The sequence below is a fragment of the Geobacillus sp. FSL K6-3411 genome (assembly GCF_037965715.1).
Classification (GTDB): Bacteria; Bacillota; Bacilli; order Bacillales; family Anoxybacillaceae; genus Geobacillus; species Geobacillus thermodenitrificans.
Genome location: NZ_CP150187.1, coordinates 2,877,204 through 2,932,324 on the forward strand (window position 1 = coordinate 2,877,204; position 55,121 = coordinate 2,932,324).

Sequence of the window (55,121 nt, forward strand, 5' to 3'; positions counted from 1 at the left end):
GAGCATGCACGCATCTTGAGTTGTCGCTTTTATGCCCCAAACCGCTGCGATATTCACACCTCTTCTCCACGATGCGCATCAGACGCTAGGCAATAGCCCCTCCCCTAACGCTGCCCCCCTTCACCGCCACACAGCAGACGATAAAAATCCCCTTCGGCCGAAACCAAAGGGGAGGCTGATTTACGCTTGAACAAACTGGCGTTGGAAAGCGCGAACTTCTTCCATGAATTCGTTGAATTGGGCAATATCCATTTGTTGAGCGGAGTCGGACAAAGCGACGGCCGGATCCGGATGCACTTCGGCCATGACGCCGTCAGCGCCGATCGCCAACGCCGCTTTGGCGCACGGAATGAGAAGATCACGACGCCCGGTCGAATGGGTGACATCGACAAACACCGGCAAGTGCGTTTCTTTCTTTAAGATCGGCACCGCTGAAATGTCGAGCGTATTGCGCGTCGCCCGTTCATACGTGCGGATGCCGCGCTCACACAAAATGATTTGCCCATTGCCTTGCGACATAATGTATTCAGCAGCGTTAATGAATTCTTCAATCGTCGCTGCTAAACCGCGCTTCAGCAAAACTGGCTTATTCACTTGACCAGCCGCTTTCAGCAGCTCAAAGTTTTGCATGTTGCGCGCACCAATTTGAATCACATCAATATAATCCAAGGCGGTCTCAATATCCGCCGGAGTGACGATTTCGCTAATGACCGCCAAATCAAATTCATCGGCGATCCGTTTCAAAATTTTCAGTCCTTCGACGCCAAGCCCTTGGAAGTCATATGGCGAAGTACGCGGTTTGTACGCGCCGCCACGCAGCAACTTCACGCCTTGTTTTTTCACCGCTTCGGCGACCGCAGCCACCTGTTCGTAGCTTTCTACCGCACAAGGTCCCATGACGAAATATTGATTGCCGTCGCCGATCCGTTCGCCTTTCACTTCGACGATCGTGTTTTCCGGATGTTTTTTCCGTGAGACGAGCAGCGCTTTCCGGTGATCATCTTCTTGCAGCTCAAGCGCCGCTTTAAAAATTTCCTTGAAAATATGCTGCAGCGTCGACGTTTCAAACGGTCCATCGTTATGCTCGGAAATCAAATCAAGCATTTTCCGCTCGCGCACCGGGTCGTAGCGATGCGTTCCTTGCGCTTCTTTAATTTTCCCGATCTCTTGGACGAGCCGTCCCCGTTCATTGATCAGTTTCAACAGTTGCAAGTTGATTTCGTCGACTCTCGCCCGCAGCTCATCTAATCTCTCGTTGCTCATGCTTCCCCCATCCTTTCGCCAAATATCGTGCGATGTTTCGTTCTCCTAGTCTCGCCTACAGGACGATGGCAAGCCGCACGTCAGGCGCTTCCCCTCATCCGGAGACAGAACGGTTAAGTTTTGTAATTAGTCTTTATTATAATGGATGAAACCCCAGTTGTCACGAAAAAAATGCTTTTTTGATTAAACGCTTTTAAGCGATAAAGCGAGAAGGTTGGCAAAAACCGCCCGCTAGGCAGGCGGTTATGCGGTGACCGTGTGCGCTTTTAACGCATCGTACGTAATCTTCCAATGGGATGTATGCCAAACCACTTGGCCGTTTTCAAACAGCAGCACTTGCGGCGACTCATGCTTAACGCCCGTTCGCTCCGCGATATAGTTGGAAAGCGGGCGCGCCTCTTGAACGTATAGGCAATAGACGGCCAGCTCCGGATGGTCGGCGGCAAACTTCTCACACTCACGGAACGCCGCTTGACTAATCGGACATGTTAAGCTATGTTTGACGAATAAAAAGCGATCCATTTCTTGCATAACGCGATCAAACTGTTCGATCGCCTCCAGTTTCTCCATTCCCACCATCTTCACTCCATTTCTCTTCGGTATGACATGTTTTGCTCAGCATCATCCAGCGCTGCTTCCGCTTCTTCAAGCAGCTTTTGGAGCGTTTCGCGGTCTGTCTCATCTGCCGATGGTGGAATCGGGATCGTCGTTTCTTCGATGTTTTCCCCGCCAGCTGGCGCTTCAGCCGTTTTCAGCGGGATGAAGTTGGCGATTTCCTTCGTTTTCTCTTTGGCCGTCTCGAACCATTCGGTAGCTGTCGTTTTCACCGGCTCCCATGTCTCGTTGTTGTTCAAGTCGTTCAGCCACTTCCGCCCTTTTTCACTCGTCAAAAACATCGCAGCAGCCGCGCCGGCGATGCCGCCGACAAGCGCTCCAAGCAAAAATCCGCCATTATTTTTGGCCATTTCGTATACCCTCCTTTTCTCGCAGTTGTTCTCTTTCTCTCCATTTTTCCCATATATCAAGCAAAACATTTGCCCAGCGCAGCGCTTTCGCCCACTTTTCTTGCCCTTGGCTCGCCCTCGCCGACAGCGCAGCTGCCGTCTGCTGAAGTGCGCGGTTTAGCGATCGGACGGTGCCGCCGATTTCATTCACCGCCTCGATCGTATTGTTTAACTTTTCTGCCTTGTTTTGCATATCACCGGCGATGCTATTAGCCGTATGGAGAAGCTGGGTCACTTCTTTCCCAACCGTCTGCACTTGTTCATCGGCATGGTTGACTGCTGCTGTCAGCCGGCGCAGCGTCTCCTGCAAAACAATGAGCGTTCTCGCTATGTAAACCGCAAGAAGCAAAAAAGCGACAGCGATGAGCGCGGCGCTCGCATACAAAAGCCATTCCACCTTGTTTCCCCCTTGCCTGTTGAAGCATTTCGTCCTTCTTTATACCCGTTCTGCTCCGTTTTCAAACTTCGACATCCCATCCTCTGTTTCCTGCCCAGCCCTTCATCTTTCCCGACGAATTCACGGCAGAGAATGAGAAATTTTGCTGACCTTCTCTAGTGAAGACGAACCGCATTTCTCATTCCGTTTGCTTCGTTTACGAGTAAACGTCTTCCCATAAAAAACAGGCCGTCTTGATCACGGCCTGCTTCCTGTCGGCCGTCAGGCGGAGAGAACGGCCTGTTCGTATGCATGTTGAAACTTTTGAATGTCGCCGGCACCCATAAACACAAGCACTGCATCGCGATGCTGCTTCAACACCGACACGTTTTGCTCCTCAAGCAGCTGCGAGCGCGGGATTTTCTCCTGTAAGTCCCGAATAGACAGCTTGCCATGATGTTCGCGCGCCGAGCCGAAAATGTCGCACAAATAAACATAGTCGGCCTGCTGCAAGCTTTCGGCAAACTCACTCAAAAATGTTTGCGTCCGCGTATACGTGTGCGGCTGAAAAATAGCGACGACTTCGCGCCCCGGGTATTTTTGTCTAGCTGCTTCCAATGTCGCCATAATTTCGCGCGGATGATGCGCATAATCGTCAATTAACACTTGGCGCCCGACCGTTTTTTCGCTAAAGCGGCGCTTCACTCCTTGGAACGTTTGCAGCCGCGCAGCGATCGTGCCAGCGTCAATTCCCTCGTAATGACAAAGGGCGATGACCGCGAGCGCATTCAGCACGTTATGAGTGCCGAAGCGCGGAATGGTAAACGAGGCGAAAAACGTGTTGCGCACAAATACGTCAAACGCCGTTCCTTCTGTCGTTTTCACGATGTTGCGCGCCTGAAAATCATTTTCTTCGCCAAGCCCATAAAACAAGATCGGCACTTTGGCTTGAATATTTTGCAAATACGGATCGTCCCCACAAGCGACAATCCCTTTTTTCACTTGTTGCGCCATCTGCTGGAAAGCAGAAAAGACGTCGTCGATATTGGCAAAATAATCTGGGTGGTCGAAGTCAATGTTCGTGATAATTGCATAATCTGGAAAATAGGAGAGAAAGTGTCTTCGGTATTCACACGCTTCAAATACAAAGTATTTGCTCCCCGGCTCCCCTTTTCCCGTTCCATCTCCGATTAAATACGACGTTGGATGCGCCCCTTGCATCACATGAGCGAGCAGCCCCGTCGTCGTCGTCTTTCCGTGCGAGCCGGTCACCGCTATACTCGTAAACTTGCTTGCCAACTCACCTAAAAAGCGATGGTACCGAATGACAGGAACACTGAGCTGACGAGCGGCTTCGATTTCCTCGTGCGTGTCCGGAAATGCATTGCCGGCAATGACCGTATAACCCGGGTGAACATTATCTTTTGAAAAAGGCAAAACCGGGATTCCCCGCTCTTCAAGTGCCTTTTGTGTAAAAAACCATTTTTCTACGTCCGATCCTTGCACTGTATAGCCGAGATCATAAAGCACTTGCGCGAGCGCGCTCATCCCCGTGCCTTTAATGCCAACAAAATGGTAAACTGTCATCGCTAAGCCCTCCAACCATCGTCTCTCTGTAAGACAGTATATGATATTTATCTATTTTTGCCATTTATTTCATCCTACTGTACCAACTGTCTCATTTCCCCATTATAGCACGCCGGTCGGCAAAACACTACTGTTCGGAAGAGGAAAAACCATCCGTCTGCAACGCGCCTCTCTCCCGCCAACGCGTCCATTCTTCTTCACTCATTAGTACGTCACGCGGTTTGCTGCCGCGCGCTTCGGAAATCAGTCCTTGCTCCTCCATCATCTCGATAAGCCGGGCGGCGCGGTTGTAGCCGATGCGGAAATGGCGCTGTAAACTCGATGTGGATGCCCCACCTTGCGCAATGACAAACCGACACGCTTCGTCAAATAATTCATCATCTTCCTCACTAAACGCCGCCGTCTGCCGAAACTCGTCCGGGCTGAACATGTAGGAAGGGCCTTGTTGCGCCTTCACATACGCCGTCACCCGTTCAATTTCCTCATCAGAAATAAAACAGCCTTGCAGCCGCACCGACTTCGCCGAGCCGTTTTCCAAAAAGAGCATATCGCCGCGACCAAGCAGCCGCTCGGCTCCATTCGCATCCAAAATCGTACGCGAATCAATTTGAGAAGAGACGGAAAAAGCAATGCGCGTTGGAATGTTCGCCTTGATCAAACCGGTGATGACATCAACCGACGGCCGCTGGGTAGCGATCAATAAGTGAATGCCACATGCCCGTGCTTTTTGTGCCAACCGGCAAATCGATTCTTCGACATCGGCTGGGGCGGCCATCATTAAATCGGCCAACTCATCAATGACAATCACGATGTATGGAAGGATCGGTTCACCGCTGCCTTGGGCACGGAGATAAGCATTATACTTTTCAATGTCACGCACGCCCGCATGAACAAATAGCTCATACCGCCGCTCCATTTCGCGAACCGCCCATTTGAGCGCCCCGGCGGCCGCCTTCGCCTCCGTAATGACCGGGCTGAGCAAATGCGGCAAGCCGTTGTACGGTGCCAATTCGACCATTTTCGGGTCGATAAGCAGCCATTTTACCTCATGCGGAGCGGCTTTATACAACATGCTGACGAGCATTGCGTTCATGCACACGCTTTTCCCTGACCCGGTCGCTCCAGCGATGAGTCCATGCGGCATTTTTTTGATGTCCGTCACAACCGGCGCTCCGCTAATATCAAGACCGAGTGCGACCGTGAGCGGAGAACAGTGCTCGCGAAACGCGCTGCTGTCTAAAATCTCCCGCAGCTGCACCGGGCGGCTCGACGGGTTGGGCACTTCGATACCGATCGTTCGTTTTCCCGGAATCGGCGCTTCAATCCGAATATCTCTCGCCGCCAAGCTTAGTTTGATATCATCCGTCAAACTTGTAATCTTGCTCACTTTCACCCCTAAATCGGGCTGCACTTCAAACTGCGTGACTGTCGGGCCTTGTGTGGCGTGAACGACTTTAGCGCCAATATGGAAACTTTCAAACGTCTGATCCAAACGGGCGCATTGTTCGTGAATCCATTGTTCATCGCAGGCCGCTGCCTCCCCCGGCGGCTGAAGGAGCGACAACGGCGGCAGCGAATAGCCGCTCGAGCGACGGGCCGCTCTTTCTTCCAGCTTGCGCCGATCTTGCTTTAGCATCATGACGTTGTACGGAATGCGCATTCGTTCCGGACGATGGCGATCAGCCGCCCGTCTGTTTTCACTAGCCGGTGCCGAAGAGGAAAGCGGTCTTCTCTCAGCCTCTTTAGAAGTCCCCCGTGCATTCCTGTTGCCGCTCTCCGTCGGCAGCTCTTGCATTTCCTTTTGTCCATCGTCGCGGTCATCCGGTTGAGTTAATCTGTTTTCATGCACTCGCGTCGCTGACCGTCCGTTTTCATGTTCATCTCCGCCTTCACGGGAGCCGCTCTCGGGTTCAACGACGGATGCGGCCTGACAAAGCGACGCATGCGCCTGTTCCTCTTTCATTTCAGGAGCCGCCGGTTCACCGCTCGTCGGCACGGCCGCAGACATCGCCTCCGGGACTTCCTTTTCTTCCGAGACGGGCGCTTCTGTCCATGTCGTCCCTTTCATTACTGCCTGCCCCGCTTCTGCTTTCCCTTCGCAATCGTCATCCCCTGCCGAAATGCCTTCTATCTGCTCTTCTGCTTCTTTTGCTATTTCAGTGAATGCCGATTCGCCAAGAGCAGGGGCTTCCTCGACAAGTTCAACGGACGGATCCTTCGCTTCCGCTGCCGTCTCCGTGAATGATGGTTCGTCGAGCACGGACTCTTCCGCGATAGGATCAGCCGATGGCTCCTTCGCTTCTACTGCCGTTTGGGTGAATGCCGGTTCACCAAGGACGAGCGATTCTTCGACAAGCTCAACAGGCTGCTCCTCTGCTTCTGCCGCCATCTCGGTGATTGCCGGCTCGCCAAGGGCGAGCTCTCCCTCGTCAGACTCAACGGACGGATCCTTCGCTTCCGCTGCCGTCTCCGTCAATGCCGATTCGTCAAGGACAGGTGATTCCTCGACAGGCTCAACAGGCAGCTCCTCTGCTTCTGCCGCTGTCTCGGTGAACGGCGCTTTGCGAAGCTCATTTTCTCCCTCGCTGATTTCATTCATCCGTTTTTCTGCGCCCGGCGTTGCGATCTGTACGGTTGCGGCATCGACTTGAGTCTCTTTTTCTGTCTGCCGGTCGGCCGCTGCTCCCCCCTTCGCGCTGTGAGTCGTTTGTTCCAACGTCCCCTGCGGCGCCGCGGTATTAATGAAATCAGATGAGCGAGACGACAGAGCTTGTTCACTTGGCAAGCTGCTCGCTTGTCCATCGGCGGACAAGCCCTCAGGACGTTGCTTCGCTTTTTCTGCCGTTCGCCTAGCGGCAATGATTCCTTGTTCTGTCAGTCGTTGCCGCTGTTCCCTATTGTTATGGTACCCAAAAATAGGAGACGGCACGTCGGACGGACGGAACGGCTTTTTTTCTGACGTTTCTCTCACTGTATCGACAGATGGGCGACGTGGGGGCTTCAGCCTGCTTTCCTCGTCGACTATTTGCCTTGTCGTCTTCTTAGTCTCTAAGGAATGGTCATCTGGAATGAGCGGAAACCGGAAACGGCCTTGCGGGTACTGGTACACGACTTTCGCCTCGGCGCGTTCCGGCCTGTGGTCTAGTCGTTCTCTGTTGGTTGGTCGTTCGTGTTCCTCCTCATCTGTAAAAAAACGAAGCCATCGTTTCCAAAATTTCATTGATCGTTCCACTCTTTCTATTCATTCAGTGTCGGAAAAAACGTCACTGGAGTCAGTTCCAGTGACGTTCAAGCTGAATATCGCCCAGCTCTCCCATATTGACTCGTTAAAACGTGAACGGTTGTCCCACTTCATATTCATCGGAGAGCACAAGAATCCCTTTTTCTTGCGGGGCGTTTGGCAATCCGAGTTCGCGTGCCGAGCAAATCATGCCGCGCGAGGTGACGCCGCGCAGCTCACTTTCTTGAATGACGAGCCCGCTTGGCATGACCGCGCCGATTTTCGCGACAACGACTTTTTGCCCTGCAGCAACGTTCGGCGCCCCGCAGACGATTTGCAACACTTCGTTGCCGACATCGACTTGACAGATACTCAGTTTATCGGCGTTCGGGTGTTTTTCCTTTTCCTTTACATATCCAACAACGAATTTTGGCGACAAATCGGCTTCAATCCGCTCTTCATAGCCGTTTTTCGCCAAAATGTCATTCACGACATTGACCAGTTCTTCATTCACTTCAAGCGGACCGCTGCCAGAAAACGGATAATACGAAGAAGCGGAAAAAATATTATAGCCGACCGTCTCGCCTGTCCGTTCAGAAATGATGCGGACAACATCCCCTTGCTTTGTAAACACTCGCTCCTCAGCCGCCACCGGCTTTAGCGATACTAGCAATACATCACCGAGCCCTTCCCGATTGTAAAACACGTTCATCGCTTAACTCCTCCTTGTGCGCTACGTTCTCCGTTTTTTTCCTAAAATGAAGATCGGTTCAAGTTTGCCGTTTTCATATAAAAAGGACAATGCCGTAATCGGCACGCGGCCATTGGCAAAAAAGCTCATCGTCATTTGCGCCAACACATCATAGCCAATGTCATTGCGCAAATCAGCAAGAATGAGCACGTCTTGATGAGGAACGGCTATCGCCATCGTTCCTTCCATGCGTGTATGCATTTCGGCCAAAAACGCATCGTTTAAAATTCGGCTCGCATCATAGCCGTCGTTCGTGTTGACAAAATAAAACACGTTGTCGGCAACGCGGTCTTCTTTCACCGGCGTCGGCAGCGAACGGACGTTAAAGCGGGCGATTTCCTTCACCCGCTCGCGGTTCCATTTTTCCTTTTCCATCATTTGTTCATCAATCAAGCGATAGGTTTTACCTAAATCAAGCGCGTAGTAAATGCGCGTTTCGGCCGTATGATCATCGTGCAAAAGCGGAACGCCTTCTTTCGTTTCAGTCGGAAACGACGTCGACCGGATCACGGGATAAATGTTCCGTTCGTTTCCGGAAAGCGTTGCTGTTTCTTCCATTGTTTTCAGTGTCTCTTCTACGTAATAAATAATTTCGCGCACCGCTTCGTCTTTTTGTTCGTGCCACTTGGCGATCACGCCGGGAAGCGAGATCGTAACCCCTTTTTTCGTGCGGTGATCTTCGATTCGCATCGTATCATGTTTGGCATCAAAGTGAAACGTCCAATGCGGATGGGCGTTGAGACGTTCCTTGATCGTCTCATACATTTGCCGGCTGTTCATCAATCTGCCTCCTTGTTTTTATGGCGTCGCCAGCTGTCCTCCTTTATCATACCGTGAACGGGCCATTTTGACAAAACAATTCGTATTGGCCGACCAACAGCTGAACGATGTGGGAAAACATCGCTGCACGGTCGATGCGCCCGTTCGTAAACACACCGACCGCCCCCTCTTTGGTGCGGATGTTCCGCCGCCCTGTATATTCCTCCATTAGTTCACCGAGCTCGCGACCCGCCTCAAGCCCGGCGCCGATGTCTGGCGGCAAGGCGAGACGCGCACCACCGACAGCGACAGTAATGCCGTTTCGGTCAACGAGCGCTCCCCAGTTACAAAGCCACCATTGCCCGTCCATGTTCATGACGCCGCCCTCAAGCCCGATGCCGATCTCCGCCTCGGCGGCTTCAAGCGCCCGCTTGGCGCGCTGAATCGCCCCACGCCGCGTTTCCTCGTCCGAAAGCGGCTGAGCGGAGACGCCTGATGGCACATCAATCGGAACAATGCGCCATTGCGATCCTCCGAACACCGCACGAACGGCGGCCACTTTCGCTTCGTTTTTTGTTCCGACTGCGATTGTCTTCATTGCTCATCCTCCTTGGCATGGAAAAGGAGAAGCTACCGCTTCTCCCCTTATCTTGTTCAGCTTTCGCCATCGTGTTGCTTCTTTGCCGCCATTCGCTTTTGATCAGCTGTTGGCGCGAATCGCTTCGACCGTCGCCCGGTCGCATCGTTTCACAAGCTCGACGATCAATTGTTTGGCCGCCGCATAATCGTCGACATGAATGATCGACGCATGCGTATGAATATAGCGAGCGCAAAGGCCAATCACTGCCGACGGCACACCGCGGTTCGCGATATGGACTCTGCCGGCGTCCGTTCCTCCGGCTGGAGAAATGAAAAATTGATATGGCACACCAAGCGATTCCGCCGTATCGAGCACGAACTCGCGCATGCCGCGGTGCGTCACCATCGTCCGGTCGTACAAACGGAGGAGCGCCCCTTTGCCGATATGGCCAAACGCCTGTTTATCGCCAGACATATCGTTCGCCGGACTTGCTTCAAGGGCGAAAAAGATATCCGGATTAATCATCGTTGCCGCCGTCTGCGCCCCGCGCAGCCCGACTTCCTCTTGGACCGTCGCTCCGGCATACAACACGTTTGGCACGGTTTCGTCTTTCAGCTCTTTTAACAGCTCAATGGCAAGCCCGCAGCCAAACCGGTTGTCCCACGCTTTGGCCATCACCGTTTTCCCGTTTGCAAGCGGAGTGAACGGGCTGACCGGCACGATCGGCTGGCCTGGACGAATACCGATCCGTTCAGCGTCCTCACGGCTTTCCGCGCCGATGTCAATGAGCATATGTTTGAGTTCCATCGGTTTGTTGCGCTGCTCCTCATTGAGCAAATGCGGCGGAGTCGAGCCGATGACGCCAATGACCGGCCCGTCGTCCGTGATAATTTGCACGCGCTGGGCGAGCAGCACTTGATTCCACCAGCTACCGAGCGTTTGAAAGCGAATCATGCCGTTATCGGTAATCGCCGTTACCATAAATCCGACCTCGTCCATATGGCCAGCGACCATCACCGTTGGACCTGTCTCATCGCCACGCTTGACGCCGAAAATGCTGCCGAGACGGTCTTGCACGATCTCATCGGCGTATTTGGCGAGCTCTTTGCGCATAAACTGCCGCACCGCGTGCTCATGGCCTGGCGCCCCTGGCAGTTCGGTCAACGTTTGAAACAGTTGCAGCGTTTCTACGTTCATCACGGTTCTCCCTTTCTTTTCATTCATTGCCTTCTGTTTTTCCGCTCTGCTTACATCTTCCGTCAAAATCGGCTATACTAATCCGTATCAAGGCAAAAGGAGGAACAAACGCATGGCTTGGAAAAAATGGCTTGTTGGCGTTGCCGTCGGTGCCGCTGCTGTCTGCGCCATCCGCGCCGCGTCACGGCCCGCACTTCTCCCCCCGGAAAAAGCGCTGGCGATGGCGAAGCAATCGCTCAGCGGGACGCGCCCGATCCGTGGTTCATGGATTCAATCCGCTCCGGAGCGCTATGAGAAAAACGGGTTGACATACACCGTCTACCGCGGCGGCATTTGCCGTGATGACAGGGATGACGAGTTTTGGGTGAACGCGTACACCGGCACCATCGTCGACACGAAACCGCTATAGCGTCGGCCGGTTTCGCTTCACTTGCTCTGCGATCGTTCCGTCTTCCCGCCATTTGACAGCGCGGTAATAGGCATCATGATAAAACGTAAACCAAGCGTTCCGCTCGATGCCGTACGGAAGCCACCGCTGTTTGGCGAAAATCGAGTCCATCGGGTAATCATCATACGCCATCACCCAAAGGACGTTTTGATGCGCATGTGTGCCGAGCAAATCGCCGAGGTGGATGGCCATCTCCCCATCCGATTCGATCAACACAATCGCATGGCCGGCGCTATGACCGCCGGTATGTATGAGGCGGATACCGGAGACGACTTCCGTTTCTTTCGTAAACGGAATGACCTGTTCAGCAATCGGCTCCCAGTTTTCTTTCCAATACGTATTGCGCGAGCGGATGTTTGGAGCGCGCATTTCCTCCCACTCCACGTCCGAAGTGATGATCGCTGCGCGCGGAAACGCCGGCACAAGCCGCCCGTCTTCCCAAACCGTCAACCCGCACGCATGGTCAAAATGAAGATGGGTCATGATGACGATGTCAATATCGCCGCGCGTCAGCCCCAGCGCAGCGAGCGACTCGTCAAGCGACGATTCCTCGGTGACGCCGAAATTGCGCTTTTGTTTATCGGTCAGTTTGCCGTTGCCGATGCCGGATTCAATGAGCAGACGTTTGCCGCCAGCCTCCACCAAAATGGGATCCGTGCGCAGCTCAATTTGGTTTTGGTCATTCGGCGGATATTTTTTCGACCAAAGCGGTTTCGGAACGACACCGAACATCGCCCCGCCGTCAAGATGAGTAACGCCTCCGTTCAACCATGTCAATGTCACTTGTCCAACTTGTAATTGTTCCATGTTCCTCTCCCCCCTTATTCATTAGTGTACCATTTTCTTCATCGGCCGGAAAGGATGGAACGCTCTCCCATCGACGTTTACGCTTAGAAGTGGGAGGTTCTTAGGAATACCCGCCTCACAGCCGGCTGTCAGCCAAGCCATCCCCGTGCGTCCGAAAGTTGGTGAGGGCACGGATGCATCCTCCACTTATGCTCACGAGGAAACGTGGTGAGACCGGTTCAGAGCACTAAAAAAACCCGACCAAACCGGTCGGGCCGTTATGACTGCTGTGGCGGACGAAGCGCCTCGCAGCGGTAAATGCGGTTGCCTTTTGCTGAAAATTTTTCTTCGTACTCGGTCATGACGTTACCGACAATATCGCTCCGATGCAAATCCAATTGGACCGCCGCGAGCACAAACCCATATTGTGACAGGCTGACAAGCGAATACTCAAAAAACGACTGATTGTCCGTTTTTAAATGAATGTCCCCGTCCGCGGACAAAATGCGATCATAAAGCGCCAAAAAATCCCGATAGGTCAGCCGCCGTTTCTCATGCCGCTTTTTCGGCCACGGGTCGGAAAAGTTCAAGTAAATACGCGCGATTTCTCCGTCAGCAAAAAATGAGGTGAGATCTTTCGCGTTGGCATTGAGCAACCGCACGTTTGGCAGCTCGCTCTCGATCAGCTTATCCAGCGCCGACACGAGCACGCTCGGATACAACTCAATGCCGATAAAATTGACGTCGGGATGCAGCTTCGCCATTTCGGTAATAAATTTTCCTTTTCCAGTGCCGATTTCAATATGGATCGGCCGGTCATTGCCAAACAGCTCATGCCAACGCCCGCGCCTCGCTTCCGGGTCAGGGATGACATACTGAGGGTAAGCGGCGATTTTGTCTTTCGCCCATGGTTTGTTGCGCAAACGCATATTGACACCTCTGTCTCGTTTCCGTTTGTTGTTTTGATGCTACCTTGTTAGTATAACCGCGCTTGAAGAAGCAAACGCCTAGGCATAAACACCGTTAGGCCCGGGCATATTAAAACCGTACAGCTTCGCTAAAGGATGGTGAACGGCATGCCGCTCGACCATAACCATCAATTGACCGTGCTCCGCGATATTTTGTCTGAACACCAACTTGATTGTTGCGGAACGGTTTCCGAATGTGAACAAATCGAACGGCTTGTCAAATCGCTGCTCGCCAACAATGAGGTGAGCGCGAATGTCAAGCAAATTCTCCCGAACATTTACGCCTATGGCCAAGGCGGAAAATATAGCCCCGATTTAAACGCCCATATTTCCGCGCATCAAAGCCAGCTCGCCGATTGGGTGAACGAGCTGTCATAAACAGCGCGGCTAAGACTGGTCAAACATGAGAGGCCGTGAAACGTTGCCAGCGTTCTGTTTTCTTTTTCGAAGACCGTTTCGGCAACGTTCAACGGCTTACTGTTCCGCTATAATGTACTGCAATAATTGCAACGATTGTTCCCTTTCTTTTTGACTATCCTTCCCTTTCGGCCAAAACAGTGAATGCAATGTATGGGCGATGGCATACCATTTCAGACGGAGGGCAAGTCCCTCCGTCCATGCCAATCCATACTGATGAAGCCACACTTCCCACTCAGCGCGCGGAATGTATAAATGAAGCAACATGCCGATGTCAATGGCCGGATCCGCAATAACAGCTCCATCCCAATCGATCAAGTACAATGTGCCGTCATCAGCAAGCAGCCAATTGTTATGGTTAATGTCACAGTGGCAAACGACGTGCTGATCATCAGGCAAGAACGATACATGTTGCCTAAGCCAGCTAAGCGCTTCACGAACGGCCGCAGCGCCGATCGGATGACGTCGTTGCCGCTCGGTGAGCGCAGCGAGCATCTTCTCGGGATGCAGCGGCGTTTTGCCGAGCCGCTTAAGCATCGTCACCAGCTCTTTGGAGCCATGAATTTTCCGCAACAACGCCGCCACCTGTTCGCTTCCCATCTCATGCGGCTTCAGCTCCCGGCCGTTCAGCCACTGCTGGGCCGTAAACACATCGCCATTTTCCATCCGTTTCGTCCAGACGAGCTTCGGGACGATCCCTTCCGCCGACAATACGGCAAGAAACGGGGAAGAGTTCCGTTTCAAAAACAGTTTCTTCCCTTCATATTCGGCAAAATACGCATCCCCTGTTGCACCGCCGGCCGGAGTGATCTCCCACTCCTTACCTAGTAACTGTTCCAAAGCATGTTCACCTGCGACTTAAAAAATAGAAAACGTGTCCGTTTGCTTCTTCTTGTGCACAAATAAAAAGGACGGCCGTGCCGCGTCCTTCTTCCGTCCGTCTTACTTGTATTATACTGAAATACCGCCCCGGCATGCAAACATTTTTCTTACCAAGACACTTGCATAAAACTGCCAAAGTCTGCACAGCAAAACAAAAGGGAAGGAGTTTTCCCATTGGGATTCCGCTCATCCCGCATTTTCATCGGCATTCATCGCTTCTGTTCTGACAAGCACCCATGTACCGATACCGTCAAGGTCAACAACATGGCGCACCCGTCGGAGCGGAATCGTCCCGCTTTGCTCTCCGTCGCAGACGACGTCCCATTCTTCTTGATCGGGAAGAACAATTGTCTCCGATTTCTCTTCATGATGGTGAATGACAATGATGTCCCCCCACGGCCCGTAGACGGCGACATCGCGCAGCCAATAAGCGATCACTGACGGCGGGGTTGGTTCAAGAAACTCGAAATGGCGCAACACCTCCGCCTCTGTCGCGAGGCGAAACGCACCGTGCGCCCGACGAAGAGCGATCAGCCCTTGAACATAGCGAACGTCGTTTTCATAGCGGCTTTTCTGCTCCCAATCGATCCAATTCACCTCATCAGGTGCCTGATAGCTGTTGCCATCTCCCCCTTTTGTCCGATAAAACTCCTGACCGCTATGCAAAAATGGAATCCCTTGCGCCAATAGAACGATCGCCGTGGCGAGCTTTTGCCGTTTGCGCCTAATCGCTTCTGATTCGTAGCCGTTCGCAACTTCCATCTTATCCCAAAAAGTATGATTATCATGACATTCTACATAGTTCAACGATTGGAGTGGATGACAAAACAGCCCGCCTAACGCCCGCAAGCTGCCGGCGATGACCGTTTTCGCCTGTTCGCGCCCGCTTGCATCGCCGAGTGCAAAGCCGCGGCTTGGCAAATGGAACGTGCTTCCTTTGATCGTATCGCGGAACCGATCATTGAAATAGGCAATGCGCGGCAACTTCCAAGCGTTGGCCATCGTCGCTTTTTGCTCTGGCGCAAGCGGTGTCGGCAAGTCCCAACCTTCCCCATACACGAGAATCGATGGATCGATTGCATCGAGAGCGTCACGCACGACTTTCATCGTCTCTATATCATGCACACCCATCAAATCGAAACGAAATCCATTAATGCCGTACTCTTTCGCCCAAAAGATGACCGAATCGACGATCCACCGACGGGCCATCCGCCGCTCAGAAGCGATGTCGTTGCCGACGCCGGTGCCGTTGGCTGGCTGGCCATACGCATCATAGCGGAAATAATACCCGGGAACAAGCTTCTCCAGTGATGACTGCTCCCGATCGTAGACATGGTTATATACCGCATCCATGACAACACGCAAACCATTTTCGTGCAGCGTTCGAATCATTTGTTTTAATTCAACAATGCGCGCGTAAGGATCGGTCGGATCGGTTGCATAACTTCCTTCCGGTGCATATAGATGAAGTGGATTGTATCCCCAGTTATACGAGGCTGACGGATCGCGTTCATCAACTCCAGCAAAATCGGTAAACGGCATAATCTGCACATGGGTGACACCCAGCTCTTTTAAATAGGAAAGCCCGGTCGATGTTCCGTTCGGCCCACTTGTATTCGCTTCCGACAACCCAAGATACTTCCCTTTATGGGCGGCACCGCTGTCGGGGTGGCTCGTAAAATCACGGATGCTTAATTCGTAAATAATGGCGTCAGTCGGTGATGTGAGCGGCGGCAACGGACGAGCGGATGGTGCGAGCTTCGTCTTTTCCCAGTCGATGATCACGCCATACTCACCATTGATGGAAACAGCGGTCGCATATGGATCCACTGCCTCGCGCCATACGCGGTTAATGCAGGCAACATACGTATAATACGTTCGTTCCCAGTCGCCGGGTACGACCGCCGACCATACACCGCGCTCCCCTCGCTCAAGTGGCACATAGCGGGCATCACCGCTATCTGGGTGGATCAACTTGACGTTGACGGCGGTTGCCGTCGGTGCCCAGACGCGGAACACCGTTTGCTCCTTCGTGTAGTCCACTCCTAGCTTTCCTTCGTAAAAAAATTGATCATCGAACGCCGGCGTCCGCACGACAGCACCGATTTGCACATCGGTTCTCTCCCCCGAACGGGCACGAACCCAATAGGTCGCCCCAAACTCGAACGCAGACGCAAATCGACATACATATTTCACCATATCGCCTAAGTCCTCGAGCTGCTGCACGGAAAGCGGAATTTCCTCTCCGCTCGGTGCCACCATCGTAAATGGCGCCATCTCGTCAGGGCAACACGACTTCGGTACAAGCACGGTCAATTGATCCATCTCGTCCAAATAGGCGACAAACGTTCGGTTAATATGAAGCATATTGGCTCACCCCCTTTGTGGCCTCCCGTTACTACTATCATACGCAAAAGAAAAAGGGCGGTGCCAAAAAATCGGCCGGTTCGCCCCATCGATGCACAGATGCTTTTATTGTTGCCATTCTTCGTTGTAAATATTCCCATCAAGGCGGGGGCTGTAAAAACTGGCGCAGTGGCCAAGCAACGCCTCAGCCGCCTTCAACTGCTGATGCCGAAGCGGAAGGGCTGAGCGGCGCAAGCGGGAAAACCATTGTTCATAATTTCGTTTATCAATATAGTGAACAAAAGGAAAAAGATTGCTATGGTCAATGTAGCCATAGCGGTTTAACAGCACAAGATGAATCGGCCAATCGATTTGATGTTTTTGGAAAATATCAGAAACGACTTGCCCTGTCCGGCGCAGCGACACGACCGGGTTCACCCGCTTAACCTCTTTCATTCCGGCCCGCTCCGTCCAAAACCGGTCTGCGGATACGATCACAATATTGTCCGGACTTCCCTCGACAAAGGCGATGCACCAAGCCGCCGTCGGCGTCAGGATGACCGTCTCGAGCTCGACCTGCGCCTTACCGGCCATAACGACCGGCTGGTAAAAACATAAATACGTATCCGGAAACCGCTGCAAAAAATACTTCAACGTTTCATCGCGATACAGCTCGTCGTCAAGCGGAGAAACGTACATCATCGTCGAACTGGCCCATTTCAGCTGAAGCTGAAACAATTCGTCAAGAAATTGACGCTTCAGCTCCTCAACGGTGGCCGCACGGTTGACCATCGCAATAGCGGCTGGCGCCTCTTCTTCCTCTTCCAATGCCGTGTCGCGCCGCCACCGCTTTACGAGCCGTTCCCACCATGATGGTTCGTTAAGCAAAAAATCCCACGTCTCTTCCGTGCCCGTTTGAACGCTCATGCCAGCATCGTGTGCCGCTTCCCACCGTGCTTTCGCCTGTTCCCACTGCCGTTGTTTCAGCCGGATAAATTCCGGCACATAATAATACACATCCGTTTCATAGCGGGAGATACAATCCCGCATTTTCACAAGCTGTCCCATACCCTCACCTACTATTGGTTGCCCTCCGCCGGTGCACCCAGCAGCGGAAACGAGGCGATCACTTCATATTTTGGCGTCTGGTGCATATTTGTCCGGTATAGCACAATCTCCGGCACCGAAAACACCGCCGAAGCCGCCGGAAGCATACCGAGCATTTCCGGCTTAAACGGCTCGGCGCCTTGCCATTTGCGAGCGATCGTAATATGCGGGGCAAACGGCCGCCGGTCGAGAGAAAAACCGAGCGTTAAGCAAGCCTCATACACATCGCGCCGCAGCGCATTGAGCGTTTCCTCCGCTTTGACTCCTTGCCAAAAAATGCGGGGCGCTGTGCGCTCTCCGAACGTTCCGAGCCCGTCAAGTTGAAGGGAAAACGGAGCGTAGCGGGCTGCGGCTGCCGCTACCTTTTCACATAGCAGGTCCATTTTCTGTGGCGGCACATCCCCTAAAAATGCAAGGGTAATATGGTAGTCTTGTTCATGCACCCATGTACGGAACGGAAGCGATGATGCCATATCGCCCGCAAAACGGGCAATCGCTTGTTTCGCCTCCGCCGTCAGCGGAACGGCAATAAAATAATGGTTGCGTTTCATCCTCTCTCACCTGCCGATTGGTCGTCTCGTTCTAGTTTGGCAAGCCAAAGCAATACGAACACGCCAGCGAGCGTGCAAGCGCCAAAAAACAAATAAACCGTGCCAATGTGCCACCGCTCAAGCAAATACCCGCCCAAAAGCGTGCAAAACCAAGCGCCAAGGCCGTTGCTGACTGCCGAGTAAAGGGACACCGCCGTCACCTGCACCCGCTCTGGCACCAAGCGACGCGCATATTGGAGCGCGGTCGGAATCGACAGTCCAACGGAGCAGCCTTGCACGATCGTTGTCATATAGACAAACCAAAGCGGTGGATCGGCGGCATATGACAGCCAGCGGACCGCCGATATTAGCGCCGCCAAAATAAGTAGGCGCGCCATGCCAAACCGGCGGATGAGCCGATCCGTCGCTTTCATAAACGGCGCCTCACTTCCGGCAGCAAGCAAAAAGGCGAAGCCGACGCCAGTCAGCGTACCGCCGAGTTCATGAATCAACAGCCCGAAATACGAATTGTTGGCCAAAATCGGACCGAACAACAAAAACGCGGCCGTCAACAACAGTCGAAACGGGCGGAGCGAAAGCAGTCCGCCGATGTCACGCCACGTCAACCTCCCTGTCGACACCGCCGTCCGGTAGCGCGGCAGGCGAGCAGTCAACGCGGCTGCAGCTAACATCGCAAGCGAAAACGCATAAAAAATGACCGCAAAGGCGATACGTTCGGATAGCCATCCGACGACAAACACCGCCACAGCAAAGCCGATCGATCCCCATAACCGAATGGAGCCGTAGTTTCCGCCCTGTTCGTGGACATGGCGAAGGGCGAGGCTGTCCGAAATCGGAACGACAGCGCTCTGCGCCGCCGAAAGCAGCACCGTCAACGCAACAAAGGCTTCGTAACTGCCGGCGAATGAATACATGAGTCCGAACAACGCCGTCAAAACGAGCGTGATCATTAATATCCCGACCGGTTTGCGCGTATAGTCAGTCACCATGCCCCAAAGCGGTTGGGCGGCCATCGTCACGATCGGGGTGAGCGACATAATCCAACCGATGGCCGTCCCCGACAGGCGCGCTTCTTCCTGCAAATAGACAGACAAAAGCGGAGACAGCGCCCCAATGGCAAAAAAGATCAGAAAATAAAAGAGCGGAAACACCGTTTTTCGCGCCGCTGCTTCCCGTTTTAAGGCTGCTTCCATCCCGTTCTCCCCTTTCCTTGTCACAACATTGCTGTCTTGTGGGGCAACCATTCTATTTCTTAAGCCGTTCCGAAGCAGCGGTTTATTTGGCCAGCTCATAGATCGCCTGAGCGTAAATGGCAGTCGCTTTCACTAAATCGTCAATCTCGACATATTCATCTTTTTGATGGGCGACATCAGGGCGGCCAGGAAACAAAGCACCGAACGCCACCCCGGCGGTCAACGAGCGGGCATACGTGCCGCCGCCAATCGCCAACAGCCGACCAGGCTCACCGGTTTGTTCTTCATAGATGCGTTGAAGCGTGCGGATCCACTCATGATCCGGATCGACGTAATGCGGTTTCGTATCATGGAAACGCCCGAGCGTCAGGCCGCGTTCAACAGCCACGTTGGACAACGTTTGACGGATCGTTTCCCCGTCGGCCGTCACCGGATAGCGAATGTTCAACCCGATGGTCCCGCCCTGCGCACGGTCGTATGACAACACGCCGACATTCACGGTCAGCTCACCGCTCCGCTCATCCCGATACGCCAGACCGAGCTTCCGTCCGCGCGTGTCGCCGAAAAACGAGGACGCCACAAACTGGACAAACGGCCGGCTACCGCCATCTAGCGGAAGGCTCGCTAAAAATTGCGCCAAGTAGACGCCGGCATTTTTGCCGCGCTCCGGTTCGGCGCCATGAGCAGCCACTCCTTCCAGCGTAAGCACAGCCGCTTCGCCGCTATGGCGGATGTTCCCGTTTAATCCGTGGTCACGGCAAAAGCGCTCATACCGGCTAGACCATTCCTCCAGCCCGGCTCCTTCGACAACGGCTTCGGCCGCATCAGGCACCATATTGTAACGGCGGCCTGCTTGAAACGAGCAAAGCGTCATTTCTCCCGTTTCTTCGCTCCCCGTCAGCCGATATTGCAAATCAGCGTCAATAATCCCTTTTTCCGCATAAATAATCGGAAAATCAGCGTCCGGGACAAACCCAATGTCCGGCATCTCTTCATGCTTGAAATAATGGTCGACACACCGCCAATCGCTTTCCTCATCCCCTCCGATGATGAGACGAACCCGCTTGCTCAGCGGCAGGCCGAGTTCTTTCACGATTTTCATTGCGTAAAACGCAGCGATGGTCGGCCCTTTGTCATCGATGGCCCCACGCCCGTAAATGCGGCCGTCCCTCACATGAGCGGAGAACGGATCAACCGTCCAGCCATCCCCGGGCGGCACGACGTCGATATGGCCGAGCACACCGATAAGCTTCTCCCCTTGTCCCATTTCCACATGTCCGGCAAACCCGTCGACGTTTTTGACGCGAAACCCTTCCGCTTGACCGCGGGTTAACATATAATCGAGCGCTTCTGCCACTTTCAGTCCAAACGGCGCTCCTGGCTGCGCCTCGCTGTCATCACGAACGCTCGGAATGCGGACAAGCGCTTGCACATCGCGAACTAAATCGTCTTTCCGTTTCCGTGCCTCCTCAATCCAGTTGATGTTCAACGTCATTCTCCCTTTCTTTTTATCACTCTTTGTTGCCAACGTATCATATCAAAAAAAGGTTGTCAAAATTTTTCATTTGTCACAACTTCGTTTCATTTTTGCTACAAAATGTTTAAATTTTTCGTGAATATGTGCAAACGGGTAGCATTTCCCCAGCCATTTCGTGTACAATGGTAGTAAACAGATAAAAGACATCTCTCATCTAAAAGCTGTCGGTTGTGCCATGCGAATGATGCTAAGATAGGGAGTGGTCTTTTGAAACCTTCAACACACCGGATGCTTACCCGTATTAAATCCGTGTATATGTACATTAGCGAAAAAGGAACGGTTACGACCCAAGAACTTGTTGATGAGTTCGGCACCACCCCACGAACAATCCAGCGTGACTTAAACGTGCTTATGTACAATGATCTCGTTCGCAGCCCGAGCAAGGGCAAATGGACGACCACGAACAAAAAAGTGCGTATCTCTTCTTGAGCGGTGCCAACAGGGCAAAACAGGATGAGAGATGAATGCAGAATGTCTTTTCATAACGAACGAATATTCTTCACTTTTTCATAAAAAAGGAACCGTCTCAGGTTCCTTTTTTTTCATCCGCGTCCGCCCGATATTGCTTCAGCATCTCCACCTCTTCATCTGTCAATTCCCGATACTCGCCAACCGCTAAATTCGGATCGAGAGAAAGCGGCCCCATTTGCACCCGTTTCAAATAAACGACCCGCTTGCCGACCGCTTGAAACATCCGTTTCACCTGATGAAATTTCCCTTCTGTAATTGTCACTTCGACATCGGAACGCAGGCCGGATTTCAACACGACAAGCTCGGCCGGCTTCGTCTCATAGCCGTCATCGAGCACCACACCGCGCCGAAACGCCTCCACATCGTCTTCCGTCACCTCGCCATCAATGACGGCAAAGTACGTTTTCGGCACATGTTTTTTCGGCGCCAACAGCTGATGGGCGAGCTGTCCATCATTCGTCAACAACAGAAGCCCTTCCGTGTCTTTGTCGAGCCGCCCGACTGGAAACGGGTCAAACAGCCGATCTTCCTCTTCAAGCAAATCAACGACCGTCTCTTCCACAGCGTCTTCCGTCGCTGAGATGACGCCGGGGGGCTTGTTCATCATCAAATAAATGAACTGTTTATACTCGACCGTTTCTCCCCAGACGGTCACCGTCTGCTCGTCCGGCCGCACTTTCGTTTTCGGATCATAGACAGCAGCGCCATCCACTTTCACCAAGCCGGACTTCAGCAGCTTTTTTACTTCCTTCCTCGTCCCATAGCCCATATGGGCGAGCAGCTTGTCAATGCGCAGTTCCACGAAACTCCCTCCTAAAATATTCCTCTATTGGGCGTTTATCTAGTCCGCTTTTGCCTCCTCACCATACACTATGAGGGAAAGATACAGAAAGGAGATGTGTCGATGAACGAGTATTACTATTATGTTCCGACGTTTGACGATTACCGTCAACAGCCAGCAGGCCAGTTCTTGCCCATATGGCAATTTACCAACTGGGCGCGACGCATCGAGCAGCTCGAGCGCAATGTCGAACGGCTCAACCGGCAGCTCGAACGGGTGGACAGACGCCTCGATCGCATCGAGCGCCGACTCGGCCTTGCATAAACCGATGAGAAAGAAGGCGGATCACAAGACCGCCTTCTTCTCGTTTTGGCCATAAATCCGCCACTGCCAACGCAGATAGCGAAACCGGGAACTGATGAGCAAGAATTATGACACGGCCTTTTTCTCTTTCCGACGCCAAAAAGCAAACCGGTCGCCAAATAGCGCCACAAACAGCCCGGAGCGAATGCTGAGAAACAAGTACACCACCGCACCGGCCGCCACGCCAATCGCAGCAACGAACACCGCCTCCGCCGTTCCCTGGCGATAATCGACCCACTGCCCGACCAACGCCGCAACGACCATCACGGTCACCGACATCAACGCCGTCAAAATGGCCATAAACACCGTTCGGCGAAGGACAAAACGATAGCGATAGCGGGTGTACCGTTGAATCACCCATAAGTTGAACGCCACCGAGACGAAATACCCGGCCATCGTCGCAACAATGGCACCAACCGTCGCCCATTTCATAATCAACAGTGTGTTAAGCGACAGTTTCACAAGCAGGCCGGCCGCTAAACTAATGACCGTAAACCGCTGCTGGTTAATGCCTTGCATAATCGCGGACGTCACGGAAAATAACGCGTACAAAATCGCCGCTGGGGCGTACCAACGCAACACTTGCTCACCGAGCGGGTCATAGCTGTAAAACGAGCTGTACATCGGACCAGCGAGCACCGCCATGCCGATCACCGCTGGCATCGTTAAAAACATCAGCACTTGGAACGTCTGGTTCAAATATTGCCGCATGGCCCTCCGGTTTTGTTCAACATGTGCTTTCGTGATCGTCGGAATGAGCGCCAAGCTGAACGAGGTCGCCAACGTCACCGGGATGATGACGAGCTTTTGCGCCCACATATTGAACACCGAATATGCGTGTTCCGATATTTTTCCCAACCCTGCGGCAGCCATCGCGTGGTTGAACGTAAACTGATCGATGAGCTGATAAAGCGACATCGATAAGCCGACAAAGACGAACGGAATCGAAGAAAGGAGCAACTCCTTATACATCGCCGGGAGCGACACGCTCACTTCGCCGCGGTCGCGCTCGAGCAAGGAGCGCAAATACGGACGCCGCTTCCACCAATACACAACGAGCACCAACAACCCGCCGGCGGCGCCGACAAACGCGGCAAACGTCGCTGCACTCACGGCGGTGACGATCGAGCCGTCCCACATACGTAAAATGACATAACAAGCCCCAAGCAAAAAGGCAATGCGCACAACTTGTTCGACGACTTGCGACAACGCTGTCGGCCCCATCGATTCGTGTCCTTGGAAAAAGCCGCGGATCAAGCTCATCATCGGCACGATGATGAGCGCAAAACTGACCGCGCGAATGACAGCGACAACGTCATCGACCGAGTTGACGTTCGTTTCTGCATCGATCACATGTGGAGCCAAAATGGGCGCGAGCCCGTACAAAATGAGCCATGAGGCAATACCGCTCACCAACATAAGCACGAGGCCGGAGCGAAAGAGCGTATAGCCGACGCGGTATTCCTCAAGGGCATTGTATTTTGACACAAATTTCGATACGGCGACCGGCAGCCCGGCCGTCGCCAAACTTAAAAAAATTTGGTAAGGCACATAGCCGTATCCGTACAGCGCCCCACCCCGCTCACCGACAAGGTGATAAAACGGAATGACGTAAAACAAGCCGAGAAGGCGGGAAATCATCACACCAGCAGTTAAAATAAATGTGCCGCGCAGCAATTTCGATGTTGACATATGATCCCTTCCCTAACCGTGGACGTTGAAAATCGCAACATTCCTATTTTATCATAGTTGGCAACGGAACGAAAAACATTGTCTGCTTGTAGACAACGAAAGGATGGAATCCATATGGGATATGACGTCATCATCATCGGCGGCGGCCCGTCCGGGCTCATGGCGGCGATCGCTGCTGGGGAACAAGGAGCGAACGTACTGCTGTTGGAAAAAGGAACAAAGCTCGGGCGCAAGCTTGCCATCTCCGGCGGTGGGCGCTGCAATGTCACGAACCGGCTGCCGATCGATGAAATCGTCCGCCACATTCCCGGCAACGGCCGCTTTTTATACAGCGCCTTTTCCGTATTTAACAATGAAGATATCATCCGCTTTTTCGAACGGCTTGGCGTGCCGCTGAAAGAAGAAGACCATGGCCGCATGTTTCCCAAAAGCGACAGCGCCCAATCCGTCGTAACAGCACTCGTGAACGAACTCGGCCGGCTTAAAGTCGATATCCGGCTTGAGGCGCCGGTTGAGGATGTTCTGTATGAGCACGGAAAAACGGTCGGCGTCAAGCTAAAAAGCGGGGAGACAATCGCAGCAAACGCCGTCGTTGTCGCAGTCGGGGGCAAATCCGTGCCGCAAACCGGCTCAACCGGCGACGGCTATCCTTGGGCGGAAAAAGCCGGTCATACGGTGACTGAGCTGTTTCCGACCGAAGTGCCGATCGTATCGAACGAGCCGTTCATCAAAAACCGGACGCTGCAAGGACTGTCGTTGCGCGATGTGGCGCTGAGCGTCTTAAAGCCGAACGGCAAGCCGCTCATCACCCACCGAATGGACATGCTGTTTACCCATTTCGGTATTTCCGGCCCGGCCGCTCTCCGCTGCAGCCAATTTGTTGTCAAAGCGCTGAAAAAAGCTTCGGACGGCACGGTCGCCATGAGCATCGATGCGCTGCCGGATCTCACGCAAGAAGAGCTGTTTCAACGCTTAGCCAAATTATGCAAACAAGAACCGAAAAAAGCGGTAAAAAACATCGCCAAAACGGTGCTGCCGGAACGATACGCCGCCTTTTTGCTGGAGCGAAGCGGCATCGACCTGCAAGCGGCCGCCGGAACGGTGAGTCATGAAGCGCTGCGGGCGTTCGTCCGCTGTTGCAAACAGTTTACGTTTCACGTCCATGGCACGCTGTCCATCGAAAAAGCGTTCGTGACCGGAGGCGGTGTGTCAGTGAAAGAAATTGAGCCAAAAACGATGGCATCCAAATGTATGGGCGGTCTATATTTTTGCGGCGAAATTTTGGACATCCACGGCTATACGGGCGGCTACAACATCACCGCCGCCTTGGTGACCGGGCGGCTCGCCGGCATGAACGCCGCTCGCTATGCGTTGGAAGTGAAAAGCAGAGGAAGCATCGGCGCGGACAGCCGTTGATTGACGGCATACCAAACTAGGCGCAGCCGCTTTCCCACCGCCGGGGTGGACAACGGCTGACAGAAAGCTGGAAAGCCTCTTACAGACAGCTCGACCTTCCGGCTCCGCCTGCAACCGGGGCGGCCCGGCAAATTACGTCCGGTAAATGACCATGGCAGAAAAGCAATAAATTTGCTCGCCCTCTGATTCCATCGCCGCCACGCTGTATTTGACATCAATCAACTGCCCGTCTTTCAAGCGGGCTAAAAAATCATTGACGGCCGCCTCTAAATCTTTTTCATGTTCTTTGTCAAACACTTTCACTTTATACATGGCGATCGCCCTCCGTTTTTCTTTTTCCATTTCCACAAGGCAAGGGAAAGTTCCTGCCTAAGGAACGAAACGGGCTCGCCTTCTCCTTTTCACTGAGTTGACGGATCGGTAGGGCGGCACGTAACAAGCAGCGTGAAGCGGGAAAAAGAAAACGGCAGGCCGTCTTTACCGGCCATGCCGTTTTTTGTCCGTCTGCCAATCGCCCCGCCTGCCGGTTGACCGGCTAAGCGGAACCGTCACATTATTGCTTCGTCACTGTTTCCCCTTCCCACTCGAGCATGCCGCCGATCATGTTGCAGACGCGGTAGCCAAGCTCCTGCAAATAGCGGCAGACGTTTTCGCTCCGCCGCCCGGAGCGGCAGACGAAAATGTATTCTTCCTCCTTGTCAAGTTCGTCCAATCGGTTCGGAATATCGCCCATTTTGATATGTTTGGCACCTGGAATCATGCCGAGAGCGACTTCCTCGTCTTCACGCACATCGACAATGTTCAGCTTTTCGCCGCGTTCAAGCTTTTCTTTCACTTCCGCCGCGGTGATTTCCTTGATTTCTTCCATCCAAGTTCGCTCCTTTCATCCATATAAGAGGGTGGCAGCGGACTGCCCGCCCCACCCGTCTCGTTAGTTGGCGACGATATTGACGAGCTTACCAGGGACAGTGATCACCTTACGCACCGTTTTCCCTGCAAGCTGCTCTTTAATTTTTTCATCGGCGAGCGCCCGTTCTTCTAGCGCCTCTTTCGATAAGTCCGCCGGCACGTTCAGTTTCGCCCGCACTTTGCCATTGATTTGGATGACGATTTCAACGACGTCTTCGACGAGTTTCGCTTCGTCATATGTCGGCCATGGTTCATAGGCGATGGTGTCAGTATGGCCGAGCTTTTGCCAGAGCTCTTCGCCAATATGCGGGCAAACCGGCGATAAGAGCTTGACGAACCCTTCCATATATTCTTTTTTCATCTGCTCCGCTTTATACGCTTCGTTAATGAACACCATCAGCTGCGAAATGGCAGTGTTGAAGCGCAGCGCTTCGTAGTCTTCCGTCACCTTTTTCACCGTTTGATGGTAGACGCGCTCGAGCGTATCGTTCGCTGGCTCGTCAACGATGTTCGGGTTCAGTTGACCATCTTCGGTGACAAACAGGCGCCAGACGCGCTCTAAGAAACGGCGCGCTCCGTCAAGCCCTTTCGTCGACCAGGCGATCGACGCTTCAAGCGGCCCCATAAACATTTCATACAGCCGCAACGTATCCGCGCCATGGCTTTCGACGATATCATCCGGGTTGACGACATTGCCTTTCGATTTGCTCATTTTTTCATTGTTTTCGCCTAAGATCATCCCTTGGTTAAACAGCTTTTGGAACGGCTCTTTCGTCGGCACGATGCCAAGGTCGTACAACACTTTATGCCAGAAGCGAGCGTACAGCAAGTGCAAGACCGCATGCTCCGCCCCGCCGATGTAGACGTCAACCGGCAGCCATTGTTTCAACTTTTCCGGATCGGCGAGCTGTTTGTCGTTATGCGGGTCGATGTAGCGCAAATAATACCAGCAGCTTCCCGCCCATTGCGGCATCGTGTTTGTTTCACGCCGCCCTTTTTTCCCGGTTTTCGGATCAACAACATTGACCCATTCTTCGATGTTGGCGAGCGGCGATTCACCCGTTCCCGACGGTTTAATTTCATCCGTTTTCGGCAAGACAAGCGGCAATTCTTCTTCCGGCACCGTCGTCATCGTCCCGTCTTCCCAATGGATGACCGGAATCGGCTCACCCCAGTAGCGCTGGCGGCTGAACAACCAGTCGCGCAGCCGGTACGACACTTTCTTTTGTCCTTTTCCGTTTTCTTCAAGCCAGGCGATCATTTTTTCAATCGCTTCTTGTTTGTTCAAGCCGTTCAAAAACTCAGAGTTGATGTGCTCCCCGTCGCCAGTGTACGGCTCGTTTTCGACATTCCCGCCGGCAACGACTTCTTTAATCGGCAAGTTGAATGTTTTCGCAAACTCGTAGTCGCGCTCATCGTGCGCCGGTACAGCCATGATCGCCCCAGTGCCGTAGCCCATCAACACGTAGTCGGCGATCCAAATCGGCAGCTTGTCGCCGGTAACTGGATGGATGGCGTACGCACCAGTGAACACGCCTGTTTTTTCTTTCGCCAAGTCGGTGCGCTCGAGGTCGCTTTTGCTTTGCACTTCTTTTAAGTAAGCATCAACGGCTGGTTTTTGCTCCGGCGTTGTAATTTTCTCAACAAGCGGATGTTCCGGAGCCAACACTGCGTACGTGGCGCCAAACAGCGTATCTGGCCGCGTCGTAAATACTGTGAACGACTCGTCATGGCCGTCGACAGCAAACTCAATTTCCGCCCCTTCTGAACGGCCGATCCAGTTGCGTTGCATTTCTTTAATGCTTTCCGGCCAGTCAAGCTCCTCCAAATCTTCGAGCAGCCGGTCGGCATAGGCGGTAATTTTCAGCATCCATTGCCGCATCGGCTTGCGGATGACCGGATGCCCACCGCGCTCGCTCCGGCCGTTGATGACTTCTTCGTTCGCCAGCACGGTGCCAAGCGCCGGACACCAGTTGACCGGTACTTCGTCCATGTAGGCGAGCCCTTTTTCATACAGCTTCAAGAAAATCCATTGCGTCCATTTGTAATAGTTCGGATCAGTCGTGTTAATTTCCCGATCCCAGTCATACGAAAAACCAAGCGACTTAATTTGCCGGCGGAAGTTGTCGATGTTTTTTTGCGTAAATTCGGCCGGGTCGTTGCCGGTATCGAGCGCATATTGTTCTGCCGGCAATCCGAACGCGTCCCACCCCATCGGGTGAAGGACATTGTACCCTTGCATCCGCTTCATGCGCGCCAAAATATCGGTCGCCGTATACCCTTCCGGATGGCCGACGTGCAAGCCAGCGCCAGACGGATACGGAAACATATCCAACACGTAAAACTTCGGTTTATCGCTTTCATCCGGGGTGCGGAACGTTTTATGCTGTTCCCAATAATCCTGCCACTTTTTCTCAATTTCGCGATGGTTGAAACTCATCGTCGCACTCCTCCTCATCGATTTCTACTTTGCATCATTGACGGAAATATATATAAAAAAACCTCCCATCCCAATGAAAAGGGACGAGAGGCACAATTCCCGCGGTACCACCCTTTTTGGCGCGCCAATGGCGCACCCGCTTTGCTCCTTAACGCAGATTCACGGCAAGTGCTACGAGGCCGCGACCGCTCGCACCTGCAACTCCGAGGCGAGTTCACGAGCCGGCTTCGGTTGACTCGCACCGACCGTCAACTCTCTGCCGTCCGCCAGGCCCGTTACTGCTCCTCTTCACCGTTATTCGCTTTATCCTTCCTTTGCGTTCGAAACAACAAATTTAATTATTATTTTAAAAAATTTGTCGATCAATTGCAAGTCGAAATCTATACAGTCGCCGTCGTTTTTTTCTCGGCCTTCCCGACCGGCTTCGGCAGCCAGCGGTCGTACAACAGCGACGCGGCTACCGCTAACAACGCAAACGCAACGAGCAGCCCGATGAGCGGTTTCATTCCTAATTCATCAGCGACCCACCCGCCGATGACCGGTCCGATCATCCGTCCGACCATCGCCGTGCCGTTGACGATTCCTTGATAAAATCCAGCCTTCCCTTGTGGCGCCAGTTCGTTCACGACCGTTGGAATCACCGGCCAGACAACCATCTCAGCGATAGTGATGACCACCATTGAGGCGACAAACTCACCGAGCGAATCGGCGCCAAACAGCATGGCAAACGAAACGGCGAAAATGGCAAACCCGATCACCATTTGTCGTTTCATCCCCGGCATGAAGCGTCGAATCACCCGCGACAGCAACGGCTGCGCCAAGACGATCAACGCGCCGTTGATCGTCCAAAGCAAGCTATATTGCCGGACTGACAAATGAAACTCTCGCATATAAACGGCGATCGTCGTCGACCATTGGACATAGCCGATCCAACACAATCCATAGCCGACGCAAAGGAGAGCGAGCGCCCATCCGACGGCGCGGGATGTCGATGTTTTGACTTCTGCAGCTCGTTTTGTTTTCGGCGGGGGCAAAAGCGGGATACGCCGCAATCCGACCACGACAATCAACAAAAACGCAACATACAACAACAGATTGGCGAAAAAAACGAACGAAAAAGAATACGAAGCAACAAACCCGCCGAGCGCCGAACCGACGGCGACACCGAGGTTTTGCGCGACATACAAGGCGTTGAACGCCCGCCGTCCCCCTTCCGGCCAAATCGCCCCCGCATACGCCGATGACACCGGAAAAACGATGCCGCTGCCGATGCCAAGAAGCGCCAAAAACACCGCATAATGCGGCCAGCCGTGCCAAACGCTCAAAGCAGCCGAAGCGACCACCGTCGAACATGCCCCGACAAGAAGGGCGCGAAACCCGCCGATCCGATCAAACAAAACACCGCCGACTAAGCTGCCGATGACGCTGCCCCCTGAGTTGAGCATCAGCACCGCTCCCGCCACCGCCAGCGGTTGGCCAAGCTGTTCGTGCAAATAAATCGTATTGAGCGGCCATAAAAATGACCCCCCTGTCACATTGAGCACCATACCGATAAGCAGCCACCAAAGCGCGCGGGGCATCGGTCATCATCCTTTGCTTGATTTATTTCGTTTCCCAAAATAATTGTAGAGGGGAAAGGAAAAAAAAGCAATAAAAAAGAGGGCAACGTGATGCCCCCTCGTTTGTTCACCATGCTTCATCCGTTCCGCTGCTTGGAGCGAACCGGCTGGCCGCCTGTTTGTTCGTATTGTTTTTTCGCCAGTTTGACCGGATCGAAATCTTGGCCCAGCTCGAGATCGTTATTGTTTTGACCGTTGCGTGTTTTCTGTTCCGGGTTCGTTTGTTTCAGACGCCGCTTCATGTCGCATCATCCTCCCTTCTTTTTTCGTGTCGCATTTTGCCTTCTCTTCTCCCCTTTGCCAGGGGACGGGGCGCCCAACTTCGGAAACGCTTCCCCCTCCCCATCAAGGGCGTTCATTGACACCGCCTTTTAGCGGTCAAGCAAAATCATTTCGTTTTGCAGTTGCTCAAGCTGAAGCCGCATCCGATGCAGCTGCTCGCGCTGCTGGGCGTTGCAGCTTAACGCCAAGTGCGCCAAATCGTTGACGGTTTGCTCGAGCATTTGCTGGGCGTTTGTATATTCAATGAGATTATAATGTTCTTGTTTTTGCGCTTCTGTATATTGCTCTTTCGCAAAGCGGATCACATCTTCACACCGCTGCAAAAACTCCTCGACCGATTGTCTTGTTGCCATGCGTTCACCTCTTTTCATGATGTTCCCTCATGTTTACTATGCGCCGCCGGCGTCATCCGTATCACGTCAATGATTGGCAGCGATCGCTTTTTGCCGCCATTCATGGTACAATGCAAGGATGGTGGGATTTTTTCAAAGCAAGGAGGGAAGCGGTATTCATGCAGGCAAACCCGTTTCCATATACAAACGACCATAAACGGTATCATACGTGGAACTATCATTTACGCCAGACGTTCGGACATAAAGTGTTTAAAGTCGCGCTTGATGGCGGCTTTGATTGCCCGAACCGCGACGGGACGGTGGCGTACGGAGGATGTACATTTTGCAGCGCTGCCGGATCAGGCGACTTTGCCGGCAACCGGGCCGATGATTTAGTGACGCAATTTCATACGATTAAGGAAAAAATGCATCAAAAGTGGAAAGACGGCAAATATTTGGCGTACTTTCAAGCGTTCACCAATACACACGCCCCCGTCGAGGTGCTGCGTGAAAAATACGAAACCGTGCTCGGCCTTGACGGAGTCGTCGGCCTGTCCATCGCCACGCGCCCCGACTGCCTGCCGGATGAGGTCGTCGATTATTTAGCAGAATTGAACGAACGGACGTATTTATGGGTCGAACTCGGTTTGCAAACGATCCACGAGCGGACGGCGCAACTGATCAACCGGGCGCATGATTTCCAATGTTTTGTCGATGGCGTACAAAAACTGCGCCGGCACGGCATCCGTGTCTGTGTCCATCTCATTAACGGCTTGCCGCTTGAGACGTACGACATGATGATGGAAACAGCCAAAACCGTTGCCGCCATGGACGTGCAAGGCATCAAAATCCATTTGCTTCATTTATTAAAAGGGACTCCGATGGTGAAGCAATATGAAAAAGGGCTCGTGAAGTTTTTAACGTTTGACGAATACGTCCATCTCGTGTGCGACCAGCTTGAAGTGCTGCCACCGGAGATGGTCGTGCATCGCATCACCGGCGACGGGCCGATCGACTTGCTCATTGGTCCGATGTGGAGCGCCAACAAATGGGAAGTGTTAAACGCCATTGACGCCGAACTCAAGCGGCGCAACAGCTATCAAGGAAAACGGTACAAACAAGAGGTGACGGCCCGATGACATTGATGAACATTTTGCCGTTTGCCCGCTTTTTGCTTGAACGTGCCGTCACAGAAGGCGATCTTGCCATCGACGCAACGGTCGGCAACGGCCATGACACCGTCTACCTTGCGGAACTCGTCGGTGATAGCGGACATGTGTTCGGATTTGACATTCAACCGGAGGCCATCGCAGCGACAACAGCCCGCCTTTCTGAACAAGGGCTGCACGACCGGGTCACGTTATTCCAACAAAGCCATAGCGAGCTGCTCACAGCGCTTCCTAGCGATGTGTATGGACGGATTGCCGGCGCCGTTTTCAACCTCGGCTATTTGCCGGGCGGTGATAAACAGATTGTCACCCAACCGGAATCGACGATTCAGGCGGTCGAACAGCTTCTTTCCATCATGAAGCCGGGCGGCGTCATCGTTCTTGTCGTTTACCACGGCCATCCGGAAGGAAAAATCGAACGTGACGCGTTGCTTGATTATGTGCGTTCCCTCGACCAGCAACACACCCACGTACTCAAATACGAATTCTTGAATCGGCGCAACGATCCGCCGTTTATTATCGCGCTCGAAAAGCGATAGGCGGAGACGTCTCCCTTTCGCCGATCCATCATCAAGCAATAAACGGCTGTCTTTATGAAAAAGACAGCCGTTTTTGTTTCTCCTGCCAAAAGCGATACGCTTTTCCGTTCCAATAAAAAAACTGCGATGCCGCCCCGCCGGCGCGGACGAGTTGACGCGCCAGCCGGCGCAAGGCGCGCTGTTTTTTCACTTTCTCATCGGACAAATACAGACCAAGCAAGCCGCGATGAATCAAGCGATGGAACTTGCCATGCGGCAGCGTGCCGACATGGCGGTCCGCTTCTTCAATAAAGTGGCAAAGCCGTTCCAGCAGCACGGTTTCATTCGGATAGTAAAAGCAAAAGTTCAAATCGCCGCCTTCGCGATCTTCTTCCTGATCGATCAAATAGTCAAGCAAAATGTGCAGCCCTTGAATGTACGGAAAATAACCGTCGCGCACTTGTTTTGCCATCTCCGGCGGCATCGACTCGCCAAAGGCGTACGCCACAAGGCAAAAAATGCCGAGCGTCGAGCCGGAACAGGCGGAAAACTCATACCATTCCATCGGCGGCAAGCTGTCTTTGTATTGGGCAAACCATCTCTCCAGCCGCGGCACGCGCTCTTTTGTGTCGACATGTTTATGTACTTGCAAGTCGCAATAATATCCGGCAAGCTCATGCAAAAACGGAACGATCGTTTCGTAATGTCGCACTGTCGCGAGCACCTCTTGGCATGTGCGCACAAGATCCGGTAAATAGCCGCCGTCTTCCTGCTCACGGCGGTAGCGGTAATAGTTGGACGGCTCTGCCCCAATGGTGAGCGCATCCGGCATGGAATCATGCAAGGCGCGAAAATCGAGCGGATCAAGCGATGTGCTCCGGTCGCACAAGTTATCTAAGTAATCGCTAATCGTCTGATACGCGACGATAAAGCGAATGCATGCTTCTAATTTTTCCCGAGCCAAAAGCGCCAAAATCGCGCCGCCTTCACAATGGAACGTTTTCGACGCGATGCTTGCTAACGCTTGCCGGCGCAACTCCGGGTCAGGAATGCGCTCCGCCCGCTGCCGCCAATAGGAAAGCTCGCGATGGACAAGGGGAAACACGTCACGATATACCATTTTCATTAACGCAATGGGATGTGTCGGGATTTTCAATGGGCTCACCTCGGGCGCAAAAACAGTGCTTTTTTCATCTCCTAGTATTTCCATCTCTACAACTGTGGAAAACTGCTTTGGTCATCATCTATTTCATTCCGTTTACGAACGGCAGACAACTTTGTAAAATAAGAATGAGCTGACGATTTCGCAAAAGAAAGGAACGAAAGCGATGATTTATCCATACAAAGGAAAAACACCGCAAATTGCCCCGTCCGCCTTTATCGCCGATTATGTGACGATCACCGGCGATGTCACGATCGGCGAGGAGACGAGCATCTGGTTTAACACCGTCATTCGCGGTGACGTGGCGCCGACCATTATCGGCAACCGGGTCAATATTCAAGATAACTCAATTTTGCATCAAAGTCCAAACAATCCGCTCATCATTGAAGACGGCGTGACCGTGGGCCATCAAGTCATTTTGCACAGCGCCATCGTCCGGAAACACGCCCTCATCGGCATGGGCTCGATCATTCTTGACCGTGCGGAAATCGGCGAAGGAGCGTTTATCGGCGCCGGCAGCTTAGTGCCGCCCGGCAAAAAAATCCCGCCGAACGTGCTCGCCCTCGGCCGGCCGGCGAAAGTCGTCCGCGAGCTGACGGAAGACGATTTCCGCGAAATGGAACGCATCCGCCGCGAATATGTAGAAAAAGGACAATATTACAAGGCGCTCCAACAAAACAGAAGCTGACCTTCCATCTTTTCACAGCGGCTAAAAAGGACAGAACCAACAACAGCACGCTTCATTTCGATGTCTATAAAAAGAAACGGAGGAAGACTCACCTTAGTGCAGTCCTCCTCCGTTTTTCATTTATTCGTTTTTCGCTAATGCCAGTGCTTGCTCTTTCAGCACCGCTGCTTTATCCGTGCGCTCCCACGGCAAGTCGACATCCGTGCGCCCGAAATGGCCGTAAGCCGCTGTTTGTTTATAAATCGGACGACGCAGATCCAGCATTTTGATGATGCCAGCCGGGCGAAGATCGAAGTTGTTGCGGACAACTTCAATTAAAACGTCTTCCGACACTTTGCCGGTGCCAAACGTATCAATCGAAATCGATACCGGACGAGCGACACCGATGGCGTAAGCAAGCTGCACTTCGCACTTGTCGGCCAGTCCGGCCGCAACAATGTTTTTCGCAACATAGCGAGCCGCATATGCTGCCGAACGGTCAACTTTCGTCGGGTCTTTCCCCGAGAATGCACCGCCGCCATGGCGAGCGTAACCACCGTACGTGTCAACGATGATTTTCCGCCCTGTCAGTCCAGCGTCCCCTTGCGGACCACCGATGACGAAGCGGCCGGTCGGGTTGATGAAATATTTCGTGTTCTCATCCAACAACTCCGCCGGAACAATCGGCTTGATGACGTGTTCTTTCATATCGCGTTCGATTTGGTCGTGCTCAATTTCCGGATGATGCTGCGTTGAAATGACAATCGTATCCACGCGCACCGGTTTGCCGTTTTCATCATATTCGATCGTCACTTGCGTTTTGCCGTCTGGACGCAAGTATGGCAAAACATCCGTTTTGCGCACTTCGGCCAATCGACGCGAAAGACGATGGGCAAGCGAAATCGGGAGCGGCATAAGCTCTTCCGTTTCATTGCAGGCAAATCCAAACATGAGCCCTTGGTCGCCGGCACCGATCGCTTCAATTTCTTCGTCAGTCATCTGACCTTCGCGTGCCTCAAGTGCCTGGTCAACCCCCATCGCGATATCCGGCGACTGCTCGTCAATGGCCGTCAACACCGCGCACGTATCGGCGTCAAACCCGAACTTCGCGCGCGTATAGCCGATCTCGCGGACCGTATCGCGAACGATGCGCGGAATATCGACGTACGTCGAGGTCGTAATTTCCCCGCTAACAAGCACGAGACCTGTTGTGACGCTCGTTTCACAAGCGACACGGGCATTCGGATCTTTTTCTAAAATGGCATCCAAAATGGCATCCGAAATTTGGTCACAAATTTTATCCGGATGCCCTTCTGTTACAGATTCTGAAGTGAACAAGCGGCGTTTGGCTGACATTCGGCTCATTTCCTCCTCTTGACATAATGTGGCGATACGGAACTCGTTTCCCTTCATATAAAAAAACCTTTCCTGTCACGGTGAGGAAAGGTCATTGCAATCGTATTGCTTCCTTTCACTCTTATCGTTCAAGGACCACGCCTTGCCACAGGTTAGCACCTTTTCACATATTGTAAAATTGTGACGGTTGCTGGGTTTCATCGGGCCTGTCCCTCCACCGGCTCGGGATAAGAGTATCCGTTCAATGACTTATCTTATCGTAATGAAATAAGCAAAGTCAACCGCAGAAACAAATTTTTTATTATCTGAAAAATAGGCCAAACTAAGTTTAAAAAACCTACACAATTAGTATGGACTATTAATAAAAATGTGTTATACTATTTTCAAGAGGAATTCCAATAAAAAAGGCAGGTTGTGAATATGGGGATCGCAAAAATGACCAATAAGCTTTCTTTGCTGCTGCAAAAACCGTACGTACATCACCAGTTGTCCGTTGCTGAGCTCGTCGAAAAAGTGCTGCACCGAAACGAAGGGCGGCTGACGCACACTGGCGCTGTCGCCGTCACGACCGGTAAATATACCGGACGGTCACCGAAAGACAAATACATCGTTGAAGAACCGTCGACGAAACAGAACATCGATTGGGGAACGGTCAACCAACCAATGGCACCGGAGACATTTCAAAAATTATATGATAAAGTGCTCGATTATTTAATGAAAAAAGATGAACTGTTCGTCTTTAAAGGCTTCGCCGGCGCTGACCCGAAAGCGCGGCTGCCGATTCAAGTGGTGAACGAATTCGCTTGGCACAACTTGTTTGTCCATCAGCTGTTCATCCGTCCAAGCGCGGAAGAACTCGCCGACCATGAACCGCAATTCACCGTCATTTGCGCGCCGAACTTTAAAGCAGACCCGGCCGTTGACGGGACGCGTTCGGAAGCGTTTATCATCATCTCGTTCGAACAGCGCACCGTCTTGATCGGTGGAACGGAATATGCGGGCGAAATGAAAAAATCGATCTTCTCGGTCATGAACTATTTGCTGCCGGAACAAGGCATCTTGCCGATGCACTGCTCGGCCAACGTCGGTCAGGAAGGCGACGTCGCCCTCTTCTTCGGCCTGTCGGGAACCGGGAAAACAACGCTCTCGACCGACCCGAAACGCCGCTTGATCGGCGATGACGAACACGGCTGGTCGAGCCGCGGCATTTTCAACATCGAAGGCGGCTGCTATGCGAAATGCATCAACTTATCGCGCGAGAAAGAGCCGCAAATTTTTGATGCCATCGGCTTTGGCGCCGTGCTTGAAAACGTCATTCTCCATGATGCGACACGGGTTCCGGATTACGATGACGGGACATTGACGGAAAACACGCGCGCGGCCTATCCGCTTCAGGCGATCAAAAACATCGTTGACCCAAGCGTTGCCGGCCATCCGTCGACCATCGTGTTCTTGACGGCCGATGCGTTTGGCGTCTTGCCGCCGATCAGCAAGCTGACGCGCGAACAGGCGATGTACCATTTCTTAAGCGGCTACACAAGCAAACTCGCCGGCACCGAACGCGGCGTCACTGAACCGGAAGCGACGTTCTCGACATGCTTTGGCGCGCCGTTTTTGCCGCGCCCGGCCGTCGAATACGCCGAAATGCTCGGGCAAAAAATCGCTGAGCATAACGTCCGTGTCTTTTTGGTCAACACTGGTTGGACAGGAGGACCATACGGCGTCGGCAGCCGGATGAAGCTCGCCTACACCCGCGCGATGGTACAAGCCGCCGTCGAAGGGGAGCTTGACAACGTCGAAACGGTCCAAGACCCGATTTTCGGTCTTGCCATCCCTGCCCACGTCCCGGGCGTGCCAGATGACGTCTTGCGTCCGCAAAACACATGGGCAGACAAACAAGCGTACGAACAAAAAGCGAAAGAACTGGCGGAAAAATTCCGCGCTAACTTCCAAAAATTCGCTCACATCGATCCGTCCATTGAAAAACTCGGTGGACCGCTCGTTTAACAAACACCCGGCCGGACAGGGAACATCCTGTCCGGCCGTTTTTTCTGTTCTTTTCTCTATTTCGGTCTCCGTGATTCTCTTTCTCTTTGACAAGCAGGGCCTTTTTTCCTCTTATCTATGGCAAGGCGCAAACCGTCCTTCGGTTTGCGCCCCTGCCTGATGGACCAATTCCGCGCTCATTTGCCCGACACTTCGTGTTCAATTGGTGGAATACAAGCTGACGAGCTCATACGTAACCGTTGTCTTGTTATCTTCCCATTCGAGCTTTCTTACGACCGCGATGCCGCTCGCTTCGCTTTGCAGCGTCCGGCGCACTTCAAGCGGCACGTCAAGCGGGTATAAGCGGTAGCCTTCTTTTTCGAGCACAAACAAATTGCCTTGAACGCGCTGTTCTTTTCCTTTTGTGACAATGAGCGTCTGCAGCTCCATCGGCATGCCCATCGTTTCCGACCTCCTTGCACCTGATCGATTCGTTTATAGCCCACGAAGCCGTCCTCCCAACGTCATCGTTTTCTGCCAATGGTGATGTTGGCAAGCTCCCGAGGCTTCTTATGAGCGTTTTCCTCAACATCCTTCCCATCCTATCGTATCATACCGTCGGCTGTTGTTTCATCCATTCGGTGAGCCGTTGCACCGTCTTTCGATTATCTTGCGGCGGGAAATAGTGATTGAACTCAGGGAAGTACCAAGCGGTGACCGGTCGGCCGAGCTGCTTGAGCCGCCGCTCCAGCCGCCACGCATGCTCAATCGATACGTTTGTATCTCGCTCGCCATGGATGATAAGCACAGGCGCTTTGAGGCGCTCTAGGTTATAAAGCGGCGTACGGTGACGGTAGCGTTCCGGGTATTTGTTCGGTGTCCCGCCGATGACGCGCTTCATCATCCGCCGCAAGTCCAACCGCTCCCAATACGTCAGCTCCAAATCGGTCACCCCTCCCCAGACCGCGACCGAACAGACCCGTTCGGCCAACAAAGCGGTATGAAGCGCCATCGCCCCGCCGCGTGAGAAGCCGAACACGTGCACACGCCCCGGGTGAACAAGCGGATGGCGGCGCAGGAGCTCAAATCCGGCAAGCGCATCATAACGGTCTTCACCGACAAAATCTTCGTTCCCTTCCCCGCCTCCGTTGCCGCGGTAAAGCGGGGCGAAGACGACAAATCCATGGGAAGCGAATTGGATGAGGCGTGGCACCCGCACTTGTCCGACGTTTTTGATCCCGCCGCGCAAATACAAAAACCCGTCATACACGTCGTTTTGTTTCGGCACGGCCAAAAATCCTTTCACTTTCAGTCCTTGCGCCATATAGGTGACAAAAAAGACGTCGATGTCCGGATGCGGCGACGGAAACCGGTATTGGTCGATGATGTCCCCGTCCATGGTAGATCTCTCCTTTCCGCCAGCTGAATGAATGTCTCCCCTCTTTTTTTCGTGAAAACAAAGGCATGTTGCATGCCTGAATGAAGGGAAAACCATTGCCTATAGACCGTTCCCGTCGTTTCGCCCATTTTTTCTAGGCATTCACACATTTTTCGCCTGTGCATACGATAAGGTGAAGCGAATGTTCACCACGTGTGGACGAAAAGGGGGTAGGTCACATGAAAAAATGGGCTGTATGGTTATGTTCACTTCTTCTCCTCTTGCCGCTCACTGCCTGCGGCAACGACGCCGATCAAAAAGAAAAAACGCTGACAAAAGTCCGTCTCGCTGAAGTGACGCGTTCGATTTTTTATGCGCCGCAGTACGTCGCCTTAGCGAAAGGATTTTTTGAAGAAGAAGGGCTCGATGTCGAGCTGACGACGACGTGGGGCGGTGACAAAACGATGACGACGCTGCTGTCTGGTGGCGCGGACATCGCCCTTGTCGGTTCGGAAACGTCGATTTATGTGTATGCGCAAGGGACGAATGATCCGGTCATCAACTTCGCCCAGCTGACGCAAACAGATGGAACGTTTCTCGTTTCCCGGAAAAAAATCGACAACTTTACTTGGGAGATGTTGAAAGGAAGCACGTTCCTCGGCCAGCGCAAAGGCGGCATGCCGCAGATGGTTGGCGAATTTGTGCTGAAACAACACGGCATTGACCCGCATCAAGACTTGAAGCTGATTCAAAACGTCGATTTTGCTAATATCGCCAACGCTTTTGCGAGCGGCACCGGCGATTTCGTCCAACTGTTTGAACCGACTGCTAGCATTTTTGAGCAAGAAGGAAAAGGCTACATTATCGCTTCCTTTGGCACCGAATCGGGGCGCGTTCCGTACACGACGTACATGGCAAAACAAAGCTATATGAACAAGAACAAAGACATCATCGAAAAATTTACGCGCGCCATCTACAAAGCGCAACAATGGGTCGAATCACACAGCACCAAAGAAATTGCCAAAGTCATTCAACCATACTTTGAGGACACGGAATTGGACATTATCGAAACAGTCGTCGATCGATACAAAAGTCAAGGCTCTTACGCGACCGATCCGATTTTAGATGAGGAAGAATGGAACAACTTGCAAAACATCATGGATGAAGCCGGCGAGCTGCCAAAACGAATCGACCTCGACACACTCGTTGATTCGTCGTTTGCCAAAAAAGCCATGAACGACTAACGAAAGCGGGTGAACCGGATGTTTCTTGTCATCGACCGTCTCTCGCACACGTATTTTACGAAAACAACCGCCGTCACCGCGCTCGCTGAGGTGTCGCTGTCGGTCGAGAAAGGAGAGTTTGTCTCCTTTCTCGGCCCAAGCGGCTGTGGGAAAACGACCCTTCTTTCCATTATCGCCGGGCTGATTCAACCGACGGAAGGGAAGGTGTTCATCGAAGGCGAACCGCTTTGGGCGCAGGAAACAAGCGCCAAAGCAGCGCGCCGGGCGGCCGGATCCGATCTGTCAACCCGCGGCGCTGTCGGGTATATGCTTCAGCAAGACTACTTGTTTCCATGGAAAACGATTGAAGAAAACATCTTACTCGGTCTCAAAATCACAGGAACGTTGACAGCGGAAACGAAAGAGCGGGCGCTCGCATTGCTTGCGGAGATCGGCCTTGACGGCGTGGAATCGTATTACCCGAGCCAGTTGTCCGGCGGCATGCGCCAGCGCGCGGCGCTCGTGCGCACATTGGCAACCGACCCGAAGCTCTTGTTGCTTGACGAACCGTTTTCCGCTCTTGACCAACAGACGAAGCTAAAATTAGAAGAACTCGTCTGGAAAACGTTAAAGCAATACGAAAAAACCGCGGTGCTCGTCACCCATGATATTGAAGAAGCCATCGCCATGAGCGACCGCATTTTCCTGTTTTCGCGACGCCCGGGCCGCCTAGTGCGGACGTTTATCATTCCGGAAGAGCTGCGTCACTGTCCGCCGTTCGCCGCTCGCCAGCATCCCACGTTTTCTCCGCTATTTCAATCCATTTGGAAGGAGATGGAGGCCCTTGAATCCGTCTAATGAACGCATCCGCTCATTGCACCATGAATACCTCGCCGCGCTCCGCAAAGAACGGCGGGTGATTCGCGTTTGGCAAGTTGCGCTCCTTATTGCCTTTTTCGCTGTCTGGGAAGCGGCAAGTCACTTTCGCTGGGTCGATCCGCTGCTGTTTAGCTCTCCGTCGGCCATTGGCAAATTGTTTATTGAAAAAATCGGCGACTACTCTCTCTTAACACATACGTGGGCCACCTTGTTTGAAACGATGCTCGGGTTTATCATCGGCACGGTCGGCGGTGCGCTCATCGGCGCGTTGCTTTGGTGGTTTCCACGCCTCGCCAAAACGCTTGATCCCTATTTGGTCGTCTTTAACGCCATGCCCAAAGTCGCACTCGGGCCGATTTTGATTGTCGCCCTTGGACCGGGATTTACGTCGATCATCGCGATGGGTGTCGTTATTGCGATCATTATTACGACAATTGTGGTGTATGCCTCGTTTCAAGAAGTCGACCCGAACTATTTGAAAGTGTTGCGAACGTTTGGCGCCACCCGCTACCAATGTTTCAAAGAAGCCGTGCTGCCAGCGTCGTTTCCGGCGATCATTTCAACGTTGAAAGTGAACGTCGGCCTCGCCTGGGTCGGCGTCATCACCGGCGAATTTCTCGTTTCCAAACAAGGGCTCGGCTATTTAATCATTTACGGCTTCCAAGTGTTCAATTTTACACTCGTCTTGATGAGCCTGCTCATTGTCGCGGTGCTGTCGACATTGATGTATCAACTTGTCGCTATGATCGAAAAGAAATGGAGCAACCGCCGCTAAGAGACGTTCGCGAACGATCGATGAACGTCTCTTTTCGTTTTGCCGCCGAATATTAGCCGATCCACCCGCGCTGTTTGACTTCCGCCAACGCCAACGGAAGCACATCGTCTTTCATGAGATAACTAAAGCGCGCATCCGTGCGGATATGATCCGGCAGTGCCGAAAGCAGCACGGGGCCGTTCGTCTCCCAATAGGAGTCCCGCTCGGAAAGCGCCGCAATGTCGGCGAAATAAATGTTTTTCACAATATCCGGCTCCACCTCATATTGGCCGACATAGGAAAGACGGCCAACCACCCCGCCGGTTTCTTCCATGACCTCGCGAGCGGCAGCTTCTTCGGCCGTTTCCCCGTCTTCAACTTTGCCGCCGGGAAATTCGAGACCGCGGCGCGGGTGATCCGTCAACAACCACTGACCTTGATAGCGGCAAATGACCCACACATGCCCAGGCGTCAAGGAAAACGGATGATCCGCAAACGCCAGCCGGACGCGATGCCCGTAATAATCGCGAAACTCATACATCGGACTCGCTCCTTTCCTCTCCCCATTATACAAAAAAAGCCGCCCCATTCGCGGCTTTTTACTCGTTTGTTTCTCTGTCATCAGGAAGGATGCCAAGCGATCGGATCTGCGCCTTCGTTTCGTCATTGCCAAGCCGATAAATCATTTCGTAAATTTTCATCATCGTCTCGTCATACGCATCGTTTTCCCGATCGTAATGATATTGGACATAGGGCACATGGGCGCGCCAAAACGCTTGCCAGTCGGTCGAGTAATTTTGATCGAAATACTCGCGCAGCTCCGCGATTTCCCGGTCGGTTGCTTCAATTTGGAAATCCCATGGCGACGCCGTTTTCAGCTGCGAAATTTCCCCGTGCGCTATCGAGATGTAATACGTCTTTTTCCGTTCTTCTGCCACACTCGTCCACTCCTTCTGCTCTTTTTGTTTAGTGTGGGGTCATCCGGGAAAAATATGCGGATTTTGCGAAAATCAGCGAACAAATCCGCTCGGGTGTTCAAGCAACAAGGACTGCGTTCCAATGCGGCATAACCGGAACACTGCCGATGCAACGCTTTTCTTGAAGGTTGGTGATTGAGCCTTCGGATTCATCTAGCAATAAGAACGATTCATTGTAAACAAAAACCCCCGATGAACTCGTCATCAGGGGAAATCATTTCATCTCATCTTTCAACAACTCGATCGCTTTTCGCAGCACGGCGGGAATCGGAACACCGGCCCGCCCGGCGTTTTCCACGATCGAAATAAATTCATTGGCAATATAGAAAAATACGATCGCGTCGCGAATCAAGTGCATGTTCCAGCCGATGGCCAAATCGACTAAATGCGCCGCTGCCGTGAGCACAAAAATCAACAACTTGCGGACGATGCCGCGAAACCCGACCTGGCTTGACAGCTTGCCTTCCATCGCACTAGCGACAATGCCAGTAATGTAATCGACAATCACTAATGCAAGCAAAATGACGACGAATGAGTCCACGCTGCCGACAAATACCGACACAAGCGAACCGAACAGCGGAACACCGATCATCGGAATTGGCTTGTTCACGGCTCTCTCCCCTTGAACATAGGATACGCGTACCCTATTCTATGCCAAGGGGAAAAAGCAAGACGCGGCGGTTTCCCTAAACAACGCCTTTTTTCGACAAAAACCGAAGGCCGCCCATGAGATTGACGGGCAGCCTTTCCCTTTACTGTCCCAAAAACGATTTCAGCATCCAGACGTGTTTCTCCAAGCTCCGGTGAATGCCAAGCAGCATATCCCCTGTCGTTTCATCGCCGACTTCATCCGCCACTTGCATTCCTTCCTTCAGTTCACCGACCATCGTTTCAAAGTCGCCGACAATCGAAGCGACCATTTGCTCGGCGGTTTCCGTCCCGGTCGCTTCCTTGACCGACGCTTGCTCTAGCGCGCCTTTCATCGTCGCCACCGGCTTGCCACCCAGCGCCAACAGCCGCTCGGCGAGCGCGTCAATATGGCCGGCTGCTTCATTGTAAAGCTCTTCAAACTTCTCATGCAGCGTAAAAAACTGCGGACCGGTGACATACCAATGGTAATTGTGCAACTTCACGTACAAAACGGTCCAGTTCGCGATTTGCTTGTTGACAATGTCCGTTAATTGGTTTGCCATATTCATTCCTCCCCATGGTTGATTTACCCAACTTGTCCGCTATTGAAACAGCCGAACCTTGCCGATGAATAGCTTGCCCGATTCCAGGAGAAATATGAATGCACGCGTGCTTACATATGGTATAATGAAAAGAAAAAAGGTAGGCATCATCATGTATTGGACGTTAGTGATTTGTCTCATCATTGTCGTCATCATTCTTACATTAGCCGTCGTCACCACCTCAAAAGCGTACGGATACAAACATACGGTAGATCCGCTTCCTGAGGAACAGGACGACAAACAACAGGCCGGCCCGAAACAGCCGCAGTAGCGGCGTTCGGACCGGCCTTATTGATCAGCCAAACACTTTTTTCAGTTCGCTTTTCTCTTGCGACAGCCAAAAGCGCATCAGCTCTTTCGCCGCCTCTAAGTCATGCAGCTTCGCTTGGCCGCATTGCCGCTCGGTCGCAGCCGGCACTTCCGTCGCATTCAAGGCGTCTTTCATCGTCTCCTCAAGCAAATCGATGATTTCGTCAACGGTCGGCGAACCGCTCACGACAAGGTAAAATCCCGTTTGGCAACCCATTGGCGAAATGTCGATAATGTCAAAGTGATCATACTTGGTCACATGTTTGCGCAGCGTATACGCCAACAAGTGCTCCAACGTATGAATGGCCGCCGGATCCATCGCTTCTTTGTTCGGCTGGCAAAAACGAATATCGAACTTATTGACGACACCGTCGCTTCCGATTTTGTGAACGCCGCAATGCCGCACGTACGGCGCTTTCACGGCGCAGTGATCCAATTCAAAGCTTTCGACTGGTGAAGGCATATGAATTCCCCCTAATCGTATATTCTCTTTTTTATCATAACCAAAACGAGGGGCGTCCCGCATCTTTTTTGTCTTCTAGACCGATGGATGCGCTGCGGGCGAAACACCGGCTGCTCACAACAGACCATTTCCCTTGAATGGAAAGGCGATTTGTCCTATTGTAGAAATAGCGAAAAGGACGGAAAGGAATGGTGATGGTGGCCAAGTTGCTGATTATGCTCATCCGCTTTTACCAACGATTTCTTTCCCCGCTCAAGCCCCCGACATGTCGCTTTTACCCGACTTGCTCTCACTACGGGATAGAAGCGGTGACGCGGTTTGGTGCCATCAAAGGGGGATGGCTGACGGTGAAGCGAATTTTGAAATGCCACCCGTTCCACCCCGGCGGATTTGACCCCGTACCCGAAAAACCACAAAAAAAGACCGAACCATAACGAACAGAGCGACGTGCTTCCCCCTAAACGGGGACAAATAGTTTTCAAATCGGAATCATTACGATATAATAGCGAAGGACATATCGCTTTCAAGGGAAGGAGCTTATCATGAGAACGAGATCATGGATATTATGCTTATTTCTCGCTTTATTCGGCTTGCTATACGGCTGCCAAAACGAACAAGACAAGAACGGGTCAGAAACTAAAAAAGATACGTTAACGATATACACAACGGTCTACCCGCTCGAAGATTTCACGAAAAAAATCGGCGGCGATGTCGTTGAAGTCAACAGCATTTATCCGCCCGGAGCCGAAGCGCATACGTTCGAACCGACAACCAAAACGATCCAACAAGTTGCCGATGCGGACGCCTTCATTTATATCGGCCAAGGAATGGAACCGTTCGCCGAAAAGCTAAAGGAAGCGTTAAAAAATGAACCGGTTCGCTTTCTTGCTGCTGCCGACAGCATCGATTTACTTGAATCGTCTCACGAAGAACATGGAGAAGATGATGAACATGCCGCTCCAAAAGGCAATGGAGACGAACACGAGCACCACGGTGATAAAGATCCGCACGTTTGGCTTGACCCAATCCGTTCCGTCAAGATGGCCGAACAGATTCGCGATTTGCTCATTGAACTCAAACCGGAGCAAAAAGAAACGTTTACGGCAAACTTTAACGCCTTGAAAGAAAAACTGGAAGTGCTTGATCAAACCTTCCAGCAAACCGTCCAATCGGCGCCGAACAAAGACATTCTCGTCGCCCATGCGGCCTACGGTTATTGGGAAGAGCGCTACGGCCTCCGCCAGCGCAGCGTGTCCGGCCTGACGCCGACAAACGAACCGTCGCAAAAACAATTGGTTGCGCTCATCGATTGGGCGAAACGTCATCACATTCGCTACGTTCTTTTTGAACGCAACATCCCAGCGAAAACAGCAGAAATGATCCAGCATGAAATCGACGCCAAAGCGCTCTATTTGCACAACCTAGAAACATTGACCGACGAAGACAGGAAACAAAACCGTGATTACTTCAACTTGATGGAACAAAATATCGAAACGATCGAACAGGCGCTCCGTTAACCTTCCCTGCCCCGCCGTCAAGGCGGGGCTTTTTTCTCACTCTTTCCTTTATTTTTTTCGGTGGTGCTCCAAAAGACGGATGGCGAATATAATATACCATTGTTGTTTTTAAATTTTCTGACAAATGAGCTGAAACATGTGCGCAAACGAGCGATGATCACGCTCCCAATCAGCATCATTTTCGCCGTATGCATCGCCGCTTCCTTCTTTCTAATGAACATCAAACCCGACACGTCCCACGTCTCACAAGCGCAAAAGCTGGCTGAGTATACAAAGCCAGCCGTCGTCCGTATCGTCGATTATGCGATCGTGGAATGGAAATTTGTCAACAATGATCCGGATGTCGACGCGTACCTCCACCAGCTTGATTACCGAACGATGATTGGCGCATCCGGCTCAGGGGCCATCATTAGCTCAAACGGCTATATTGTCACGAACGCCCATGTCGTTGAGTATTCGAAGGCAGAAGAAAAAGACATCGCCCATGCGGCCTTTGAATAATTAGTAGCTGGAGTGGCCGAATATTTTGGCGTCGATTTTGACATCGCTTATGATTATATGATTGAGTATACGTTGTATACAAACGTCACCCGCGGTCTGAAAGTGATTTTACCTGGAGGGGATGTGCTTGACGGGGAAGTAAAAAGCTACGGGGCCCCAGTCAATCAAGGGAAAGACGTTGCGGTTTTAAAAGTCGAAGGGAAACATTTGCCGACGCTGCCGCTTGGCGATTCGGACAACGTCCAAAATCAAGATGACATTTGGGTGATCGGCTACCCCGCCGCTGCTGAATCCGACTACCTTTCTCCCGACTCCTCCTTAGTCTCTTCCATGAACGCCGGCCATGTTTCCGCCACTTCGAAAAAGACAGAACAAGGGAGTCCGGTCATCCAGATTGACGCCGCCGCCACCCATGGCAACAGCGGAGGACCCGTCATTAACAAACGCGGGGAAATGATCGGCTTGCTCACCTTCCGCGGCGGCACTGTCAACCGCCAAGAAGTGCAAAGATTCAATTTTGTCGTTCCGGTCAATACCGTGAAAGAGTTTGTCAAGCAGGCTGGAGCCGACCAAGGGCAAGGAAGCATTGATACCCTCTTCCGCGAAGGATTGACGCTGTATTGGGGCGGTTATTATAAGGATGCCTTGGCCAAATTCGAAGCGGTCGAACGCCTCTATCCCGGCCATTCGGAAATTAAACGGTTCATTACCGACAGCCAGCAAAAAAGCGGGCAAAGCAAAATTCTTTGGTCAACCTACAAAACCGCCTTCCTTATTTTCGATGACGTCGCTCTGCTTCTCATCATCGGACTGCTTGTGTTCACCTTCGCCTGTAAGCCAAAACAGCAAACCAAGGCGGCTTCAGCCGACGGCCCACCGGTAGCCTCCGCCGATCTGAACGGTGACGGCAAAGTCCATCTCCAAGACGTGCTGTTGGCCTTGCAACAACAGCAACAACAAACCGACGACAGCAAGAAAAAGGAGAGCCCATAGCGACACCTTGCCATAAATATTATGATAAAAATGGGACATTTATGACTATACCCTCGCAAGGACAACATAGAGAATGTCCGAACGTCCTTTTCTTTCAACATGAAACGACATGTCGAGCTTTCACACCGTTCGAAGACATGCCGTTTTTTATCCGGCAGACATCCATTCAATGCGGCGCCCGCCTGTCCATAAAAAGCAACATTCAAGCTCGTGCGGACAAAATCCGACCGCTTCTCGACATAAAGACGGCAGTCTTTCCTTGTAGTTCCGGATTTCCCCCTCTTCCTCGCACCATAACAATACGCGCACGCGGTCACGGTAAACGATACACAAGTTTGTACCGTTCCAATCTTCCGCCTCCCCCTCATTCCCGCCGTCAACAAGCAACAGTGGCTTGCATTCTGTCTCGTCCGCCGAACCAAAAAACTGTAACAAATGATCGGTCACTTTAGCGAGCACGAGGCCGTAATGTAATGGCGACGGAAAGAGAGACAAAGAAAGGAGCGGGCGATGCATTTCAATCAGCTTCAATAGCTGAAACGGCGACCGCAAGGAAGGAGTCGTTTCACAATACGCCTCGACCACGCGGTGGAGAAATCGGTGAACGGCATAAACCCAAGCACCTTGTGTCTTTTGATGTGTCAATGCCATCACTGCTGCCTCCCATGTTTAAGCATGTTTCTCCAGCTGCTCCAGCACAGTATAAATCGAACTCCACGAACGCTTGACAAAATAAATGGGCTTGTCTTTGCTTTTCGCTTTCTCTTTCACTTTTTTGGCTAAGTTATGGTTAATGTAATCGATCATGACTAATACAGCATCCACATGCTCCGGAATATCGCGCTTGACCATATTCACTTTTCGGCCATTGACATGAATGATTTCCCGGAAACCAGAATTCACTAATTTATCGGTAATATTGCCTAAATGATCTGCACCCACAACAAGTAAAGAGGCCATCGTGTCACCCTCCCTTATCACCTTCTTGATTTTTATTTTAATTGAGAATGATTTTCTATGTCAATGATAATGATAAATATTTTCATTTATCGTTAGTCAAAAAACTTCCCACTTTTTACACCGGATCCGCAGCAGATGATCCTTCCATTCATAAATTCCGCTTGAACCGGCAAACTATTGTTGTAGCCGATTTCATCATGATAAGGGGGACGACGAATGGCAAAAGACGTTCTTTGCGAAGTACGCAACTGTCATTACTGGGCAGAAGGAAACCGCTGCAGCGCTGAGGCGATTTACGTCGTCAGCCATACAGGGAAAGCAGCGTCCGATGTGACGGAAACAGACTGCAAAACGTTTGTTCCTTCTGACGAAGCATAACTGGCAGATGAGTCAAGCGCTGCCCGGCTGACCGGGCGGCGCTTACATAGTTAGAGGGGGATAACGATGGACAAGCGCGCCAGCCTCATTAAAGCGTTCAAAAGGGAAATGAAGCGGAGTCATCCGGAAGCGTATCCGATTTGCATCGATTCCTTCACAAATTTATGGCAGTACGAGTTCGGTTCGTTGGAGCAGTTGCCGCCCGATATTAAGCGGCTTGTCGCCTATCGAGCAGCTGAGCTTGGACTGGAGGACGATGATTTTTAACAGAAGCTGATGAATAAAGCGAGCGCCCCGCTTATAGCTGGGACGCTCGCTTTTCTGCTTCTGGAATGAGTGTTTTCAGCTCGCGGCGCAGCAGTTTTTGTGCCGCATTGCGCGGCAGCGCATGAACGAAATAAATGCGCGCTGGCACTTTATATTTGGCTAATCGGCCGCGGCAAAATTGCTTCAGTTCATCCTCATCGGCCGCCGCTCCTTGCTTCAATTTCACAAACGCATACGGCACTTGTCCCCACGTTTCATCTTCCATGCCGGTCACCCCGGCTTCTTCGACATCCGGATGAGCAAGGAGCACGGCTTCAATTTCGGCCGGATACACATTTTCGCCACCGGAGATGATGAGGTCAGAGCGGCGGTCGAGCACGTACAAAAATCCCTCTTCATCGACGTAACCGATATCTCCCGTATAAAACCAACCGTCGCGGATCGCCTGTTCGGTCGCCTCCGGCCGGTGCAAATACCCTTTCGTTACGTTCGGCCCTTTCACAACGATTTCCCCAGCTTCATACGGCGCCGCCGGCTTTCCATCGCGCACGATGCGCAACTCGGCGGGAAAAAGCGGCTTGCCCGCTGAACCGAGCTTTGTCAAGCTGTATTCGGGGGCCAGCGTAACAATTTGCGACGCCGTTTCGGTCATCCCGTACGTTTGGTACACTGGAATGCCTTTTTCTTTGCACACTTCAAGCAGCGGCTTCGGCGCCGGCCCGCCGCCTAACAGCATACAGCGGAACGTATCCGGGTAGCGCTCTCCCCCTAATTCCACCACCATCCGCTGCAGCATCGCGGCCACAACCGACATGACAGTGACCTTGCCGTCCATGATCAAGGCATTAGCCGCCTTGGCATCAAACGACGTTTGCAACTGCATCGGCATCCCGTAAATGACGCTGCGCATCGCGATCGACAGCCCGCTAATATGAAACAGCGGCACCGCCGCCAGCCAGCAGTCGCGCTCATGCAAACCTAAATTGAGAACGGAACCGACGGCGCTCCACCAGTGGTTGCCGTATGTTTGCAGCACGCCTTTCGGGGTGCCGGTTGTCCCCGATGTGTACATGATCGTCGCTGTCTCGTCCAAATGGTACGTTTCTTTGAGTGGGACGTCCGCTTCTGCAAGCCCGGCGAGCGCGCTGACGGTAATGACCCGCTCGTCACCGCCGAAGCGGTCGGCGAAACCATCATCCGCAATGACAAAACGCGCCCCGCTGTCATCGAGCTGCCAACCAAGTTCATAAGGGGTCAGGCGCACGTTTTGCAGCAAAGCGCGGGCGCCGAGGAAAAACAACGCATGGACGATTTCAATCATCTCGATGCTATTTTTCATAAGCAAGGCGACAATGTCGCCTTCTTTGATTCCCGCTCCGGCGAGGCGGCGCGCCCAGCTTGCGGCGGCTTCATACAGCTCGGTGAACGTTTTCGTCCGCTCCCCATCACTGATGGCCGTCCGCTCCGGAGTCAAAAACGCCCGCTGCTTCAGCCAGTTCGGCATGGTCGTCATTTCGTTTTTCCTCCCTTCGGTCGCAAAAAAGCAGCTTGATGCCGCATCAAGCTGCTTTTTCGTTCTCACGGAAAAGACCGGTGGGCAACCTTTTGCCCTCAATCGAGCCAAGCGTGCGCATGTTCACGGAAATGATTCATGCGCAGATTGGCCCCCATCCAACCGTGACAATGTCGGCTCAAGGCGCGCACATGATCACGGAAAACGAGGGAACTGGCCGAAGTCCGGTTTCCGTTTTTCCTTAAACGCTCTCATTCCTTCTTTTGCTTCTTCCGTCGTATAGAAGAGAAGCGTCGCATCGCCAGCGAGCTGCTGAATGCCGGCTAAGCCATCGGAATCGGCATTAAACGCCGCTTTTAAGAAGCGAATCGCCGTCGGACTTTTCTCCAAAATTTCTTGCGCCCATTTGACCGTTTCTTCCTCGAGCTGTTCAAGCGGCACGACTTTGTTGACGAGCCCCATCTCGAGCGCTTCTTGGGCGTTGTACTGGCGGCACAAATACCAAATTTCGCGCGCTTTTTTATGGCCGACGATGCGCGCCAAATAACCGGCGCCGTAACCGCCATCAAAGCTGCCGACTTTCGGCCCGGTTTGACCGAAGATGGCATTGTCTGCTGCGATCGTTAAGTCGCAGACGATATGAAGCACATGACCGCCGCCGATTGCATACCCGGCAACCATCGCGATGACCGGTTTCGGGATAACGCGAATGAGCCGCTGCAAATCGAGCACATTCAAGCGTGGGATTTCGTCCTCGCCGACATAGCCCCCGTGGCCGCGCACTTTTTGGTCGCCGCCGGAGCAAAACGCTTTGCCGCCCGCGCCGGTCAAAATAATGACGCCGATGTTCGAATCATCACGCGCCCGCGTGAATGCATCAATCAGCTCGTTAACTGTTTTCGGACGAAACGCATTATGTACTTCCGGACGATTGATCGTAATTTTAGCGATGCCGTTGTACGTTTCGTAAATAATATCTTCATAATCGTGTTCTTTTACCCATTCAAACGGCATTCATACTACCCCCTTTTAATCAATTCACTTACTATTTTAGCAAAAATGCCGGGTTGTTCCACATGAATTGCATGTCCGACCTTTTGGACGCAGACGAGTTCGCTGTTTGGGAGTCGTTCATGCATGTCGGCAGCGATGCGGCAAAATTTCTCATCGTACTCCCCGCAAAGAAGCAACACAGGTACTTTGACCTCCCCAAGCCGATCCCACCATGACGGCTGCACGCCCGTTCCCATTCCGCGCAAACTGTTGGCGAGTCCTCGCTCCGTATGGCGAAGCCGCTCACGGCGAATGGCATCCTGCACGGGCTTCGGGAGTTTCTTTTGGGTCGCAAACAGCGGGAGCTGTTCCCAATAATCGACAAATGCACGCACGCCGTTTCGTTCAATCATTTGCGCGAGCGCCTCATCGTCTTCTTGCCGCGCGCGCCGCTCCGCTTCCGTCTTCAACCCGGGCGAGCTGCTTTCGAGCACTAAACGGCGGAGGCGGTGCGGATACCATATAGCAAAGCTTAAAGCAAGCCGCCCGCCCATCGAATAACCAAGCACGTTTGCTTTTTCGATACGAAGTGCATCAAGAAGTGCCGCCAAGTCGGCCGCTGCCTGTTTCATTTGATACCGCTCAACGCTCTTTGGCGCCTCCGTCCGCCCGTGCCCTATCAGATCGACGGCAATGAGACGGAAGTCTCCCCAGGAACGAAGGAGTGGCCGCCACGTATCCGCACTGCCGGTAAACCCGTGCAACAGCAATAACGGCTCCCCTTCCCCATATTGTTCTACATGGTAACGGATTCCATTCAATTCCATGGTTCTTCCGTTCCTTTTTGTTCGAGAAATTTGGCGATTTCCTGGGAAACACGTTCCCACAAAAATCGATGCATTTGGACATTTTCTGTGCGCGACGTGCGCACTTCGATGACACTTAACCCACCTGTGTTGAGCGATTCGGCGACATGGTGGCGAAACTCGCCCCATGTGTGCGGCACTGCATAACGGCCGCCATACATCTCGACCGCATGAGCAAACGTCAAATCGGTCGGCGTGCCAAACAATGTTTCAAACGGCCCTTCATGGCGCGCTTGCGGCAAAAAAGAAAAAATGCCGCCGCCGTTATTGTTCATCAACACAATCGTCGCCTGCAGTCCATGCATTTTGGCCGCCAGCAGACCGTTTAAATCATGGTAAAACGACAAATCGCCAATGACAAGCACAAGCGGCGATGCGTCAAGGCTGGCGCCCAACGCGCTTGAAACGACACCGTCAATGCCGTTAGCACCGCGGTTGGCGAGAACGCGAAGCGGCTTGTCCGTGGCAAAGAGAAACGTATCGGCGTCGCGAATCGGCATGCTGTTGCCGACAAAAAGGGTGGCTCCGGCCGGCAACAACTCAGCGAGCTCAGTGAACACTTTTCCTTCAAACCATTCGTCTGCCGGCAAATGCTGCCGCAACACGGTGCGGGCAATGTCGTTCATCTCCCGCCATGTCGTCGACCACGCGCTCTCCTTTTGCTTCGGTCTAGCGATGTCAAGCAGCTGGCGGCAAAGAACCGTTTCATTGCTGCGGACGAAGCACGCCGCTTCCAACGTCGGATCGCGCCAGCCGCCGTCATCGACGACAATTTGGCGGATGGAACGGTGTTGCTTCAACCATAAAAACAGCGGCTTGGATACCGGCATGGCGCCGAACCGGAGCACGACATCCGGCACAAGCCTCGAAGCGACCGCCTCGTCTTTTAAAATGGCATCATAGCTATCGATGACATACGTTTTGTCATGCGCACCAGCGCGCAGTTGGGAAAGCGGGTCAGCAAGAATCGGAAAGTCAAGCGTCCGTGCCAGCTCTGTGACCGCTTCAGCGAAGCCGGGCTGATCAAGCGCTCCACAAACAATGAGCCCGCGTTTCGCCGCCGCCAACTGCTCATAGAGCGCCGCCACGTTCTCTGCTGGCAGCGTCGCACGGCCGCTCATGATTTGCGGCGTTTCCGCAACCGTACGCACCTTCTCCCAAACGGCCTCGTCGATGGTCGGGACAAGCGGCTCGCGGAGCGGAACGTTGACATGCACTGGCCCGGCCGGCGTCCCCGCTGCGATGGCGGCGGCCCTTGCCGCCATCGTCCGCGCATAGCTCAGCATAGGATCCGTTTCTTCCGGCAACGCCAGATCGACAAACCATTTCGCATAGCGGCCGTATAAATGCAGTTGGTCGATCGCTTGCGGGGCCCCGACATCGCGCAGTTCATGCGGCCGGTCAGCCGTCAGCACGACAAGCGGCACGCGCGAATAGTACGCCTCAACAATGGCCGGCAAATAGTTGGCCGCCGCGGTCCCTGACGTGCACACTAAAGCGACCGGCCGCTGTTTCGCTTTCGCCATGCCGAGGGCAAAAAACGCAGCCGATCGTTCATCAATGTGCATGGAAAAGTGGAGACCGCTATGCGCCGCCATCGCCATCGCAAGCGGTGTCGAACGCGAACCAGGGCTGATGACGGCTTCTGTCACCCCGGCTTGCACAAGCCCGTCAACAAAAGCGGCCACATACCATGACAACGCGTTAGTCATTGCTCATCACTCCTAAGGACGATAACATCGGAGCCATTTTGACGTTCGTCTCTTCGTACTCGCTCGTTGGA

The 55,121-nt window shown here is 52.8% G+C and carries 61 protein-coding genes, 1 riboswitch and 1 other annotated feature (1 of these 63 only partly in view); of the genes, 19 read left to right on the top strand and 42 right to left on the bottom strand.

What is annotated here, in order from left to right; translation table 11 throughout:
• Nucleotides 1-180: 180 nt before the first annotated feature.
• The 10 genes from NSQ22_RS14600 to NSQ22_RS14645 all read right to left on the bottom strand — a co-directional run bounded on the left by NSQ22_RS14600 (nt 181) and on the right by NSQ22_RS14645 (nt 10,737).
• The gene (locus NSQ22_RS14600; RefSeq protein ID WP_008880916.1) at nt 181-1,263 is read right to left on the bottom strand and encodes a bifunctional 3-deoxy-7-phosphoheptulonate synthase/chorismate mutase; all 1,083 of its coding nucleotides are present in this window, start codon (nt 1,261-1,263) and stop codon (nt 181-183) included.
• A 243-nt stretch (nt 1,264-1,506) separates the two neighbouring features.
• Entirely contained in the window at nt 1,507-1,839 is a 333-nt protein-coding gene (gene ytxJ, locus NSQ22_RS14605) for a bacillithiol system redox-active protein YtxJ (protein WP_029760596.1), read from the bottom strand.
• A gap of 5 nt (nt 1,840-1,844) precedes the next feature.
• Nucleotides 1,845-2,228, bottom strand: a complete 384-nt coding sequence (locus NSQ22_RS14610; RefSeq protein ID WP_008880918.1) for a YtxH domain-containing protein — start codon at nt 2,226-2,228, stop codon at nt 1,845-1,847.
• Nucleotides 2,215-2,664, bottom strand: coding sequence for a DUF948 domain-containing protein (locus NSQ22_RS14615; protein ID WP_008880919.1), 450 nt, complete (start codon nt 2,662-2,664; stop codon nt 2,215-2,217). Before NSQ22_RS14615 ends, NSQ22_RS14610 begins: the two co-directional genes overlap by 14 nt.
• A gap of 261 nt (nt 2,665-2,925) precedes the next feature.
• Nucleotides 2,926-4,230 (bottom strand): UDP-N-acetylmuramate--L-alanine ligase, encoded by a 1,305-nt coding sequence (murC, locus tag NSQ22_RS14620; protein ID WP_008880920.1) that lies wholly within the window; start codon nt 4,228-4,230, stop codon nt 2,926-2,928.
• A 127-nt stretch (nt 4,231-4,357) separates the two neighbouring features.
• Complete coding sequence (locus NSQ22_RS14625) at nt 4,358-7,450, bottom strand: DNA translocase FtsK (RefSeq protein WP_081157202.1); 3,093 nt, start codon at nt 7,448-7,450, stop codon at nt 4,358-4,360.
• A gap of 106 nt (nt 7,451-7,556) precedes the next feature.
• Nucleotides 7,557-8,162 carry a YtpR family tRNA-binding protein gene (ytpR, locus tag NSQ22_RS14630; RefSeq protein WP_008880922.1) on the bottom strand — a complete coding sequence of 202 codons (606 nt, stop codon included), beginning with the start codon at nt 8,160-8,162 and terminating at the stop codon, nt 7,557-7,559.
• 21 nt (nt 8,163-8,183) lie between these two features.
• Entirely contained in the window at nt 8,184-8,981 is a 798-nt protein-coding gene (locus NSQ22_RS14635) for a DUF1444 domain-containing protein (protein ID WP_008880923.1), read from the bottom strand.
• A 46-nt stretch (nt 8,982-9,027) separates the two neighbouring features.
• On the bottom strand, nt 9,028-9,558 hold the full coding sequence (locus tag NSQ22_RS14640) for a DUF84 family protein (RefSeq protein ID WP_081157201.1): 531 nt from the start codon (nt 9,556-9,558) through the stop codon (nt 9,028-9,030).
• A 102-nt stretch (nt 9,559-9,660) separates the two neighbouring features.
• On the bottom strand, nt 9,661-10,737 hold the full coding sequence (locus NSQ22_RS14645; protein ID WP_008880925.1) for a M42 family metallopeptidase: 1,077 nt from the start codon (nt 10,735-10,737) through the stop codon (nt 9,661-9,663).
• Between the two features lie 112 nt (nt 10,738-10,849).
• Here NSQ22_RS14645 and NSQ22_RS14650 point away from each other — a divergent pair, with 112 nt between their 5' ends.
• A complete protein-coding gene (locus NSQ22_RS14650; RefSeq protein ID WP_011887994.1) occupies nt 10,850-11,146 on the top strand; it encodes a PepSY domain-containing protein in 297 nt (98 codons plus the stop codon).
• Here the strand turns inward: NSQ22_RS14650 and NSQ22_RS14655 are convergent.
• Entirely contained in the window at nt 11,141-11,992 is an 852-nt protein-coding gene (locus NSQ22_RS14655; protein ID WP_008880927.1) for an MBL fold metallo-hydrolase, read from the bottom strand. The two genes, NSQ22_RS14650 and NSQ22_RS14655, sit on opposite strands and share 6 nt — an antisense overlap.
• A gap of 257 nt (nt 11,993-12,249) precedes the next feature.
• Nucleotides 12,250-12,900, bottom strand: coding sequence for a tRNA (guanosine(46)-N7)-methyltransferase TrmB (trmB, locus tag NSQ22_RS14660; RefSeq protein ID WP_008880928.1), 651 nt, complete (start codon nt 12,898-12,900; stop codon nt 12,250-12,252).
• 147 nt (nt 12,901-13,047) lie between these two features.
• Here trmB and NSQ22_RS14665 point away from each other — a divergent pair, with 147 nt between their 5' ends.
• Nucleotides 13,048-13,317 (top strand): YtzH-like family protein, encoded by a 270-nt coding sequence (locus tag NSQ22_RS14665; protein WP_008880929.1) that lies wholly within the window; start codon nt 13,048-13,050, stop codon nt 13,315-13,317.
• A gap of 96 nt (nt 13,318-13,413) precedes the next feature.
• On the opposite strand, the gene NSQ22_RS14670 is transcribed toward NSQ22_RS14665, so the two are convergent.
• The 6 genes from NSQ22_RS14670 to pepV form a co-directional block, all read right to left on the bottom strand.
• Nucleotides 13,414-14,196 carry a phosphotransferase family protein gene (locus NSQ22_RS14670; RefSeq protein WP_008880930.1) on the bottom strand — a complete coding sequence of 261 codons (783 nt, stop codon included), beginning with the start codon at nt 14,194-14,196 and terminating at the stop codon, nt 13,414-13,416.
• A 228-nt stretch (nt 14,197-14,424) separates the two neighbouring features.
• The gene (gene pulA / locus NSQ22_RS14675; protein ID WP_081157200.1) at nt 14,425-16,605 is read right to left on the bottom strand and encodes a type I pullulanase; all 2,181 of its coding nucleotides are present in this window, start codon (nt 16,603-16,605) and stop codon (nt 14,425-14,427) included.
• A gap of 105 nt (nt 16,606-16,710) precedes the next feature.
• Complete coding sequence (locus tag NSQ22_RS14680; RefSeq protein ID WP_008880932.1) at nt 16,711-17,652, bottom strand: hypothetical protein; 942 nt, start codon at nt 17,650-17,652, stop codon at nt 16,711-16,713.
• 11 nt (nt 17,653-17,663) lie between these two features.
• Nucleotides 17,664-18,242, bottom strand: a complete 579-nt coding sequence (gene thpR, locus NSQ22_RS14685) for an RNA 2',3'-cyclic phosphodiesterase (RefSeq protein ID WP_060476118.1) — start codon at nt 18,240-18,242, stop codon at nt 17,664-17,666.
• A complete protein-coding gene (locus NSQ22_RS14690; RefSeq protein ID WP_060476119.1) occupies nt 18,239-19,435 on the bottom strand; it encodes an MFS transporter in 1,197 nt (398 codons plus the stop codon). Before NSQ22_RS14690 ends, thpR begins: the two co-directional genes overlap by 4 nt.
• An 82-nt stretch (nt 19,436-19,517) precedes the next feature.
• Nucleotides 19,518-20,930 carry a dipeptidase PepV gene (gene pepV / locus NSQ22_RS14695; protein WP_078172648.1) on the bottom strand — a complete coding sequence of 471 codons (1,413 nt, stop codon included), beginning with the start codon at nt 20,928-20,930 and terminating at the stop codon, nt 19,518-19,520.
• A 249-nt stretch (nt 20,931-21,179) separates the two neighbouring features.
• Between pepV and NSQ22_RS14700 the strand changes: the two genes are divergently transcribed.
• A complete protein-coding gene (locus tag NSQ22_RS14700; protein ID WP_008880936.1) occupies nt 21,180-21,401 on the top strand; it encodes a DeoR family transcriptional regulator in 222 nt (73 codons plus the stop codon).
• Nucleotides 21,402-21,498: 97 nt separating this feature from the next.
• Here NSQ22_RS14700 and NSQ22_RS14705 read toward each other — a convergent pair whose 3' ends face one another.
• Nucleotides 21,499-22,245: a pseudouridine synthase gene (locus NSQ22_RS14705; protein ID WP_008880937.1), complete on the bottom strand. Its 747-nt coding sequence runs from the start codon at nt 22,243-22,245 to the stop codon at nt 21,499-21,501.
• Between the two features lie 102 nt (nt 22,246-22,347).
• Between NSQ22_RS14705 and NSQ22_RS14710 the strand changes: the two genes are divergently transcribed.
• Nucleotides 22,348-22,548, top strand: a complete 201-nt coding sequence (locus NSQ22_RS14710; RefSeq protein WP_008880938.1) for a hypothetical protein — start codon at nt 22,348-22,350, stop codon at nt 22,546-22,548.
• Between the two features lie 105 nt (nt 22,549-22,653).
• On the opposite strand, the gene NSQ22_RS14715 is transcribed toward NSQ22_RS14710, so the two are convergent.
• Complete coding sequence (locus NSQ22_RS14715; RefSeq protein WP_060476120.1) at nt 22,654-24,279, bottom strand: polysaccharide biosynthesis protein; 1,626 nt, start codon at nt 24,277-24,279, stop codon at nt 22,654-22,656.
• Between the two features lie 114 nt (nt 24,280-24,393).
• Here NSQ22_RS14715 and NSQ22_RS14720 point away from each other — a divergent pair, with 114 nt between their 5' ends.
• Entirely contained in the window at nt 24,394-25,695 is a 1,302-nt protein-coding gene (locus NSQ22_RS14720) for an NAD(P)/FAD-dependent oxidoreductase (RefSeq protein ID WP_060476121.1), read from the top strand.
• Between the two features lie 132 nt (nt 25,696-25,827).
• On the opposite strand, the gene NSQ22_RS14725 is transcribed toward NSQ22_RS14720, so the two are convergent.
• The 6 genes from NSQ22_RS14725 to NSQ22_RS14750 all read right to left on the bottom strand — a co-directional run bounded on the left by NSQ22_RS14725 (nt 25,828) and on the right by NSQ22_RS14750 (nt 31,298).
• Entirely contained in the window at nt 25,828-26,007 is a 180-nt protein-coding gene (locus NSQ22_RS14725; protein ID WP_008880941.1) for a sporulation protein Cse60, read from the bottom strand.
• 241 nt (nt 26,008-26,248) lie between these two features.
• Nucleotides 26,249-26,563: a rhodanese-like domain-containing protein gene (locus NSQ22_RS14730; protein ID WP_029760579.1), complete on the bottom strand. Its 315-nt coding sequence runs from the start codon at nt 26,561-26,563 to the stop codon at nt 26,249-26,251.
• Between the two features lie 63 nt (nt 26,564-26,626).
• On the bottom strand, nt 26,627-29,044 hold the full coding sequence (leuS, locus tag NSQ22_RS14735) for a leucine--tRNA ligase (RefSeq protein ID WP_008880943.1): 2,418 nt from the start codon (nt 29,042-29,044) through the stop codon (nt 26,627-26,629).
• Between the two features lie 76 nt (nt 29,045-29,120).
• Nucleotides 29,121-29,345 (bottom strand) — a binding site (T-box leader).
• A gap of 79 nt (nt 29,346-29,424) precedes the next feature.
• The gene (locus tag NSQ22_RS14740) at nt 29,425-30,624 is read right to left on the bottom strand and encodes an MFS transporter (protein WP_008880944.1); all 1,200 of its coding nucleotides are present in this window, start codon (nt 30,622-30,624) and stop codon (nt 29,425-29,427) included.
• Between the two features lie 116 nt (nt 30,625-30,740).
• A complete protein-coding gene (locus NSQ22_RS14745) occupies nt 30,741-30,905 on the bottom strand; it encodes a hypothetical protein (protein WP_008880945.1) in 165 nt (54 codons plus the stop codon).
• A 129-nt stretch (nt 30,906-31,034) separates the two neighbouring features.
• The gene (locus NSQ22_RS14750; RefSeq protein ID WP_011888007.1) at nt 31,035-31,298 is read right to left on the bottom strand and encodes a YtzC family protein; all 264 of its coding nucleotides are present in this window, start codon (nt 31,296-31,298) and stop codon (nt 31,035-31,037) included.
• Nucleotides 31,299-31,456: 158 nt separating this feature from the next.
• Here NSQ22_RS14750 and NSQ22_RS14755 point away from each other — a divergent pair, with 158 nt between their 5' ends.
• The gene (locus NSQ22_RS14755; RefSeq protein WP_008880948.1) at nt 31,457-32,416 is read left to right on the top strand and encodes a TIGR01212 family radical SAM protein; all 960 of its coding nucleotides are present in this window, start codon (nt 31,457-31,459) and stop codon (nt 32,414-32,416) included.
• Nucleotides 32,413-32,985 carry a class I SAM-dependent methyltransferase gene (locus NSQ22_RS14760; RefSeq protein WP_008880949.1) on the top strand — a complete coding sequence of 191 codons (573 nt, stop codon included), beginning with the start codon at nt 32,413-32,415 and terminating at the stop codon, nt 32,983-32,985. The genes NSQ22_RS14755 and NSQ22_RS14760 overlap by 4 nt, the downstream gene beginning before the upstream one ends.
• 52 nt (nt 32,986-33,037) lie before the next feature.
• Here NSQ22_RS14760 and NSQ22_RS14765 read toward each other — a convergent pair whose 3' ends face one another.
• Nucleotides 33,038-34,120, bottom strand: coding sequence for a tetraprenyl-beta-curcumene synthase family protein (locus tag NSQ22_RS14765; protein ID WP_029760568.1), 1,083 nt, complete (start codon nt 34,118-34,120; stop codon nt 33,038-33,040).
• Between the two features lie 172 nt (nt 34,121-34,292).
• Between NSQ22_RS14765 and NSQ22_RS14770 the strand changes: the two genes are divergently transcribed.
• On the top strand, nt 34,293-34,814 hold the full coding sequence (locus NSQ22_RS14770) for a gamma carbonic anhydrase family protein (RefSeq protein WP_008880951.1): 522 nt from the start codon (nt 34,293-34,295) through the stop codon (nt 34,812-34,814).
• A 120-nt stretch (nt 34,815-34,934) separates the two neighbouring features.
• Here NSQ22_RS14770 and metK read toward each other — a convergent pair whose 3' ends face one another.
• Entirely contained in the window at nt 34,935-36,149 is a 1,215-nt protein-coding gene (gene metK / locus NSQ22_RS14775; protein ID WP_011888011.1) for a methionine adenosyltransferase, read from the bottom strand.
• Between the two features lie 118 nt (nt 36,150-36,267).
• Nucleotides 36,268-36,383: riboswitch (SAM riboswitch) on the bottom strand.
• 186 nt (nt 36,384-36,569) lie between these two features.
• Here metK and pckA point away from each other — a divergent pair.
• Nucleotides 36,570-38,156, top strand: coding sequence for a phosphoenolpyruvate carboxykinase (ATP) (pckA, locus tag NSQ22_RS14780; protein ID WP_008880953.1), 1,587 nt, complete (start codon nt 36,570-36,572; stop codon nt 38,154-38,156).
• A gap of 198 nt (nt 38,157-38,354) precedes the next feature.
• Here pckA and NSQ22_RS14785 read toward each other — a convergent pair whose 3' ends face one another.
• Nucleotides 38,355-38,597, bottom strand: a complete 243-nt coding sequence (locus tag NSQ22_RS14785) for a DUF2584 family protein (RefSeq protein WP_008880954.1) — start codon at nt 38,595-38,597, stop codon at nt 38,355-38,357.
• Between the two features lie 148 nt (nt 38,598-38,745).
• On the bottom strand, nt 38,746-39,534 hold the full coding sequence (locus NSQ22_RS14790) for a prolyl oligopeptidase family serine peptidase (protein WP_008880955.1): 789 nt from the start codon (nt 39,532-39,534) through the stop codon (nt 38,746-38,748).
• Nucleotides 39,535-39,752: 218 nt separating this feature from the next.
• Between NSQ22_RS14790 and NSQ22_RS14795 the strand changes: the two genes are divergently transcribed.
• The 3 genes from NSQ22_RS14795 to NSQ22_RS14805 are packed head-to-tail and all read left to right on the top strand — an operon-like array spanning nt 39,753 to nt 42,390.
• Complete coding sequence (locus NSQ22_RS14795; RefSeq protein WP_029760563.1) at nt 39,753-40,757, top strand: ABC transporter substrate-binding protein; 1,005 nt, start codon at nt 39,753-39,755, stop codon at nt 40,755-40,757.
• Between the two features lie 18 nt (nt 40,758-40,775).
• On the top strand, nt 40,776-41,594 hold the full coding sequence (locus NSQ22_RS14800; RefSeq protein ID WP_008880957.1) for an ABC transporter ATP-binding protein: 819 nt from the start codon (nt 40,776-40,778) through the stop codon (nt 41,592-41,594).
• Entirely contained in the window at nt 41,581-42,390 is an 810-nt protein-coding gene (locus NSQ22_RS14805; RefSeq protein ID WP_008880958.1) for an ABC transporter permease, read from the top strand. The genes NSQ22_RS14800 and NSQ22_RS14805 overlap by 14 nt, the downstream gene beginning before the upstream one ends.
• 52 nt (nt 42,391-42,442) lie before the next feature.
• Here NSQ22_RS14805 and ytkD read toward each other — a convergent pair whose 3' ends face one another.
• From ytkD to NSQ22_RS14825, 4 genes are all read right to left on the bottom strand, one after another.
• Complete coding sequence (ytkD, locus tag NSQ22_RS14810; protein ID WP_029760561.1) at nt 42,443-42,910, bottom strand: RNA deprotection pyrophosphohydrolase; 468 nt, start codon at nt 42,908-42,910, stop codon at nt 42,443-42,445.
• 58 nt (nt 42,911-42,968) lie between these two features.
• Nucleotides 42,969-43,307 carry a hypothetical protein gene (locus tag NSQ22_RS14815; protein ID WP_008880960.1) on the bottom strand — a complete coding sequence of 113 codons (339 nt, stop codon included), beginning with the start codon at nt 43,305-43,307 and terminating at the stop codon, nt 42,969-42,971.
• Between the two features lie 253 nt (nt 43,308-43,560).
• The gene (locus tag NSQ22_RS14820; protein WP_008880961.1) at nt 43,561-43,956 is read right to left on the bottom strand and encodes a phage holin family protein; all 396 of its coding nucleotides are present in this window, start codon (nt 43,954-43,956) and stop codon (nt 43,561-43,563) included.
• 142 nt (nt 43,957-44,098) lie between these two features.
• Complete coding sequence (locus tag NSQ22_RS14825) at nt 44,099-44,539, bottom strand: Dps family protein (RefSeq protein WP_081157198.1); 441 nt, start codon at nt 44,537-44,539, stop codon at nt 44,099-44,101.
• A 151-nt stretch (nt 44,540-44,690) separates the two neighbouring features.
• Here NSQ22_RS14825 and ytzI point away from each other — a divergent pair, with 151 nt between their 5' ends.
• Nucleotides 44,691-44,849, top strand: coding sequence for a YtzI protein (gene ytzI / locus NSQ22_RS14830; protein WP_223812898.1), 159 nt, complete (start codon nt 44,691-44,693; stop codon nt 44,847-44,849).
• Between the two features lie 24 nt (nt 44,850-44,873).
• Here the strand turns inward: ytzI and NSQ22_RS14835 are convergent, their stop codons facing one another.
• Entirely contained in the window at nt 44,874-45,350 is a 477-nt protein-coding gene (locus NSQ22_RS14835; RefSeq protein WP_008880964.1) for an S-ribosylhomocysteine lyase, read from the bottom strand.
• 197 nt (nt 45,351-45,547) lie between these two features.
• Here NSQ22_RS14835 and yidD point away from each other — a divergent pair, with 197 nt between their 5' ends.
• The 4 genes from yidD to NSQ22_RS14855 all read left to right on the top strand — a co-directional run bounded on the left by yidD (nt 45,548) and on the right by NSQ22_RS14855 (nt 48,361).
• Nucleotides 45,548-45,784, top strand: a complete 237-nt coding sequence (gene yidD, locus NSQ22_RS14840; protein WP_087960383.1) for a membrane protein insertion efficiency factor YidD — start codon at nt 45,548-45,550, stop codon at nt 45,782-45,784.
• Between the two features lie 108 nt (nt 45,785-45,892).
• On the top strand, nt 45,893-46,867 hold the full coding sequence (locus NSQ22_RS14845; RefSeq protein ID WP_011888020.1) for a metal ABC transporter substrate-binding protein: 975 nt from the start codon (nt 45,893-45,895) through the stop codon (nt 46,865-46,867).
• A gap of 63 nt (nt 46,868-46,930) precedes the next feature.
• Nucleotides 46,931-47,368: a S1C family serine protease gene (locus tag NSQ22_RS14850; RefSeq protein WP_223812899.1), complete on the top strand. Its 438-nt coding sequence runs from the start codon at nt 46,931-46,933 to the stop codon at nt 47,366-47,368.
• 12 nt (nt 47,369-47,380) lie between these two features.
• A complete protein-coding gene (locus NSQ22_RS14855; protein WP_223812900.1) occupies nt 47,381-48,361 on the top strand; it encodes a serine protease in 981 nt (326 codons plus the stop codon).
• A 147-nt stretch (nt 48,362-48,508) separates the two neighbouring features.
• Here NSQ22_RS14855 and NSQ22_RS14860 read toward each other — a convergent pair whose 3' ends face one another.
• Together NSQ22_RS14860 and NSQ22_RS14865 are read right to left on the bottom strand one after the other, a co-directional pair.
• Nucleotides 48,509-49,012, bottom strand: coding sequence for a hypothetical protein (locus NSQ22_RS14860; RefSeq protein WP_008880968.1), 504 nt, complete (start codon nt 49,010-49,012; stop codon nt 48,509-48,511).
• Between the two features lie 18 nt (nt 49,013-49,030).
• Nucleotides 49,031-49,321 carry a DUF2325 domain-containing protein gene (locus NSQ22_RS14865; protein ID WP_008880969.1) on the bottom strand — a complete coding sequence of 97 codons (291 nt, stop codon included), beginning with the start codon at nt 49,319-49,321 and terminating at the stop codon, nt 49,031-49,033.
• Between the two features lie 216 nt (nt 49,322-49,537).
• Here NSQ22_RS14865 and NSQ22_RS14870 point away from each other — a divergent pair, with 216 nt between their 5' ends.
• Complete coding sequence (locus NSQ22_RS14870; protein WP_008880970.1) at nt 49,538-49,699, top strand: DUF1540 domain-containing protein; 162 nt, start codon at nt 49,538-49,540, stop codon at nt 49,697-49,699.
• 66 nt (nt 49,700-49,765) lie between these two features.
• Nucleotides 49,766-49,966: a hypothetical protein gene (locus NSQ22_RS14875; RefSeq protein WP_008880971.1), complete on the top strand. Its 201-nt coding sequence runs from the start codon at nt 49,766-49,768 to the stop codon at nt 49,964-49,966.
• Nucleotides 49,967-49,997: 31 nt separating this feature from the next.
• Here NSQ22_RS14875 and NSQ22_RS14880 read toward each other — a convergent pair whose 3' ends face one another.
• The 5 genes from NSQ22_RS14880 to NSQ22_RS14900 form a co-directional block, all read right to left on the bottom strand.
• Nucleotides 49,998-51,479 (bottom strand): o-succinylbenzoate--CoA ligase, encoded by a 1,482-nt coding sequence (locus NSQ22_RS14880; RefSeq protein ID WP_008880972.1) that lies wholly within the window; start codon nt 51,477-51,479, stop codon nt 49,998-50,000.
• A gap of 195 nt (nt 51,480-51,674) precedes the next feature.
• Entirely contained in the window at nt 51,675-52,493 is an 819-nt protein-coding gene (gene menB, locus NSQ22_RS14885) for a 1,4-dihydroxy-2-naphthoyl-CoA synthase (RefSeq protein ID WP_008880973.1), read from the bottom strand.
• Between the two features lie 5 nt (nt 52,494-52,498).
• Nucleotides 52,499-53,299 (bottom strand): 2-succinyl-6-hydroxy-2,4-cyclohexadiene-1-carboxylate synthase, encoded by an 801-nt coding sequence (gene menH / locus NSQ22_RS14890; protein WP_029760555.1) that lies wholly within the window; start codon nt 53,297-53,299, stop codon nt 52,499-52,501.
• Nucleotides 53,290-55,050 carry a 2-succinyl-5-enolpyruvyl-6-hydroxy-3-cyclohexene-1-carboxylic-acid synthase gene (menD, locus tag NSQ22_RS14895; RefSeq protein ID WP_339263706.1) on the bottom strand — a complete coding sequence of 587 codons (1,761 nt, stop codon included), beginning with the start codon at nt 55,048-55,050 and terminating at the stop codon, nt 53,290-53,292. The genes menH and menD overlap by 10 nt, the downstream gene beginning before the upstream one ends.
• On the bottom strand, nt 55,043-55,121 hold the 3' end of the coding sequence (locus NSQ22_RS14900; protein WP_339263707.1) for an isochorismate synthase. It continues 1,298 nt past the right edge of the window; the window shows 79 of its 1,377 coding nt (coding positions 1,299-1,377); its start codon lies off the right edge, out of view; the stop codon is at nt 55,043-55,045. Before NSQ22_RS14900 ends, menD begins: the two co-directional genes overlap by 8 nt.

What these genes read in the sequence shown, in the direction of transcription:
- NSQ22_RS14600 (WP_008880916.1), bottom strand. Translation starts at nt 1,263, where the DNA reads ATGAGCAACGAGAGATTAGATGAGCTGCGGGCGAGAGTCGACGAAATC.
- NSQ22_RS14610 (WP_008880918.1), bottom strand. Translation starts at nt 2,228, where the DNA reads ATGGCCAAAAATAATGGCGGATTTTTGCTTGGAGCGCTTGTCGGCGGC.
- murC (WP_008880920.1), bottom strand. Translation starts at nt 4,230, where the DNA reads ATGACAGTTTACCATTTTGTTGGCATTAAAGGCACGGGGATGAGCGCG.
- NSQ22_RS14625 (WP_081157202.1), bottom strand. Translation starts at nt 7,450, where the DNA reads ATGAAATTTTGGAAACGATGGCTTCGTTTTTTTACAGATGAGGAGGAA.
- ytpR (WP_008880922.1), bottom strand. Translation starts at nt 8,162, where the DNA reads ATGAACGTGTTTTACAATCGGGAAGGGCTCGGTGATGTATTGCTAGTA.
- NSQ22_RS14635 (WP_008880923.1), bottom strand. Translation starts at nt 8,981, where the DNA reads ATGAACAGCCGGCAAATGTATGAGACGATCAAGGAACGTCTCAACGCC.
- NSQ22_RS14640 (WP_081157201.1), bottom strand. Translation starts at nt 9,558, where the DNA reads ATGAAGACAATCGCAGTCGGAACAAAAAACGAAGCGAAAGTGGCCGCC.
- NSQ22_RS14645 (WP_008880925.1), bottom strand. Translation starts at nt 10,737, where the DNA reads ATGAACGTAGAAACGCTGCAACTGTTTCAAACGTTGACCGAACTGCCA.
- NSQ22_RS14650 (WP_011887994.1), top strand. Translation starts at nt 10,850, where the DNA reads ATGGCTTGGAAAAAATGGCTTGTTGGCGTTGCCGTCGGTGCCGCTGCT.
- NSQ22_RS14655 (WP_008880927.1), bottom strand. Translation starts at nt 11,992, where the DNA reads ATGGAACAATTACAAGTTGGACAAGTGACATTGACATGGTTGAACGGA.
- trmB (WP_008880928.1), bottom strand. Translation starts at nt 12,900, where the DNA reads ATGCGTTTGCGCAACAAACCATGGGCGAAAGACAAAATCGCCGCTTAC.
- NSQ22_RS14665 (WP_008880929.1), top strand. Translation starts at nt 13,048, where the DNA reads ATGCCGCTCGACCATAACCATCAATTGACCGTGCTCCGCGATATTTTG.
- pulA (WP_081157200.1), bottom strand. Translation starts at nt 16,605, where the DNA reads ATGCTTCATATTAACCGAACGTTTGTCGCCTATTTGGACGAGATGGAT.
- NSQ22_RS14680 (WP_008880932.1), bottom strand. Translation starts at nt 17,652, where the DNA reads ATGGGACAGCTTGTGAAAATGCGGGATTGTATCTCCCGCTATGAAACG.
- thpR (WP_060476118.1), bottom strand. Translation starts at nt 18,242, where the DNA reads ATGAAACGCAACCATTATTTTATTGCCGTTCCGCTGACGGCGGAGGCG.
- NSQ22_RS14690 (WP_060476119.1), bottom strand. Translation starts at nt 19,435, where the DNA reads ATGGAAGCAGCCTTAAAACGGGAAGCAGCGGCGCGAAAAACGGTGTTT.
- pepV (WP_078172648.1), bottom strand. Translation starts at nt 20,930, where the DNA reads ATGACGTTGAACATCAACTGGATTGAGGAGGCACGGAAACGGAAAGAC.
- NSQ22_RS14710 (WP_008880938.1), top strand. Translation starts at nt 22,348, where the DNA reads ATGAACGAGTATTACTATTATGTTCCGACGTTTGACGATTACCGTCAA.
- NSQ22_RS14715 (WP_060476120.1), bottom strand. Translation starts at nt 24,279, where the DNA reads ATGTCAACATCGAAATTGCTGCGCGGCACATTTATTTTAACTGCTGGT.
- NSQ22_RS14720 (WP_060476121.1), top strand. Translation starts at nt 24,394, where the DNA reads ATGGGATATGACGTCATCATCATCGGCGGCGGCCCGTCCGGGCTCATG.
- NSQ22_RS14725 (WP_008880941.1), bottom strand. Translation starts at nt 26,007, where the DNA reads ATGTATAAAGTGAAAGTGTTTGACAAAGAACATGAAAAAGATTTAGAG.
- NSQ22_RS14730 (WP_029760579.1), bottom strand. Translation starts at nt 26,563, where the DNA reads ATGGAAGAAATCAAGGAAATCACCGCGGCGGAAGTGAAAGAAAAGCTT.
- leuS (WP_008880943.1), bottom strand. Translation starts at nt 29,044, where the DNA reads ATGAGTTTCAACCATCGCGAAATTGAGAAAAAGTGGCAGGATTATTGG.
- NSQ22_RS14740 (WP_008880944.1), bottom strand. Translation starts at nt 30,624, where the DNA reads ATGCCCCGCGCGCTTTGGTGGCTGCTTATCGGTATGGTGCTCAATGTG.
- NSQ22_RS14745 (WP_008880945.1), bottom strand. Translation starts at nt 30,905, where the DNA reads ATGAAGCGGCGTCTGAAACAAACGAACCCGGAACAGAAAACACGCAAC.
- NSQ22_RS14750 (WP_011888007.1), bottom strand. Translation starts at nt 31,298, where the DNA reads ATGGCAACAAGACAATCGGTCGAGGAGTTTTTGCAGCGGTGTGAAGAT.
- NSQ22_RS14755 (WP_008880948.1), top strand. Translation starts at nt 31,457, where the DNA reads ATGCAGGCAAACCCGTTTCCATATACAAACGACCATAAACGGTATCAT.
- NSQ22_RS14760 (WP_008880949.1), top strand. Translation starts at nt 32,413, where the DNA reads ATGACATTGATGAACATTTTGCCGTTTGCCCGCTTTTTGCTTGAACGT.
- NSQ22_RS14770 (WP_008880951.1), top strand. Translation starts at nt 34,293, where the DNA reads ATGATTTATCCATACAAAGGAAAAACACCGCAAATTGCCCCGTCCGCC.
- metK (WP_011888011.1), bottom strand. Translation starts at nt 36,149, where the DNA reads ATGTCAGCCAAACGCCGCTTGTTCACTTCAGAATCTGTAACAGAAGGG.
- pckA (WP_008880953.1), top strand. Translation starts at nt 36,570, where the DNA reads ATGGGGATCGCAAAAATGACCAATAAGCTTTCTTTGCTGCTGCAAAAA.
- NSQ22_RS14785 (WP_008880954.1), bottom strand. Translation starts at nt 38,597, where the DNA reads ATGGGCATGCCGATGGAGCTGCAGACGCTCATTGTCACAAAAGGAAAA.
- NSQ22_RS14790 (WP_008880955.1), bottom strand. Translation starts at nt 39,534, where the DNA reads ATGGACGGGGACATCATCGACCAATACCGGTTTCCGTCGCCGCATCCG.
- NSQ22_RS14795 (WP_029760563.1), top strand. Translation starts at nt 39,753, where the DNA reads ATGAAAAAATGGGCTGTATGGTTATGTTCACTTCTTCTCCTCTTGCCG.
- NSQ22_RS14800 (WP_008880957.1), top strand. Translation starts at nt 40,776, where the DNA reads ATGTTTCTTGTCATCGACCGTCTCTCGCACACGTATTTTACGAAAACA.
- ytkD (WP_029760561.1), bottom strand. Translation starts at nt 42,910, where the DNA reads ATGTATGAGTTTCGCGATTATTACGGGCATCGCGTCCGGCTGGCGTTT.
- NSQ22_RS14825 (WP_081157198.1), bottom strand. Translation starts at nt 44,539, where the DNA reads ATGGCAAACCAATTAACGGACATTGTCAACAAGCAAATCGCGAACTGG.
- ytzI (WP_223812898.1), top strand. Translation starts at nt 44,691, where the DNA reads ATGTATTGGACGTTAGTGATTTGTCTCATCATTGTCGTCATCATTCTT.
- NSQ22_RS14835 (WP_008880964.1), bottom strand. Translation starts at nt 45,350, where the DNA reads ATGCCTTCACCAGTCGAAAGCTTTGAATTGGATCACTGCGCCGTGAAA.
- NSQ22_RS14845 (WP_011888020.1), top strand. Translation starts at nt 45,893, where the DNA reads ATGAGAACGAGATCATGGATATTATGCTTATTTCTCGCTTTATTCGGC.
- NSQ22_RS14860 (WP_008880968.1), bottom strand. Translation starts at nt 49,012, where the DNA reads ATGGCATTGACACATCAAAAGACACAAGGTGCTTGGGTTTATGCCGTT.
- NSQ22_RS14865 (WP_008880969.1), bottom strand. Translation starts at nt 49,321, where the DNA reads ATGGCCTCTTTACTTGTTGTGGGTGCAGATCATTTAGGCAATATTACC.
- NSQ22_RS14870 (WP_008880970.1), top strand. Translation starts at nt 49,538, where the DNA reads ATGGCAAAAGACGTTCTTTGCGAAGTACGCAACTGTCATTACTGGGCA.
- NSQ22_RS14875 (WP_008880971.1), top strand. Translation starts at nt 49,766, where the DNA reads ATGGACAAGCGCGCCAGCCTCATTAAAGCGTTCAAAAGGGAAATGAAG.
- NSQ22_RS14880 (WP_008880972.1), bottom strand. Translation starts at nt 51,479, where the DNA reads ATGACGACCATGCCGAACTGGCTGAAGCAGCGGGCGTTTTTGACTCCG.
- menB (WP_008880973.1), bottom strand. Translation starts at nt 52,493, where the DNA reads ATGCCGTTTGAATGGGTAAAAGAACACGATTATGAAGATATTATTTAC.
- menH (WP_029760555.1), bottom strand. Translation starts at nt 53,299, where the DNA reads ATGGAATTGAATGGAATCCGTTACCATGTAGAACAATATGGGGAAGGG.
- menD (WP_339263706.1), bottom strand. Translation starts at nt 55,050, where the DNA reads ATGACTAACGCGTTGTCATGGTATGTGGCCGCTTTTGTTGACGGGCTT.